A 42437-nucleotide genomic window follows, 5' to 3' on the forward strand; every position below is an offset into this window, starting at 1 on the left:
ACCGGGCACCACCCCCACCTCACCCACCCGTCCGCCGTCGTCGAGGTCATGTCCGGCGGGTGGCTCAACGTGACGGCGCTGGAGGGGACGAAGCCGTAGCGATTCAGGGGCATCGAGGGATCGCGGACGGTTGCGCCCCCGCACGGCCAGCTCGAACACCGCGTGAACGCCTTCGGGGTGCCGCCGGAGCAACGCGGTCAGGTGGTCCAGGGGCATCGCGGCGGTCACCACCGTGTCCAGGCCGTCCGGGACCGGAGCCAGCGAGGTGGCCGGCACGTTGGCGTACTCGGTGTAGCCGCCCAACCGGGGCGGCCAGGCGGCGACGCGCGCTCCGGGAACCAGCCAACCCGGCGCCGTGTCTCCGGTGTGGCCGACGACCTCGCCGACGATCTCGTACACCGGGGTGAAGGGCCTCCGGCGCTGGAAGAGGTGCTCGCCGCGGCGGGCCATCACGTCGGTGCAGCCAACCCCGGCAGCCAGCACGCGGATCGTCGCCTGCCCCGCCGACGGAGCGAGGGAGACGTCCTTGACCAGGCGCAATACGTGAGCGTCGCCGGAACGGCCGGCGACGCTCCGGCGATGTGCGATCGTCTCGGCGACGGGACACCGTCCGGCGGACCCCATCGAAGGTGATCTCGTGTGCCAGATGCGGGCCGCGCCACGGCACCGCCTCCGACTGCCGGGAGACAAATCCGGGAGACAGCGATTCGATGAACCCTCGTTCCGCTGACTCGGCCTGGCTGGGTCGAGGCGGGCCGGCACCTGCTCGCGGGACTCGAACTGGCCGTCCGCGAGGTCAATGACGCCGGCGGGATCGTCGGTAGGCCACTCGAACTGGTGGTCCGCGACACCGCGGCTGATCCGCAGAGGGCCGCGGCGGCCGTCGACGATCTGGCCCGCCTGGGCGTGGCCGCCTTGGCGGGGGAGTATCACAGCGTCGTCGCTCGCGCCGCCGCCGCCAGGGCCGACGCCCTTGGCCTGCCGTTCCTGTGCTCGTCAGCGGTTCTCGACGCGCTCACCGAACAACCGACGGAATGGGTCGCGCGCCTCGCCCCGGCGCAGTCCCGCGGCTGGCGCATCTACGCGGACTTCCTCCTGAGGGCGGGCCACAGCCGGATCGCCGTAGCAGCCCAGCCGAGTGTCTACTGGGCGTCCGGGGTTCGCATTCTGCGGGACCACCTCGTTCCCCGCGGCGGCGCCGTCACCGAACTCGACATGCGCGCGCTCACCCCACGGCCGTGTGCGACGCACTCGTCGACCTTCGCGCGACGGCCCTTCTTCTTCTGGTGGGCCACCCGGAACCGGCAGTGTCGATCGTCAAGTCCGTCCGCCACGACCGGCGTCTCGCCGAGATCATGATCGGTGCACCGGCCGGGCAACCGGAGTTCTCCGAATGGGCGAGGTTGCTGGGCGGCGACGGCGCCGCGATCCCGTTCCTGCGCTACCTGCCCGAGCGCCTCGGGCCACTCGGTGCACGCGTCGAGACGGCCCTGCGCGGGCGGCTGGGCGAAGCGCCCTCCTTCGTCGCCTTCGAGGGTTACGACACGGTCGCCGTTCTCGCCGAGGTGCTGCGTTCGCACGGTGCGGACCGGGCGCGCATCGCCGAAGCCTGGCCGCGCGTTGCCGTCGAAGGCACCCGCGGGCAGATCCGGTTCTCCCGCATGCCCGGCATCAGCGTTCGGCAATGGGCGTGGACGCCCATCCAAGTCGTTGATCGAGACCCGGCGGAACCCGATCGTTTTCGCATCCTCCACGCCGGCTGAGGCCGCGCGGAGGTCCGGCGTACCGTGCGGCCACCAGGGCCTGCGCTACCTGTCCACGTACTCCTGGTCTCCGGATCTCCGGCATCCGGCACCCAAGGTGTCCGCCGGCGCTACTACACATATGTATAGTGAAGTATCTGTATGTGTAGGAGGGTGATGATGGCCAGGATTGAGGCGGACCTAGAAGATCTGACGGCTCGCGCCCGCATCAGGGACGCCGCGCTGCGGCAGATCGGTGAGCACGGGTTCGAGAGAGCGACGATTCGCGGCATCGCCGAGGCTGCCGGGGTCTCCTCGGGGCTGGTGCGCCACCACTTCGGCTCCAAACAGGCGCTGCGCGAGGCGTGCGACGACTATCTCCTCAAGGAGATACGCCGGCTCGGCGACGAAACACGCGTCGATCTCACGCCTGCCGACGTGAACCCCGTCGGCTCCGCGCTGACCGCGTTCGGGCCGTACCAGCGATATCTCGCGCGGGCCCTGGCCGAGGGGTGGGCCGCGCCCCTGTTCGACGAGATGGTCCGGGTGTACGAGGAATGGCTGGAGGAGGTCGACAAGGCCCGTCCGGATCCCCCGTACGCCAGTCGCAGGGCCCGAGCGACGGTCGCCACCGCCATGAGTCTCGTCGTGCCGGTGTTGTACCAGCACGTCTCCCGCGGGCTGGGCGTCGACCTGGCCACCCGGGAGGGCGCGCACCTGCTCGCGCTGACCCTCCTCGACATCCACTCCCACCCGGTGCTCACGCCGGAGACGGCCGCCTCGCTGCGCGAGGCCCTCGAAAAGATCCACGACGTGACACCCCCACCACGTTCCTAGGAGTGCGACATGACAGAGGGCGCCATCGAGTTCCCCTGGACGGCACGTACCACCCGACCCGGCCTCTTCGACCCGCCGGAGATCATCGCCACGCTCAGGAAGGAGCGCCCGCTCCGGCCCATGACCTTCGCCGACGGCCACCAGGGCTGGCTGGCCACCGGCTACGACGTGGTCAAGGCCATCCTCGCCGACAGCCGCTTCAGCATCCGGCGCGAGGTGGCCCACCCGCCGGTCACGATGCCCAACGCCGCCGCGCAGGCCATGTTCACCGCGCCCCCGCCGCCCGGGATGTTCGTCCGCATGGACCCGCCGGAGCACACCCGCTACCGCAAGCTGCTCATCTGCGAGCTGCTCGGCATCCCCGCCTCCACCCTCCCCGTGTTCCGGCAGGCCGCGGCCACCGTGCTCGACGGGGAGTCGACGCAGGAGCAGATCCAGCAGGCGTACACGACCATGCTCGGCGTCTTCCCGCCGTTGATCGCGGACAAGCGTGAGAACCCCACCGGTGACGTCTACAGCGGTCTGATCAACCGCGGTGGCCTGTCGGACGAGGAGCTCACCTCCATCGGGCTGCTGCTGTTCGCGGCCGGGTACGAGTCGACCTCCGGCATGCTGGCGCTGGGTACGTTCGCCCTGCTTGAGCATCCCGGCCAGCTCCAGGCGCTGCGCCGTGACCCGAGCCTGGCCGACAACACCGTCGAAGAGCTGCTGCGCTATTTGACCGGGCCCGGCGGGATGTTGCGCACGGCGATGGAGGACGTGGAGATCGGCGGCGAGCTGATCAGGGCGGGCCAGACCGTCGAACTGCTCGTCGGCGCCGCCAACCACGACCCGGCCCGCTTCGAGCGCCCCGGCGAGTTCGATGTCACCAGGCCGGCCCAGGGTCATCTCACCTTCGGGCACGGCATCCATCAGTGCCTGGGCCAGCAGCTGGCCCGGGTGGAGCTGCGCGCGGCGCTGCCCGCGCTCTTCGACCGGTTCCCCGGCCTGCGCCTCGCAGTGCCCGCACAGGAGATTCCCATGAAAGACGACTCGGCCTTCTTCGGCCCCAAACGCCTCCCGGTGGAGTGGTGAGCCGCCACATGACCGCCATCACGACCCGCGACCTGGTCAAGACCTACGGCCCGACCCGCGCCCTGGACAGACTTGACCTCACCGTGAACACCGGCGAGATCCACGGCTTCCTCGGCCCCAACGGGGCGGGCAAGTCCACCACCATCCGCGTCCTGCTCGGCCTGGTGCGCGCCGACTCCGGCCGGGCGGAGCTGCTCGGCGGCGACCCGTGGGCCGACGCCACCGAGCTGCACCGGCGGCTGGCGTACGTGCCGGGCGACGTGGAGCTGTGGCCGAACCTCACCGGCGGCGAGGTCATCGACCTGCTCGGCCGCCTGCGCGGCGGGCTCGACGAGACCCGCCGCGCCGAACTGGTCGAGCGCTTCCAGCTCGACCCCACCAAGAAGGGCCGCACCTACTCCAAGGGCAACCGGCAGAAGGTCGCGCTCGTGGCCGCCTTCGCCGCCGACGTGGAGCTCCTGGTCCTGGACGAGCCGACCTCGGGTCTCGATCCGCTGATGGAGGCCGTCTTCCAGGAGGTCGTCGCGGAGATGCGCGCGGCCGGCCGTACCGTCCTGCTGTCCAGTCACATCCTGGCCCAGGTGGAGCGGCTGGCCGACCGGGTCAGCATCATCAGGCAGGGCAGGATCGTGCAGGCGGGCACGCTGGCCGAGCTGCGCCACCTGACCCGCACCACCGTGGAGGCCGAGACCGCCACCCCGGTCACCGGCCTGGCCGCGCTCCCCGGCGTGCACGGCGCCGAAAGCGGGCGCGGGCGGGTGCGCTTCAGCGTGGACGCCGAGCACCTCGACGGCGCCATCAAGCACGTGGGCGCCTTCGGCATCCGGGCACTGACCAGCCACCCGCCCTCGCTGGAGGAGCTCATGCTGCGCCACTACGGGAACGGAGCAGCGGCATGACCACCACCGCCGTACGCCGCCGCACGGCCGCCGCGTCCGGCGGCGGCACCCTGACCGGCACCTGCGCGATGGTGCGGCTGGCCCTGCGCAGGGACCGGGTCAAGCTGCCGGCGTGGACGCTCGGGATAACCCTGTTCCTCCCGTACTTCGCCGCCGTGGCGGCCAGGACGAATTCGACGCCCGAGGCCTTGGCCACCAGCGCGGAGATGTTGGACGCCCCCATGCTGCGGCTGTTCTCCGGCCCCATGTTCGGCATGGAGAACCCCACGACGCTCGGCTACCTGGTCAACGCCTACTTCCCGGAGTTCCTGCTGGGCGCGGCGCTGATGAACATGCTGCTCGTCGCCCGGCACACCCGCATCGAGGAGCAGAGCGGCCGCGCCGAGCTGGTTCGCGCCGCGGTCGTCGGCCGGCATGCCGCGCTCACGGCTGCGCTCCTCGTCGCCGTCATCACCAACGTGGTCCTGGCCCTGCTGCTGACCGCGGCGGCGCTGGGCGTCGGGATGACCGTGAGCGGCGCGCTGTTGTTCGGCGCGGCCACGGCCGCGATGGGTCTCGTCTTCGCCGCGGTCACCGCCGTGAGCGCGCAGCTCACCGAGCAGGCCAGAGCCGCGGCCGGGATCGCGGGCGGGGTGCTGGCCGTCGTGTGGCTGCTCCGCGCCGTCGGCGCCGTCCAAGACGGCTGGCTGACCTGGACCTCCCCGATGGGGTGGGCGCAGCTCACCCGGGTGGCGGGCGACGGACGTTGGTGGCCGCTGGCCCTGCCGGTGCTGCTCAGCGCGGCTCTGACGGCGGTCGCGTACGCCCTGTCGGGGCGGCGGGACCTCGGCGCCGGGCTGGTGGCCTCGCGCCCCGGCCGGGCGCGGGCGGCCCGCGGGCTGCGCTCGCTGCTCGCGCTGGCGTTCCGGCTCCAGCGCGCGTCCTTCCTCTGGTGGGGCGGGTCCCTGCTGGCGGCCGGCCTGGTCTTCGGCGGGCTCGCCGGCTCGATGAGCGAGAGCATGGCCGAGGAGTTCCTCGGCGGCGGTCCTGACGTGATGGGCGGCTACCTGAGCCTCATGGCGGTCGGGATGGTCTTCCTCGTGGGGATCTTCACGGTCCTGACGGCGACCCGGCTGCGGACGGAGGAGAGGCGCGGCCGGGTGGCGCCGCTGCTGGCCACGCCGACCGGCCGATGGGCCTGGCTCGGGTCGTCCCTCCTGGCCACCGGGCTCGCCGCCGTCGCGCTGCTGGCGATCTCGGGTCTGTCGATGGGCGTCGGCGCCGCTACGGTGCTCGATGACGCCGCCCTGGGAGCGTTGGCCGCCGGCGCCGTGCTCGCCCGCATCCCGGAGATCCTGTTCCTGCTGGGGGTGGCCGCCACGCTGTTCGGGTTCGCGCCCAGGGGCGCCGCCCTGGCCTGGGCCGTGCTCGCCCTCGGCGCGGTCATCCGCTTCTGGGGTGCGGACCTGCCGGGCTGGGTGAGGAGCCTGTCGCCGTTCGACCACATTCCCCGGATGCCGGTCGAGGATTTCAGCCTCGCCCCACTGGTGGTGCTGACGGCGCTCGCGGCGGGCCTGCTCCTGATCGGCCTGTACGGCTTCCGCCGCCGCGACCTGGACGGCGCCTAGGTCCGGGGCGGGTGCCCCCGTCGGCCGCCGGTGTGCGGGCCACGCCTCAGGAAGGGGGTCTGACGGTCTCCATCCCGGTGGAGCTGCCCGCAGCTAGGGTCCGCACCGGCCAGTCGCCAATTCATACGTTTTCTTGACGCCCTGACCTCGTCCATCGACCGTTCCGCCTGGGTAGCGTGCGATGCGTCTTTACGGGGTCGTGGCGAAGGGTGACCGTATGGTGCTGGCGAAACGGCCGGCCGCCGGGGAAGGGACGCTGCGGTCCTGGCTGCTTCAGGGCCTGCACACCGACCGCGAACAGACCGAGCACGGCACCCGCGTCAAGCATCCGTGGTGGTGCAGTCCCCGCACGATCTCGTCCACAGGCGGTGCCGTTCGAGGCCGTGGGCGTACGGCATGAGACGGCATCCCGGGATCCTTGACCGGTTCCGCCACCCGGCTCAGGTCATCGTCACCGGATTCGGGATGGCGGTCCTGATCGGCACCGCCTTGCTCACGCTGCCGATCGCCACCGAGTCGGGGGAATCGTCGGGCTGGCTGGCCGCTCTGTTCACCGCGACGTCCGCAGTGTGCGTCACCGGCCTGGTGGTCGTGGACACCGCAACGCACTGGTCGGTGTTCGGCGAATCGGTGATCGCCGGGCTGATCCAGGTCGGCGGGCTGGGCATCATGACCCTGGCGACACTGTTCACCGTCCTGGTGGCCGGCCGGCTCGGGCTGCGCGCAAGGATCTTCGCACAAGCCGAGGCCAAGACGCTGAGCATGACCGACGTGCGGCACGTGGTCCGCAGGGTGGTCGTCTTCAGCCTGGTCTGCGAGGCCATCGCGGCGGTGATCCTCACCGGCCGGTTCCTGATCGGCTATGGCGAGCCGTTCGGCCGGGCCGTCTACCTGGGCGTCTTTCATGCGATCTCCGCCTTCAACAACGCCGGGTTCGCCTTGTGGTCCGACAGCCTGATGCGTTTCGTCACCGACCCGTGGATCTGCTTGACCATCGCGACCGCGGTGATCGTCGGCGGGCTCGGCTTCCCGGTGGTGTTCGAGCTGCTGGGCACCTGGCGCCGGCCCAGCCGCTGGTCGGTCCTGACCAGGGTCACCGTCGGCGTCACCGTGGTCCTCCTGGTCGGTGGCACGCTGCTCTTCCTGGCCATCGAGTGGCGCAACCCGAAGACGCTGGGCGCGCTCGATGGCCCCGGCAAGCTGCTGGCGGCCTTCTTCACCGCCGTCATGCCGCGCACCGCGGGCTTCAACAGCATCGACCTCGCCGATATGTACCCGACCAGTTGGCTGGCCACCGACCTGCTGATGTTCATCGGCGGCGGCAGCGCGGGAACGGCGGGCGGCATCAAGGTCACGACGTTCGGCATGCTCGCGTTCGTCATCTGGGCCGAGATGCGAGGTGAGCGCGATGTCAACATCGGTCATCGCCGCCTGCCGGAGGTGGCACAGCGTCAGGCCGTCTCGATCAGCCTCGTCAGCGTGGCGCTGGTCACGGTGTCGACGTATCTGTTGCTGGCGCTGACCCCGTACAGCCTGGACCAGGTGCTGTTCGAGGTCATCTCGGCCTTCGGCACGGTGGGCCTGTCCACCGGGATCACCGCGGATGCCACGCCGGCCGGGCACGTGCTGTTGGTGCTGCTGATGTTCATCGGCAGGACCGGCCCGGTCACCCTGGGCTCCGCCCTCGCCCTGAAAGATCGCGCCCGCCGCTACCAGCTGCCCGAGGAGAGGGTCATCGTGGGCTGACCAGGACCGCGATCCGGTCGCAGCGCCACCTGCCCGACGCGGTATGGAGGGCCGGGCAGAGGCGGGCTATCGGACCAGGTAGGAGCCCTCCGCTGGTCGTCGCAGCCGCTGAGAGGCTGCGCCGCCTCACCACGTCCGTGGTCTGCTGCCACGTCGGCCCGTACCCACCGCCTCGAGGATCCCGACCGTGGCGGCGACGCCGTCCTCGGCGCGAACGCGCTCGCCGAGGACAGCGGCGCGTTCGGCCATGCGCCGGTCGGTCACAGCGGCCGTGATGGCGCCGGCCAGCCCCTGCGGGGTGAGCCCACCCTGGGGCTGGGACGCGGGGGCGACACCCATGGCGCGCATGCGGGAGGCCCAGAACGGCTGGTCGGCGACGAACGGGCAGACCACCTGCGGGCGCCCGGCGGCGAGGGCGGCGCCGGTGGTGCCGCTGCCGCCATGGTGCACGATCGCGGCCATGCGCGGGAACAACCAGTCATGCGGGATCTGCTCCAGCAGCAGCACGTTCTCCGGCAGGTCGTCGAGCCGGATGCCGCCCCAGCCGGACACCAGCACCGCACGCACCCCGGCCAGCCCGATCGCCTCGGCGACGATCCGGCCGACGCGGTGCGGGTCGGTGCCCGCCATGCTGCCGAACCCGAGGTAAACGGGCGGCTCTCCCGCGTCCAAGAACGCGCTCAGCTCCGCCGGCGGCGTCCAGCCCGCGGCGGCGGGCAGATACCAGAAGCCGGTGGTGTGCACCCAGGACGGGTAGTCCAGCCCCGGCGGCAGCACCAGGCGGCTGAACCCCTGCACCACCGTGACCGGGCCGCCGCCGGGCGCCCGCAGAACGTCGTGCCGCCGTCGCCTCCTGGGCAGCTGCAGGAGGTCGCGCCGCATCCGGTCGGCGGTGCCGGCCATGGAGCGCAGCAGCAGCCTGGTGGGCAGGTACGTCGCCCGGTTCAGCGTCTTCGGCACTCTGATCGACATCGTCATCGGGTTGGGGAACGTGCCGGTCGGCACCCATACCGGCTGGAGGGCGGCCGGCACGGAGGGCACACCCAGGCGCTCGGCGATGTGGTGGGCGGGGATGCCGGGCGGGTGCACGATCACATCCGCTCCGCCCTCGGCCGCGGCGATCATGTCGGCGAAGACCTTCGCCATCAGCGGCTTGGTGCGTTTGATAACGGTGAGCGCGATCTTCTTGCCGCGCAGCCCCCGGTAGTTGGTCTCGATCGCCTCGCGGATGTCCGGGTCGTCGATGAGGGTGTTCGGGCCGTCGTCCAGCGGGATGTACGGCAGGCCGTACGGTTCTCCCAAAGAGGCGGACGCCGCCGGGGCGCCCAGCACCGCTTCATGCCCCGCCGCGCGCAGCGCGTAGGCGAGCGCGGCGTAGGGTTGCACGTCGCCGCGGGTGCCGTGGGTGAGAATGAGCACTTTCATGAGCGTTCCTTGTTCTGGAGGCGGGCGAGCACCCGCTGCTCGGCGGCAGGGTCGAACCAGGCGTCCGGGGCCGGGGTGTCGGGGCGCGGCCGGGGGTCGCCCTCGGCCCGCAGCCACGCCCACGTGGCGGCGAGCGTCTCCCGCAGCGGGCGGCAGGTCAGCCCCGCGGCGAGGGCGACGCCGACGTCGGCGTCGTGGATCCCCGTGGGCGCCGGATCGTGGGGATAGCGGAGGCCGAACTCCATTCCGAGCGGGAAGCCCTCCTCCTGGAGCAGCGCCGGCGGCGCCCACAGGAGCTGGGCGTCGAACCCGGTCACCTCCAGCGCGGTCTCCACGACGGCGCGGCCGGCATGATGGGTACCGCCGAGGACGAGCAGTTTCATGCAGAGCTCCTTCGAGTGTGAAGGGCCCGGGTCGTCCCCGGGAAAGAAGGTGTGTGCACAGCCTCGGCTTCAGGACGCTCCCGTGCGGACGGGCAACCACAGCGCCGAGGGGTGATCGGGGTCGTGGAAGAGCTCGTGGCCGGACGGGCGGAGCTCGCGTGCCTCCGCCGGCGGCTCCCCGGTGCCGGGGTTACGGCCGAAGCGGGGGTGGGCGCCGCTGGAGACCTGCAGCCTGATCCGGTGGCCCCGCCGGAACCGGTGGGCCAGCGGCCACAGCTCGATGCCGACCGTACGGATGTCACCGGGCTCGCTCAGGCGGATGATGCCGTCGCACAGGTTGATGGAGCGGCCGCGCGGCGACACGTCGCACAGGCGAGCGAAGTAGTCGACGTGCGGGTGGGACGAGCGGGCGTGCAGCCGGACCCGGACCGGCCCGGCGACGTCGACGTCGGTGTCCAGGGGGGTGGTGGTGAAGGTCAGCACATCCGGGCGGGACTCGATGGCGCGGTTGTCCTTGCGTCCGGCGGACCAGCCCACCAGGGTGCCGCCGACCGTGGGGGTGGGGTCGGCGGGGTCGTACCGGTAGCGGCTGGGTGACGATGCGGTGGGTGCCGCGGTGTCCAGGCGTCCGTCCGGGTGCAGGTGCCAGGCGGTCGCACGGTGTGCTGGGGGCCACTCGGGCAGGTTCGTCCACCGGTCGGCTCCGGTGACCAGCACCCGTACGCCGACCGGCCCTCCCTCGCCCGCGAACGCGGCGTCGAGTGCGGCGAGCGCGTCTCTCATGGCAACGGGACTGAGCACCCCGCCACCATGGGGCCACGGCCCGATGAGCAGGCGGACGCGCCGGCCGGTCGCGCGCAGTGCGGCGTGGTCGGCGAGCATGCCGGGCAGGAAGAAGTCGTTCCAGCCGGCCTGCATATAAACCGTGGGCGGCATGCGGTCGAGGTTCGCGTGGTGGTCCATGCGCTGCCAGTACGTCTCGCCGGGCGCGTGCGCGATCCACTCCTGGAACCAGCTGATCTGGTGCCCGGTGAGGGCTCGATCGGCGTCGCTGAGCGGGAGCGTGAGCGAGGCTCGGCGCAGTCTCCGGTCCGCGCCGATGCGGGCCAGCAGCTGGCGGGTGGTCGAGAAGCGCCCGCTGAACATCGTGTCCACCATCTGCACCCAGCCCAGGGCGTTCCCCGAGGCGAAGGCGCCCCCGGGGTACATGAAGCCGCGTGCGAATTCTGAGGGCGCGTCCTGGATGATGGCGATCTTCCATTCCGGGATCTCGCGGGCGGCCAGCTCCCACTGCGCGAACCCGAGATAGCTGGCTCCCCACGTGGCCAGCGCGCCACCGAACCACGCCTGCTCGCGCAGCCATGTCAGCGTGCCGTCGGCGTCTGCCGGGTCGATGACGAAACCGTCGAAGCGGCCACCGGAGCCCGCCGTGCCGCGCAGGCTCTGGTACAGCACCTGGTAGCCGCGCTCGGCCAGCAGGCGTGGGCCGAAATCCATGCGGTTGCCGCGGCCGTACGGGCTGCGCATCAGCACCAGCGGTGGCCGATCCACGCCCACCGGGTAGTAGCGGTCGGCCAGCAGCGGCACACCGTCGGCGGCTGGTATCGCGAGGTCGCGTTGCACCCGCACGGGATGCCGTACGGGCGGGCGTACGCCGTAAAGACGGCTGATCAAGGTCACCGGGGCTCAACTCCTCATCGACGTGGCTTGACTGCCTTGCTCGCCGACCAGGCTTCCCGGCACACCATCGACCCGCCGCCAGGCGAGCGATTCTCAGAACATACCGAATTTTCAGTAATTCCTGAAGCCCTCATTTCTTTGGCTATCCTGCCTCTCGGAGGTGACGTGTGGAAGACAGGCACGAGCAATGGCAGGCGGCGGAACGGCTGGCGCTGACGCTGACCGAGGGCGGAATGCAGCGGATGCACGCGCGGACCCTCGCAGCGTTCCTGTTCACCGACGCCGAGGCGATCACCATGGGCGAGATCGGCGAGCGGTTGGGCGTCAGCGCGGGCTCGGTCTCCGGCGCGGTCAAAGGGCTGCTGTCGGTCGGTCTGATCGAGCGGCTGCCCGCTCCGGGCAGCCGCCGCGAGCACTACCACATGCGTGACGACGCCTGGCCAAGACTGTTTTCCACCCAGAACACCGTCGTCCACGCCATGCTGCAGGCCGCCGAGACCGGCATCGCCACCACCGAGCCCGACGACCCGGCCCACCTGCGGCTGGCCCGGATGCGGGACTTCTACCAGTTCCTCCTGCGGGAACTGCCGGACCTGCTGCGACGCTGGGAACAGGAACACTCCCGACCTTGACCACCCCGCGCCGGCGGGTCGTCTTCAACGCCGGCGTCGACGGCCGCTGTGTCGCCGAGAAGCGCGGCCCTCACTCCACTCTCGTCGCACGAAGAGTACGCGCCCGAGCGGGCTGAGCCGCTTACAGCATCCGGGCTCCGCCGCCGCGATCTGGCTCTCTGACTCCAGCCGGCCTTCCGGGGACCGGCCGGGCGGCCGGCGAGGACGATCAGCACCACCTGTGACTGACTGTGACGAGGCGTCCGCCATCCACTGTCCAGCCGAGGGGTGGACGGGCGCCCGTGTCTGCGCTAATTTATCTGCTTATTAGCAGATAATGCGGGGAAGCAGATGAATAGGCGTCACCACATTCAGCAACTGTTCGCCGCGTTGCAGCGCGACATGCTGCCCTCGTTGTTGTACGTCCATGAGAACGACGACCTGCGGCTGATCGACAACGTCGTGCTGCAGGTGCTCGACCGTGGCGAGGAGCCTACGGTCAAGGAACTGGCCGTTCTGATCGGCCGTTCTGACTCGCGGACCAGCCGGATCGTCGATGCGCTGGTGCGGCGCGGGCTCGTGGAGCGGTATGAGGACGAGCGGGATCGCCGCGCCCGCAGGCTTCGGGTGAGTGAGCAGGGCACCGCGTTGTTGCGGCGGATCCTCCGGATCAGGGTCGATGCGCAGATGCGGCTCTGGGAGCACTTCACCGAACAGGAACAGCAGATTGTGCTCCAGGCGCTGGAGCTTTTCGCCAAGGCGGCGAGGAGGATACGGGATGAAGCTGATCCATCTGTCTCAGGTCGACGCTTCGATGACCGACCTGGTGGGCGGCAAGGCCGCCGGACTGGGGGAGATGATCAAAGCCGGTGAGCGGGTCCCCGACGGCTTCTGCGTGACCGTCGAAGCCTATGTCACAGGAGATGTCCCAGAGGCAGAGCTGGTCGATGCCTACGAGCGGCTCGGCGGCGGCAAGGTGGCGGTGCGCTCAAGTGCCACCGCCGAAGACCTCCCTGAGGCCAGCTTCGCCGGGCAGCAGGACACCTACCTCAACGTCGAGGGCAAAGAAGCGCTGATCGACGCCGTGCGCCGCTGCTGGGACTCCCTGCACACCGAGCGCGCCGTGGCCTACCGGGCGAACGCCGGCATCGAGGACGCGGCGATGGCCGTCGTGGTGCAGCGGATGGTCGACCCTGAGCGGGCCGGTGTGCTGTTCACGGCCAACCCGATCACCGGGCGCCGTACGCAGATGGTCGTCGACGCCGCGCAGGGACTCGGCACCGCGATCGTCGACGGCACCGTGGTGCCCGACCACCACGAGTTCGACGACGCCGCCGCCCAGGATGGCTGGCTGGAGGACCTACGTACGGCCGGACTGCGGTTGCAGGAGCACTTCGGGTCGCCACAGGACATCGAGTGGGCCATCGATCGAGCCGGCACGCTGTGGTTACTGCAGTCTCGCCCGATCACGACGTTGTTCCCGGCGCCGCCCGCGACCGGCGAGACCCGAATCTACCTGGAGTTCGGTCACATCCAGGGCATGCTGCGGCCGATGACCCCGATGGGCTGGTCGATGCTCAAGGCCGGCGCCGCCCTGTGGTTCCAGGCGGTCGGGGCGAAGGTCGATGAGCGGGATCCGTTGCCGCGGCTGGTCCCGATCGGCGGCAGGCTCTATTTCGACCTGACCGACTTCCTGCGCAACAAGGCGATCCGCAAGCGGCTGGGGACCTCAATGGAGGTGTACGGTCCGCGGGTGCAGGGCGCCCTGCAGCGGATGATGCACGATCCGCGCTTCGCCCCGCGGCCCGGCCTGCCGTTCAGGATGCGCACGGTCATCAGGGCGACAGTGCTCATCGCGCCCCGAGCCGTCGCAGGGCTCGTCTCCGCCCTGGCCCGGCCGGACGCCGCACGGGCCAGGGCCTACCGTGGCGTCGAGAAGGCCAGGCGGCTGACCGTCCCGCCCGGGGAGAACGCGACCGCCGCCGAGCGGTTGCGCTGGGCGATAGAGGACTCGCACAAGTCGGTCATGACCCTGGACATGCAGGGCATCATGTGGCCGCTGGTCGCCGGCATCATGGCGGGCACGGCTCCGGCCTCTCTGCTCCAGGGCGTGGCCACCGACGAGGAGCTGGACACCGTCCTCGGCGGCATGCCGTACAACGTGACCACGGAGATGGACCTGGCCCTGTGGGAGCTCGCGGTGAAGGCGCGCGAGCACCGCAACCTGTTCGGGAACACCTCCTCGGAAGAGCTCGCCGCCCGCTACCGGGAAGGCGACCTGCCCGACATCGGCATGGACGCATTCCTCCAGAAGTACGGCATGCGCGCCGCCGCCGAGATCGACGTCGGTACGCCACGGTGGGCGGAAGACCCGGCCCCGCTGTTCTCCACGATCGCCAACTACCTGCGCGTGGACGACCCCGACCAGGCACCGGACCGGCGGTTCGAGCAGGCCGCGGCGAGAGCGGAGCGGACGCTCACCACGCTGGCGCGGCGCGCCGAACGCAGGCGGCCGATCCGCGGCGGGATCGCGACATTCCTCATGCGCAGGTCGCGCAAGATCACCGGCCTGCGCGAGATCGGCAAGTTCACCTGGCTGATCTCGCTGCAGGCGGCGCGGGAACAACTGCTGCTCGTCGGCGCGGAGTTGTTCGAGCAACCGGACGACATCATGTTCCTCGACCTGGTCGAGGCACGCCAGGCCGTTCAAGGTGCGGATCTCCGACCCGTGATCGCGGCGCGGCGGGCCGAGTACGAGCGTGAGCTGCGACGGCACACCGTCCCTGGCGCGCTGCTGTCCGACGGCACCGACGTGGAGGCGCTCGCGCCGCAAGGCCCCGCGGACGACGGAGTGCTCACCGGCATGGCCGGGGCGGCGGGTCGGGCGACCGGCAGGGCGCGAGTGATCCGCGACCCGGCCGACGCGCACATCGAGCCGGGCGAGATCCTCGTCGCGCCCACCACCGATCCCGGCTGGACGCCGCTCTTCCTCACCACGGCGGGTCTGGTCACCGAGACCGGCTCCCCGGTCGCGCACGGCCCGACCGTCGCCAGGGAATACGGCATCCCGGCCGTCATCTGCGTGCGCAACGCCACTCACGAGATCAAAACCGGCCAGCTCATCACCATCGACGGCGCCGCGGGCACCGTGCGGATAGAGGAGGAATGACGCTTGCGACGGGTGTTGGAACCGGTCGAGGACGGATGGCGCCCGCCGCGCCCGCCGCTCACGAAGGGGAATCCTCTCGGGTTCGTCCGCGGAGCCGGCGTGCGATACCGAACCAGGCGGGCACGTCACGCTCGTCGTCGAAGCCGCGGGCCACCACGATGTCGGTGGAGGAGTGCAGGAAGATCGACAGGACGATCGTCACCGCGACCAGCTGGAAGACGCTTTGGGCGGAGCTGATGCCGGAGGCGAGGACGATCAGCCCGTAGACGACGGAGGCGAAGCCCTTGGGGCCGAACCAGGCCACCGCGGCCTGCTCCCGCACGCTGAGCCCGGAGCCGAGGAACGACACCCAGATCGCCACCGGGCGGGCCAGCACCAGCGCCAGGATCGCGAACAGCCAGCCCTGCCATCCGACCGAGCCGAGCAGGGCGGGAGTGATGAGCGCGCCGAACACCAGCAGCGCCGCCAGCTTCAACAGCTCGGCGAGGAGCTCGCCGAAATGTTCGAACGACTCGCGCTGCCGCTCGCCGAAGGTCGCGACCGTGATCCCGGCGGCGAAGGCCGCGAGGAAGAGGTTGCCGTGTGTGGCCTTGCCCACCGCCAGCACCAGCAGGCCGATGGCCAGGCCGTTGAGCGGTTCGTACTGGGTGGAGGCGGAGAACCAGCGGGTCTGCTCCAGCTTGATCGCCAGCCACGGGATGGCCACGCCGATCACGATGCCGAGGCCGAGTTCGAGGCTGAGCTCACCGAGATGCAGGTCTTCCGAGCCGGCCGCGACGGCCAGGAACACCATCACGAACGGCAACGCCAGGCCGTCATTGACACCCGACTCCACGTTCAGCAACTGCCGCAGCCGGGGTGGCACCTTGTCGTTGCCGACCAGCGCGGCGGCGAACACTGGGTCGGTCGGCGCCAGGATCGCGCCGACCAGCAGCGCCTCGACCCATCCGAGACCGAGCAGGTAGTGGGCGGCCAGCGACGTGATGATCAGCGTGAGCGGCAACCCCCACCCCAGTGCCCGACCGGGCAGACGCCACGCGCCACGCAGATCCTTCCAGCCGACCCGCATGCCGTCGGTGAACAGCACGGCGAAGAGCGCCAGCTCCGCGAGCGTGGCCACCAGATCGTCGCCGGGTCGCAACGACACCACGCCCAGCGCGCCATCGCCGAGCACGAACCCGGCCACCAGGAACAGGGCCGCCGTGGACAGGATGGTGCGGTTGGCCAGACTGGACAGCAGCACGGCCAGCATCAGCATGCCCGCGAACGCGAGCAACAGCACATCCATCAGACGGCTTCTCCCTTGTATCGACACCGACGAACGGCTGCGACCGAGCCCGCCGGCGCACGGCCAAGGCTGCGATCGGCCCAGGCAGGCAGCCGCCGGACGGCTTTGATCACCGGGGTGTCGGCGGTGATCGCGGGGAAGACGGCAAGCAGCTCACGAGCGCGCACGCCTTGCCCCTTTACACGATCGGCGAAAAGACTGCCGACCAGACTTCCCGGCGCACCTGCAGGAAACCTATCAACACCCGTCAAGAGCGGGCACATTGAAGTGGCGCAGACACTCAGCGGTCGTGGTCGGCTCTCCGCCACCAGGCCATGGTGGCCGCGCCACCGGTCAGCCCCACGGTGAGCACCAGCAGGTGGCCCAGCGGTCCCGGCGCGTCCTGGCCGGGGCCGGCGAGGCCGGCGTACAGGCCGGGAACGGAGTACGGGAAGGAGGCGCCGTAGCCGAGGGCGGCGACGACCTGGGAGCTGAACAGGGCGGCGAAGATGGCGCCCACGGCAGGCAGGTAGCCCCGACCGGCGCTGGCCACCAGTGCGAATGGCGTGGTGAGGGCGTACGTCAGCAATGCAGTGATCACCATGCGTGCGGCTCCGGCCGCCAGGACGGCGGTCGAGGCTCCAGGCAGTTCCAGCAGCATTCCGGCGAGCAGGCCGAGCACCGTCGTCCACAACGCCAGCAGCAGGGACCAGCCGGCCGCGACGACGAACTTGGCCGCCACGATGGCGCTGCGTGAGGTGGGCAGAGCCAGGAGATCCTTCACTGTGCGGTCGCTGAACTCGCGCCCGAACAGCCAGGTGGTGAGGGTGCCGAGGATGAGCAGGCCGCCCACGGCGGTGGCCTGGGCGAGCAGGGCCAGGTAGCCGGGCCAGTCGGCGGTGGCGCCGCTGAGTTGCGCCTTGTCGCCGAGCAGCCCGAGCGCGCGGGCTCGACCGGTGTCCTGGAGGATGAACATGAACAGCCCGCACACGGCCGCGGCGATGGCGAAAGCCGCCGCCGTGAGCCAGGGCAGCCGGCTGCGCCGTAGTTTGAGCACCTCGGCGAGCAGTGCCTCACGCATCGGCCTGCCCCACCAGACGCAGGAAGAAATCCTCCAGGTCCTCTTCCTCGACCAGCAGCCGGGTGGGCGGGCAGCCCGCCTCCACCAGCGCGGTGGCGATCTCCTCCGGATGCTCCAGCGCGCGCTCGTCGGTGAGCACCAGACCGGCATCGGCTCCCGGTTCCGGCGTGAGGCCGTGGCCGGCCAGCGCGTGAGCGGCGCGGGTGTCGTTTCGGGTGGCCACCACGAGCCTGCGGCGCACCTGGCCGCCCAGCCGGCGGGGGTCGATCTCGTGCAGCAGGCGGCCTTGGTGGATGATGGCGATGCGGGTGGCCAGCCGCGCCACCTCGGCCAGCAGATGACTGGACAGCAGCACGGTGGTGCCGTTCTCGCGAGCCAGTTCGCTGAGCAGGGTCCGGATCTCCACCACGCCGGCCGGATCGAGCCCGTTGATGGGTTCGTCGAGGATGAGCAGGTCGGGACCGTGGATGAGTGCTTTGGCCAGGGCAAGGCGCTGGGCGTTGCCCATGGACAGGGTCCGGGCCCTGCGCTCGGCGTAAGGAGTGAGGGCCAACCGGTCGATGACGTCGTCGACGCGTGCGGCAGGCTGTGGCAGGCGCCGCAGGCGGGCGACGAGGTGCAGGTTCTCCCGCACGGTCAGCTCGGGATAGGCGGCCGGTGTGTCGATGAGGTACCCGGTGCGGGCCCATGCCGCACGGTCACCGGCGCTGACCTCGGCACCCAGCACCCGCGCGGTCCCGGTCGTGGGGGTGATCAGCCCGAGCAGCATGCGGATCAAGGTGGTCTTGCCCGCGCCGTTCAGGCCGACCAGGGCATAGATGTCACCGGGGGCGGCCTGTAGGCAGAGCTCGTCGACCGCGACCACCTCCCGGTAGCGCTTGGTCAGACTGGTGGTCTCGATCGCCAGCATCCGTCCACTGTCCTCCATCGTGGCGGTCTTCGCTACGCTGCGGCCGACAGGGGGCCCACCTGGCACACGGCCGGCGTGCTGTACTCCTGGTTGGACTTTGCCGCCTGACGGCAAGAATCGACGTTCATACTGGTCCGGCACGTGCATTGCCCTCCCGCCACAAGTCTTGTCAGCATCGAAACTGAATGCTTCGTACGGGTGAGGGGATGATTCTGATGATCGCCCGGGACCTGGCGCACGATTTTCCGGCCATGCGGTCCGACGCGAGATTGATGGACGTGCTGGCGGTCATGGTCCGCGGCAATCTTCCCGGAGTCGTGATCCTGGACTTCTCCGGGCGTCCCCAGGCGACGCTCTCGCTGCCGAAGGTGCTCGATCTGCTGCTCCCGTGGCCGTTTCGTGAGAGCCCGAACCTGGCAAAGGTCCTTCCGGAAGAGACCGGCGACCGCATCCTGACCGAGGCGCTCCACCGCCCGATCGGTGACCTGCTTTCCGCGCTGCCCGCCTGGGAGCATTGCCGCGTACCGGGCCACGCGACAAACTTGGAGGTAGTCACCGCGATGACACGACAGCGTAGCCCGCTGGCCACGGTCTTCGACGCCGGTGCCGGACCCAACGTGATCTGTGCCAACCGTCTGCTCGCGCGACTCTTGCAGGCCCTCAGCGAGGGCTCCTTGGGGCAGGGGGCCGGGTGCCGCTCATGATGGCCCGTCAGGCCAGCCCAGCAGCCGCGCGCCGAGAGTCGCCGTCTCGAGCGCATGTCGCTGGATCGGGTTGTTCAGGTCATAGCCGGTGAGTTCGCGGATTCGCTGCAGGCGATAGGTCACCGTACGCACGCCGAGGTGCAGACGGCGTGCGGTCGTCGTTGCCACCCCCTGGGCGGCGAAGTAGGCGAACAGCGTCTCCAGCAGCGCACCGGGTCCTCCTCTGGCGGTCCGCAACGGGCCGAGCACCGCTTCGACCAATTGGCTGATCGCCGCGTTGTCCCTCAGCAGCACCTGCAGAACGAGCAGATCGGACGCATGCAGGATCCGCTCGGGGAGTTCCAGGCGGTGGGCGAACGACACCACGCTGCGGGCTTCCTCGAACGAGCGCACCACGCCGCCGAAACCGTGGTGGGTGCGGCCGACGCCGATCCGTAGCGAGGGGTCGCCGCTCATTATCTCCTGCACCGCCGAGCCGAAGGCTTCGCTTACGCCTTTCACGTAGCCGGAGGATATGCAGACCAGCAGGCCCTCCTTGGTGGCGATCAGGATGTCACGCAGGCCAAACCGGGACAGCAGGGACGCTTCCACGTGACGTGAGACCGGCCCGCCGTCGAAGAAGGGCTGTTCGGCCTCGGCGATGGCGACCACGTGGGCGCCGGCCAGGCGCAGCCCGAAACGCTCCGCTCGTTCGGCGAGGGTGCCCACGTCCCCGCGTCCGTGGAGCAGGTCGTCGATGAACTCCCGGCGGAGTGCCTCCTCGCGGCGGATCATCAGGCGCTGGGCCGCCTCGTAACCCTCTACCAGCGCCACGATCGACCGGTCCGCGGCCTTGAAGACCGCTTCCCCGGCGGACCGGAGCTCCTCCGCCCGCCTGCTTCGGACGATGCCTGGCAGGGAGGGCCAGGCCAGCCATGTCGCGCTCAGGTGCACATCGATGATGGCGCGCAGGGGGACACCGTCCCGCGCCGCGGTCTCACCACATTCCCGCATGCGTGCCAGCGCGGCCGCGCCGGGGCGTCGCCCGGTCTGACTGACGTCGGCCAGCAGCGGGAGATAGTCCCTCAGCCACTGGGCAGGGACACCTCCGGCGTCAGCGCTGGCACGAGCGGCGATCTCAGCAAAAGGCAAGTGATCCACGTGTCCGCCGGCGTCGTGCCGATGTTCCCTATCCCAGCGAGCAGTCATAGTTCCAGACTCCCCTCGGGATGGCGCCAATGGGCAAGGTAAGCAAGAATATAGACAGGTATGTCGATACCTGCTTACCGAGGGATGGCAAGGAGAGTCGTCCTGACGGCGACCGTTTCGTGGGGTCACGCCGGCTTGTTCCCTTGCCCGTGCCGCGCATGGTCCACGCGACCACGGTCGGCAGGGTGGTCGGTAGTGTGCTCGGCAGGGTGGTGACGGCCGGCGCGGTTGCCATGATCGGCACGGCGGTCCATGAGGGCGACGTGGCCTTGGTAGACATCGGGGATGTTGTCACGGTCCTGGTCTGCGGCCTCGGCCTCGTGCAGGCGCCGGTAGACACGGTTACGCAGGCGCAGGATCACAGACGCCAGCAGCGCCGCGGCGACAGAGCCGCCGAGCACGGCCATCTTGACGTGGTCGCCGCGCTCGCCGCCGGCGCCGAAAGCCAGCTCGCCGATGAGCAGCGACACCGTGAAGCCGATGCCGGCCAGGATCGACAGACCCAGCACGTCGACCCAGCTCAACCCCTCGTCGAGGTGGGCACGGGTGAATCGAGCCACCAGCCAGGTCGCGACCATGATCCCGATGGGTTTGCCGATGACCAGCCCGGCCACGATGCCCATGGCGACCGGGTCGCTCAGGGCGGTGACGGCGCCGTTCAGCCCACCCAGATGCACGCCCGCCGACAGGAACGCGAACAGGGGAACCGCCACCCCGGCCGAGAGCGGCCTGAACCGGTGCTCGAAGTGCTCGGCCAACCCCGGCCCGGCTTCCTGCCCGCTGGCGCGCCGGCTGCGCATGACCGGCACGGCGAAGGCCAGCAGCACGCCGGCGACGGTGGCATGCACGCCCGAGGCGTGCACCAGGGCCCAGACCGTGACCGCCAGCGGCAGCAGCAGCCACCAGGAACGCAGCCGGCGCTGCACCAGCACGATAAAGATCGCCAGCGGGACCAGCGCCACCAGCAACGGGATCGGCGCGAGGCCGCTGGTGTAGAAGACGGCGATGATGACGATCGCCAGCAGGTCATCGACCACGGCCAGGGTCAGCAGGAACGTGCGCAGCGCGGCGGGCAGGAACCGGCCGATCACGGCGAGCACCGCCAGCGCGAAGGCGATGTCGGTCGCGGTGGGGATCGCCCAGCCTGCGGCGGCGCCGTCGACGTTCCGGGTGAGCAACAGGTAGAGGGTGGCCGGGACGATCACACCTCCGAGGGCGGCGGCGACCGGCACCGCGGCCCGCCGCGGCTGGCGCAGATCCCCGGCGACGAACTCGCGTTTGAGTTCCAGGCCGGCCACGAAGAAGAAGATGGCCAGCAGCCCGTCGGCGGCCCAGGTGGCCATGTCGAGGTTCAGGTGCAGCCAGGCAGGGCCGAAGGTGAAGCTGCGGACCTCCTCATAGGCGCCTGACCACGGAGAGTTGGCCCACGCCATGGCCAGTGCCGCGCCCGCCAGCAGCAGGGCGCCGCCGATGGTCTCCTTGCGGAGAATGTCGGCGATGCGACGGGCTTCAGCCCAAGAGCGCCGCCCGAACAGGCGGGGTGCGCTACGCGCGGGGCCAGTCATGAATACTCCAAGTTTGTACGGCAGGCGGGACCTCGTCCTCCTGCGACCGGGTCGAACGCTCCGGCCGCTTCAGGGCCGTCGCCGCAAGCGGCCTAGCTCGGTGTCCGGCGTCGCGCCGGTTCAAGCGGCCTGCACCTGTTCACGCGGGTGCGAGCACGCCCACGCCGGCAATCGGACACGTGCACCTGGGAGACGTCACGTTGTTGCGCGGTCTCCGGCTGGGCCTGGTTGCCGTAAACCGCGACAACACCACCATGCGTTCCCGATCGGGAAGGGCCTCCGGCAGCGGCCAGGGCGACTCCCGCTCGACGATGAGGGCAAGCCCCTCATCGTCCTGGGCATCCGACGCCTCCGGCTGGGACCGTTGCCCTCATGGCCGGGCATGACGTCAAGCGGCAGACGGCTGCAGACCCTTGCCGCCCGTAGCCCTTCGGCCACGTGGGTCACGTCCCTGTCGAGGCGCTCGGCCGGTTCCTGCACGGCCGGACGGCGTCCGAGCTGCTGCGTGAGATCGTCCACCGGGTAGGGATGACGAGCGGAAAGACCGGCCAGATGCTCAAATATCCGCTTCTCGCCAGGCTCGGCCCAATCCGCCTCGCCACGCCGTGACGTCCGAACCGTCACACCAGTTTTCTCCAGCACAATCTCACCCCCCGGCTGTCGTCCCCTCCTGAAGACTGTCGGGAGAGCGCGGTATGCGGCTAGGGCTACCGGCCGCAGCCCTGACGGGCAGTACATTGCCGCAGTACGGCAACATCGTCGGTCTGCCGCTCCCGTCGCCGGAGGCTTGTCGGCTTCGCGCTGATGCGACTCCAGACGGCATGGCCGGTATGAGACCGCCAGGCCGGGCACCACCGCCTCGCCGGTGCCACGGCGCGTCCAGCCTGTGGAGGCGCCGCGCGGCTACGCCGAGGCGGTCGCGCGGTGGCCGGACACCTCCACCCGCTGGTTCACAGCGAGATCGCTTCAGGACCGAGCAGCGCCTTCACATCGGCGGCGAAGCTGGGCTCGGCGTTGACGGGGAAGTCCGGCACCGCCAGCACCGTGGTTTTGCCCGCTGGACGCTTCAGGTTGATGTGCAGCGGCACCTTGCCCTCGTGCAGCTTCAGCACGTGCCGGAGCTCCTCCAGCAACTGCGGGGTGACGCGCTCCTCCCTCAGCAGGAGCGTGATCGGCGCGCCGGTGTCGCTGTTGACCCCGGACACGTCGATCAGGGTGAGATCCGTCGCGAAAATGCTGATGGCGCCGTCCCGGTTGTTGATCTGCCCGCGCACCGCGACCACGATGTCCTCACGCAGCGAGTCGGCGTACAGCACGTAGCTCTTGGGGAAGAACAGGCACTCGATGGCGGCGTCCATGTCTTCGACCGTGGCGATCGCCCACAGGTTGCCGGCCTTGTTGACTCTCTTGTCCACCTTCGTGACGAGGCCGCACACGGCGATGTCGCCGCGGTCATCACGACCGGATTCGAGCAGGTCGGCGATTGTGGTGTCGCGGTTCCTGGCCAGAAGCCGCTCCGTGCCGGCCAGCGGGTGGTCCGACACGTACAGGCCGAGCATCTCCCGCTCGAAGTCCAGCTTCGTCTTCTTGTCCCACTCCATGTCGAGGACCGTGACGGTGAACACCTCGTCGGCGCCGGCCTCGGCCAGGCCACCGAACAGGGAGTCCTGGCCGTGCGCTTCCTGCTTCTTGATGCCGCTGACCTGGTCGACGGCCTGTTCGTGAACCATGAGCAGGCCCTTGCGCGGGTGGTCGAGCGAGTCGAACGCGCCTGCCTTGATCAACGATTCGATGACCCGCTTGTTGCAGGCGGTCAGCGGGATCTTGCCGAGGAAGTCGTTGAAGTCCTTGAAGAGGCCCTTCTCCTTGCGGGCCTTCACGATCGCGTCGACGACGTTCTCACCGACATTGCGGACCGCGCCCATGCCGAACCGCACCTGGGTGTCGCCGACCGCGACGAAGTCGAGCTGGCTGTCGTTGACGTCCGGGGGCAGGACCTGGATGCCCATCTTGCGGCACTCGGCGAGGTAGACGGCCGCCTTGTCCTTGTCGTCTCCCACAGAGGTCAGCAAGGCGGCCATGTATTCGGCGGGATAGTTGGCCTTCAGGTACGCGGTCCAGTAGGCGACCAGACCATAGCCGGCGGTGTGGGACTTGTTGAAGGCGTAGCCGGAGAACGGCAGCATGACGTCCCACAGGGCTTGGATGGCGTCGTCGCTGTAGCCGTTGGCGCGCATGCCCTTCTGGAAGTTGGCGAACTCGGCGTCCAGGATCTCTTTCTTCTTCTTGCCCATGGCGCGGCGCAGCAGGTCGGCGCCGCCCAGGGTGTAGCCGGCCAGTTCCCGTGCGACGGCCATGATCTGCTCTTGGTAGACGAGCAGGTGGAAGGTCGGGCCGAGGATCGGTTCGAGGGCGTCCTTCAGCTCCGGGTGGATGGGCTCGATGTCCTGCCGGGCGTTCTTGCGGTGCGCGTAGTTGGTGTGCGCGTTGGCTGCCATCGGGCCCGGCCGGTACAGGGCGAGCACGGCGGCGATGTCCTCGAACCGGGTCGGTTCCATCAGTTTCAGGAGCTGGCGCATCGGGCCGCCGTCGAGCTGGAACACGCCCAGGGTGTCCCCGCGCGCCATGAGCTGGTAGGTCTTCACGTCGTCGAGCGGGATGGTCAGGGTGTCGAGGGTGATGCCCCGGTTCTGCTCGATGATCTTGATGGCGTGGTCGATGATGCCTAGGTTCCGCAGACCCAGGAAGTCCATCTTGACCAAGCCCATGTCTTCACACGACGGGTAGTCGAACCCGGTGATGATCACACCGTCTTTGTCCCGCCGGTGCAAGGGGATCAGGTCCATCAGCGGCGCCGAGGACAGGATGACCGCGGCCGCGTGCACACCGGTGCCGCGGATCAGTCCCTCGATGCCGCGGCCGGTGTCGATCACCTTCTTCACGTCCGGGTCGCTCTCGTACAGGGCGCGAATCTCGCCGCCCTCGTTGTAGCGCGGGTGATCCTCGTTGAACATGTCGGCCAGGGGAACGCCCTTACCCATGACGTCCGGCGGCATCGCCTTAGTGATCTTGTCGCCGACTGCGAACGGATAGCCGAGAATGCGGGAGGCGTCCTTGACGGCGGCCTTGGCCTTGATCGTGCCGAACGTGTTGACCTGCGCGGTCATCGCGCTGCCGTACTTGTCGGTGACGTAGTTGACCATACGGTCCCGGTGGCGGTCGTCGAAGTCGAGGTCGACGTCCGGCGGATTGATCCGCTCCGGGTTCAGGAACCGCTCGAACAGCAGGCCGTGCTCCAGCGGGTCAAGCTCCGTGATGCGTGTGGCGTAGGCGACGATCGATCCGGTGGCGCTTCCACGACCGGGACCGACCGGGATGCCGTTCTCCCGCGCATAGCGGCAGATGTCGGCCACCACGAGGAAGTAAGAGGAGAAGCCCATCGGCCCGATGACCTTCATCTCGGTCTCGTACCGCTCCATCACCTCAGCGGGGACCGGGGTGCCGTACCTCATCTCCAGGCCGCGCTCCACCTCCTGGCGCAGCCACGACTCCTGCGTCTCACCCTCGGGCACGTCGGGGTAGTCCGGCATCCGGTCCACGTGGGCGAACACGTCGCTGTAGTCGCCGACCATCTCGGCGACGAGCAGTGTGTTGTCGCACGCCTCCGGCAGTTCGGGGAACAGCGCGTACATCTCGTCGGCCGGCTTGAGGTAGTAGCCGGAGCCGTTGAACCGGAACCGGTTCGGGTCGTCTTTGTTCTTGCCGACGCCGACGCACAGGAGGCTGTCGTGGGCGTCGGCCTGGTCCTCGGTGACGTAGTGGGAGTCGTTGGTGACCAGCAGCGGGATGTTGAGCTGCTTGGCCAGCCGCAGCAGATCGGCTCGCACCTCCCGCTCGATGTCGATGCCGTGGTCCATCAACTCCAGAAAGTAGTTCTCCTTGCCGAAGATCTCCTGGTATTCGCCGGCGACCTTGACGGCCTCTTCGTACTGGCCGAGCCGCAGACGCGTCTGGACCGCACCGGACGGGCAGCCGGTGGTGGCGATGATCCCGGACGCGTGTTGCGAGACCAGGTCCTGGTCCATGCGGGGCTTGCCGTAGTAGCCCTCGACCGACGCCAGCGACGACAGCCGGAACAGGTTCCGCAGACCGTCCGCGTCCTTCGCCCACATGGTCATGTGGGTGAACCGGCCGCCGCCGGAGACGTCCTTGCCGCCCTCGCCGTCCGCGACACCGGTCTCAGCGCGGGAACCCCAGAAGACGGGTTTCTTGAAGAACCGGGACTCGGGCGCCACGTAGGCTTCGATCCCGATGATCGGCTTGACCGGGCTGTCCTTCGCCACCTTCTGGAACTCGTACGCACCGAACATGTTGCCGTGATCCGACATGGCGATGGCCGGCATATCAAGCCGCGCTGCCTCCTTGAACAGCGGTTTGATCTTGGCCGCTCCGTCCAACATGCTGTACTCGGTGTGCACGTGCAGATGCACGAACGACTTGCTCACCCGTCCCCCTCAACTCCCTGACGGCTCGAACCTTCGCCTGAGCCTATTCCGTCTCACCGGGCAGTTGGGAGCATGAAGGAAGACCGGCTTCCTTCCGACGGCTGAGCGCTCGCCTTTGGCGCACCAGCGCCGGGTTCTTGACGTCGGCCCAGCCGGCGGGGAGGGTGAAGCGGATCTTCTCGCCGACGCCGGCGAGAAGAGTCTCACGGCTCATGCGAGCGCTGTCGCTGAGGTAATCGGGCAGAAGCTCGCCCGGGACGTACAGCTCCTTCGCCTGGAGCTTCGCGAACCGCCGTCGCCGTGCGAGCGGTGCGGTCGCGGCGAGGAGCATCGCGAGCTGCGCAGCCAACGAGAACCCTGCGACCATCGCGCCGTGCGGTGCGCCATCCGTCCCGCGACGCCGCCTCCGTGCAGGAACAGCAGGGGAGGAGCGTGTGTGTCACCTGCCTCATTGGCGTACGTGGCCTGAATCACCCAGCCGTCGACGGCGGTCTGCTCATCCTGCGGATGGTTCGGGAGAAACCTTGCGCGGGATTACCGGCGCGTGCGTGGCCAGCCGGCCACCCTCGGCATCAAGACGCTGGGTGAGTAGGGTTTCGATCTCAGCGGCCTCGGTGGCGTCGAGCCTGGCGAAGATCTCGTGGGCCTCCTGCAGGGAGGTGCGACCTTGAGCGTGGTCACCTTGGGCCGCATGAGATTGTCCGAGTGCGGCCAGCGCTCGTGCGATGTTGTAGTCGTCGCCGATCTCCCGGCTGAGTGCGAGGCACTCTTCGGCGGCCTCGATGGCCTGCGCATGCCGGTCGGCCTGCCGGTAGGTCTCAGCCAGGTGGTAAAGGACATTGCCCTCGGCGGTCCGTCGTGCCAGGGCGCGGAATGTGTGCCGCGCGTCGGTGAGTTCCCGGGCGGCCTCGTGAAAGCGTCCGGTGTCGCGCAGGGCGACACCGCGGGCGTATCGCACCGCGGCGAGCGGGTCGGGATCGCCGCTGGCACGGGCGGCGTGCAGGGCCTGGTCGAGTACGGTGACCGCCTGGTCCATCTGTCCGGCGTGGATATGGACACGGGCCAGGTTGGCGAGGGTGGTCGCTTCTCTTGCGGGCAACCGCAACTCCTGGGCGAGCGCGGCGGCCTCTTGCAGGGCGTGGACGGCGTCCGGCAGCCGACGTCGGCCGGTGTAGGCGAGTCCCCGCGTGTGCCAGATCTGCCAGAGGAGGACCCGGTCGCCGACGACCCTGGCAAGATCGGTCGCGCGCTCCAACAGTGCCGCGGCGTCTGAGAGCAGGTGCCGGTAGTAGGACAGGTGCCCGAGCTCGTACAGGCCGACAGCTTCGCTGCGTGTGTCTCCGGTCCGGGCTGCGGTGTCGATGATGGCGTGAAAGCTCGGCGCGATCCTGGCCCATCCGACGCCGCTGTAGAGCAGCCAGCGCATGCCTGTGACCAGATCGGCGGCGAGTCCGAGGGATTCGGGCCGGTGCGCGCCCCATTCGGCCGCGGCCACCAGGTGGGGAACGTTGTCGAAGAGCCAGGCGGCAGCGGCCTTGGGGTGGGGAAAGGTCCGTCCCGGATGCCGGCGGGGGAGGAGCGATCTCGGCCAGGTCCACTGAGGGTCGTCGGTGGTGACGGCGTTGTGGGTGGTGGCGGTGTAGAACCCCAGCAGGCGGTGCAGAGCCTGGTCGCGCTCGTTGTCCGGGTCTCGTTGTGCGGCCTGTTCTTGGGCGAACAGGCGAATGAGGTCGTGATAGCGATAGATCCCCGGCGCGGGGTTGTCCAGGAGGGCGAAGTCGACGAGGTCGTCCAAGTGATCTTCCGCCTGCGATGCGGGGATGTCGAGGAGGGCTGCGGCGGCGTCGGTGTCGAGGTCGGGACCTCCAGGAAGGGCGCAGAGCCGGAAAACGCGGGCATGGGCCTCGTCGAGTTGACGGTAGCCGGCGTGCAGGCTGGTGCGGAGCGCCCGGTCGCCTTGCTCCAACTCCGACAGGCGCTGGTGCTCCACGGCGAGCCGGTCGGCGAGTTTGGCCAGGCTCCAGACCCTGCGGGAGTTCAGGCGGGCGGCGGCGATGCTGATGGCCAGGGGCAGGTAGGCGCAGAGCCGGCTGATCTCGGCCACCGCCTCGGGTTCGGCATCGCTCCGGTGCGCGCCGATGAGCCGGGCGAGCAGGTCTCCTGCCTCCTGCTCTGACAGAGGTCCGAGTGGGAGGTGTTGTGCGGCCTCCAGGGATGACATGTTCCGGCGGCAGGTGATGAGGACTGCGCAGGAGCGGCCCGCGGGCAGCAGCGGCCTGACCTGGGCTGCGTCGAGCGCGTTGTCCAGGATGATGAGGAGGCGCCTGTTGTGGGTGCGAGTCCGGAAGAGCGCCGCCGCCTCTTCGACATCGACAGGGACCGCGTCCGGGGCAACGCCGAGCGAGCGCAGCAGTTGTCCCAGAACATCGATCGGATCGACAGGCGTGGCATCGGGAGTGGAACCCTGCAAATTCGCGTAGAGCTGGCCGTCAGGGTAACGGTCGACGATCTGGTGGGCGAGGTGGATGGCCAGGGCCGATTTGCCGACGCCGCCGCTGCCGCTGATCGCGAAGATCACGACCGACAGGTGGTCTTCGAGCAGCGTGCCGCGCAGCCGTACCAGCTCCTGTTCTCGGCCCGTGAAGGCGGCAAGGTCGGTCGGGAGCTCGGACGGGATCACCAATGGGCGTCCCGCCGGCAGTTCGAGCGCCGGATCTGAGCGCCGGATGGCCTGATGGAGTTCCTGCAGTTCGGTGCCGGGGTCGATGCCGAGACCGGCGAGCCGGGCAGCGATCTGCCGGTAGGCATCAAGGGCGTCGGCTTGGCGTCCTGCCCGGTACAGAGCGGCCATCAGCCGGCCGCAGAATCGTTCATGCAGAGGATGTTCGGCGATCAGCTGGGTCAGGCGGGCCACGACCTCGTCATGGCGGCCGGCCGCCATGACGGCGTCGATGTGCTGCTCGGTGACGGCCAGGCGTCGCCCTTCCAACCGTGCGGCCTCGACCCGCAGGTGCGGGTGCTCGGCGAGCGGCCCGAACGCCGGTCCCCGCCACAGCGCGAGCGCCTGACCGTAGTCACCCTGGGCTACCAGGGCCTCGAACCGGCCGATGTCGATTTCATCGGCGTCGGCTCGCAACCGGTAGCCTCCTGCTACGGCGTCGATCCGGCCGCCCACGAGCTGACGGATCTCGCAGATGTGCGAGCGAAGGTTCTCCGGAGCCGATGACGGGGGGCGCTCCCCCCGAACCGCGTCGATCAGCCGGTCCGTTGACACCACACGCCGCCGGCGTGCCAGCAGGATCGCCAGGATGATCCGCTGGTTCTCTGACCTGATCGGCAGCATCTCCTCGCCGTTGGCGACCGTGACCTCCCCCAGGATTCCGAACCTCAGGCCCGTCCCCTCGCCCACCAGCGAGACGCCAGAGGGCGATGACTCCAGCTGCTTGGGGACCGGTGTTCGCCGCGTGGACGCATGAAGAATTTCGAGTCCGGCCTCCTGGTTGAGGATGGCCAGTTCGAGCCGGCGAAGCTCGTCGCCGGGCTCCAGACCGAGCGTGTCGAGCAGCATGCGCCGGTAGCTGCGGAAGACCTGTAGCGCCTCGGCCTGCCGTCCCGAGCGGTAGAGCGCCAGCATGAGATGCCCGTGCAGCCGCTCGCGCAGCGGATTGTCCTGCACGAGACCGCGCAACTCGGCGACCAGTTGCTGGTGGAACCCCGTCGCGAGTTCGAACTCGATGCACTGCTCGTGGGCGAGCAGGCGCCGTTCGTTCAGGCCGTAGGCGGTCGTCTGGACGAGGTCGCTGCTGACGTTGGACAGTGCGGGCCCACGCCAGAGGGTCAACGCCCTGCGCAGGGTCTTGGCCGCCTGCTCGGGCTCCTCTTGCTGCGCCCTGCCGGTCAGCTCGTCGAAGTCGGCGAGATCGAGCTGCGCCGGCTTCACCTTGATCAGGTATCCGGGCGGCCTGGTGATGAAGAGGGTGAAGGGCCGGCCGTCGTCGCCGAGCGTACGGCGCAGCGAAGAGACCCGGATCTGGATCTGGTTTCGGGCGGTCTCTGGAGGCGTCTCACCCCACGCGGCCTCGATCAGTCTGCTGATGGGCACGATCCGATTGGCGTCGAGCAGGAGAGTCGCCAGGACGACGCGTTGGAGGCTGCCCCCGAGGTGGATCTCGCTCCCCTCACGTTCCGCACTCAGCGGTCCGAGAATCTTGAAGTACATGATCTCCTCCGCCGCCGACCCCCCGCCAGCGCCGGGACACAGATGAAGCCCGATCTCCCGATCTGTCGCGGGCGGCAGGTGACGTCACCGACGTGCATAGCGCGCGCTCCCCAGCGGTCCGCACAGGCTACACAGCCTGCGCGGACCGTGCATAACGTCTCGGCCTTCGAAGCCGCGGACCCCGAGGGCGAGCTGCTTCGGCGAGCGCTCTGAAATCTGTGGTTGCTCGTCGATCGCCGCGATCGGCGGTCGCCTGAAGAAGCTCTCCGTGGTCGTGCCCTTTGCCTGGGTGTTCACCACGACCTTCGCCGCCGGGCTGCTGTCGACGTTGTGGCGCGGCACCATGGGGACGGATGTCAGGGCCTTGGTCGGCTTCGCGGGCGTCCTGATGCAGAACATCGTCTTCACCGCGGCGGAGGCGCTCAGGTTTGGGATGACCTCGGCCGCCGTCCATGACCGTGGCTCGGTGGTGGGCCGGTGGAGGCTGACCGATGTGCTGATCTGTTTCAACCAGGTCTTCCTGGCCATGGCGATACTGGGCTTCACCGTCGCCGGCGCGAGCCTCGGGCTCATCCCCGCCTGGCACACCTGGCTGGGATATCTGACCGCCGGGCTGATGATCGTCTTCTCCTCGGCGACTCCGTACACCGTCGGCGGCGCCAACCGCTTCGCGCTGGCCGGCTTGATCGCCGCGTTCGGGTGGGGGCCTGGATCGTCTCCTACAGCATCGCCTTGCTGGGCATCTGATCTCATGGGGCGCCGGCCGGACGGCTCAGCAGTTTGCGGGCCAACGCCTCACCCCACCAGCGCTCGATCCGGTCGGGTGACCAGGAGCGTTCGGTGCGGAGGATGGTGTAGACGTCGATGGTGCACAGGGCGGCGTAGATGTCGACGGCGGTGGGGGCGTCCAGTCCGGGGCGGAGCGTGCCGTCCGGCCAGGAGGAGAACACCTGGATGCGGTACTCGCCGACCTGCCGCCGGCCCAGCCTATAGAAGTCCGCGAGTTCCGGCTCGGTACGGCCCGCGTCACGTATCAGAGCGATGAGATCGCCCGCGCGCTCGAAAAGACGCCGGTCGTAGCCGGCCATCGCGGCCAGGTGCCGCCGCGGGTCGGTGGTGGCCTCCAGTTCGTCGATCATCTGGGGCAGGCCCGCGGCCAGGTCCGCGGCGTCGGCCAGCGCCCAGACCAGCCCCGCCTTGTTCTGGTACGCCGCGTACACGGTCGGAACGGCGACCCCCGCCTCCCGGGCGACGTCGCGCACAGTGGTCGCCGCCCAGCCCTGCGACAAGAACAGCCGGCGCGCGGCCCCGGCGATCTCCGCTCGCGTCTGCTTCGCCTGCGTCACCCGGCGCAGTGAGTTGTAGCGGCGCCGCCCCGTCTGGTTCTCCATGATTGCATCTAGCCTTTCCGTGGCTTATATTAAATATATGCATCGTAAATCCAACTGGTGGTCACCGTGACGATCACCGGTCTGGCGGGTGCGGCAGGCATGGGATTCGTCCTGCTCGCGATCGTCATCAACGTCATCTACATCCGCGCCGGACTCCCGCTGCCCACCTCCGGCCACTCCTTGGACGAGACCACCGACGCGCTGGCCGGTGTCGGCAAGCGCATCAACGCGCCCTCAGTGTTCGCACCGGCCACCTGGCTGTTCACCACCCTGTTCGCCGCCGGGCTGCTCGCCGTGCTCTGGCGCGGCGACCAGGTCGGTAGCAATATGTGGGCCTTGGCCGGCTTCGCCGGCGTCCTCATGCAGAACGCCACCTTCATGGTGGTCGAGTCGCTGCGGTTCGGGATGGTCGCGGCCGCCCGGCATCACCGCGGCTCGGTGGCCGGGCTGTGGGCGTTCGGCAACGTGCTGTTCGGGTTCAACCAGGTCTTCCTGGCCATCGCGGTGCTCGGCTTCACCGCCGCCGGAGCGAGTCTCGCGTTCATCCCCGCCTGGCACGCGTGGCTGGGCTGGATCAGCGCGGCCCTGCTGTTCATCTCCTCCACGGCCGCCCCGTACAACGCCGACGGCAGCAACCGCATCGCCGTGACGGGCCTGCTCGGCTGGCTCGGCTGGGCCTCCTGGATCGTCGTCTACAGCATCGCCCTGCTGGGCATCTGAGGAAGGAGCAAGCACGTGATCCTTGTGGCCGGGGCCACCGGCCGGATAGGCGGCCGGGTCGTTCACGAACTGACCGCGGCGGGCGCGGCAGTGCGCGCGCTCACCAGGCGTCCCGACGATGTTCAGCTGCCCGGCGGCGCCGTGGCCATGCTCGGCGATCTCCGGGTGGCGGCGTCCGTCGAGCCGGCGTTCGAGGGTGTGGACGTGGCCTATCTGTTCCCCGTGCCCGGGTGGCCCGTCGCCGACCTGCTGGCGCTCGCGCGGAAGGCCGGCGTACGCCGGATCGTCCTGCTGTCCTCGGCGTCGCTCCCCGGTGGGCCCAGCCTGATCGAGCGGCAACATCGAGCCAATGAGGACGCCGTACGCGCCTCCGGCATGCTCTGGACGTTCGTCCGGCCGACTGCGTTCATGGCCAACGACCTGTCGTGGGCGCCCGCGATCCGTGCCGAGGACACGGTGTACCACGCCTTCCCCGACGCCTCGCTGGCACCGGTCGACGAACACGACATCGCCGCCAAATGGGCGCGGGCGGGTCTCAACCAGCTCTTGGAGCGTAATTCCCTGCCCCAGGTGGTCAGGCATGTCCGAAGATCTCCAATGGTGGTCGAACCGGGCCGTGAAAAGCTGAGGCACGCGGGTGCGGCGGTCCGCTTTCGCGGCGGCCACGAGGGGGTGTGGGACCGGCGTGCGGACGCTCACCGCCGGGGGCGGCCGCCACGTCGACACAGTCCCGGAGCAGCGCCTGGTGAAGTTCCGCGGTCTGCCGATCGGGTTCGAGCCCGTAGTCGGCGGCCAGCCGGAAATGCAGGCGCAGGAAGACGTCGAGCGCGTCCAGCCGCCGCCCCGTACGGTGGAGCGCCGTCATGAGGTGGCGGTGCAGCGACTCGCGATGGGGATGCGCCGCGGTCAGCCCGACCAGGTCGGGCACCACCTCGGCATGCTGGCCGAGGCTGAGCCGGGTCGCGATGAGCGACTCCTGCGCGGCCACGTGCGCCTCGTCGAGCCGGATCGCGTACGCCTCGATGGCAGGGCTGCGGGGCACGCAGTCGAAGGCCGGCCCGCGCCACAGGTTGAGCGCCCGGGTCAGCTCGCCGACCGCCGACTCGGTCGCGCCGGCGTGGAGCGCGACGCGCGCGGTGTTGACCGACCTCTCGAACTCCAGGACTCGAGCCGGTCTGCGGGCAAGATCATCTTGTAGCCCGAACCGATGGTCACCAGCCGGCCGGCGAACGGCCCGAGCTCCCGGCGCAGCCGCCAGATGTAGCCCTGGACGGTCTTCCTGGCTGTGCTCGGAGCCAGGCCCGGCCACAGCTCGTCGATGAGCATGCCGACGTTCACGGTCCGGTTCAGATTGGCGAGCCAGATCGCCAGCACAGTCCGATGTTTGGCGGCGGCTATCTCGGTGCAGCCTGCCTCCCGCCAGATGGCCAGCGTTCCGAGCACGCCGAACCGCAGTGCTCCTAGCGTGTTGGAGCGTCGCGACAAGGGGTCAGCGAACATCGCATGATTCACACAGACATGGTTGAGCGACCCTGGAAACCGTTCCCAGGGTCTCCGGCGGACATCAACCGGACATTTGGCCGCAGTGCCGCCACCCCGGGTGACGTGGCCGGACGGCCAGACGCCGGCGCGCCAGGGAGTGGTTCACCCCGCCCGACGCCGACCGCATCGGAGCCGAGGCGGTCGACGCGCGCGTTCGGATTCGGCGATGCGGGCGGGCAGGGTTTGTCGCCGATCTCCTGGAGTCGGCGCCGCGCAGGTCGCTGGGCAAGAGGCCCTCGTCGGCGGATCGTTTCGCCTGAACCAGAGGTGCTGAAGCGAACGGAGCGACGAGACTACACACGGTTGACTATCGCGACTTAACCGGAATACTGGTCACCCGATTGGGCCGTCGTTCTAGTGAGCCGAGGATTCCATGTCGTTGTTTGGCCTCGCCGTGCCTCAGGCAGCGCCGCACCGGGCATGCAGCAGGGCCAACGACGCGGAAGGGAGCGCGCCACATCGGCGCGGTCTCAGCCGGCAACCGGACGAGACCGGCACTCGCAGCTAGCGCGGGCTTTCGCGGCGGTCAACAGAATCCGACGACTCCCCCCGACCCCAGGACTTTCATGCCGCCAGACTCCTTCAGCGTCCCGATGGTGATCGGCGTCGCCGTCCTCGTGCTCGCCCTCGCGGGCATCCTGGTCCTCTATCTGCGCGTGCGCGGCCGGCTCGCCCAGGCCCACGGGCGACTCGCTCAGACCCGTCAGGCGCAGGATCGCCTGGCACGCGAGTCCAGTGCGTGGAGCCAGCGCCTGCTTCAGGCGGAGCGCAAGGCCCAGGAGAACGCGGACTTGCTGCGCGAGACCCGCGCCCAGCACGACCTCGTGCGCGCCGAGACCGACCACCTGATCTCCAAACGGATTCCCGCCCTGCTGTCCCACCTGCGCGCCCCGCACGTGATCGTACCCGGCATGCAGAACCAGGCGCTCGCCGGCACGGACCTCGACAGGCAGCACCGCGCCATCCTCGACGCGCTCACCCGCGGCATCCGCGAGGAAACCGAGCGCATCGACGAGGCCGCCCAGGCGGTTATCAGGGGCGCCATGTCCCGCGTGCAGACCCAGGCGTTGCGCGCCCAGGACCTGCTCGCCGGCGTGCAACAGCGCTACAGCGGCGACGAGCACACAGCGCTGCTGCGCGAGGTGCTGGGCCTCGACATGTTCAACGAATTGGTCATCCGCCGGATGCAGGTCACCGGCATCGCCTGTGGCGCCACCCCTGGTCTGTCGCGTGACGACACCTACCTGGTGGACCTGGTGGTCGGCGCCGTCTCGCGGGTGGAGAACTTCGAGCTGCGCATCGACGGCCCGGCCAATCACCTGCGCCGCCGTATCGGGGTCGCCGCCCGCGCCGCGGAGTCGATCCTGTTCATCACCGCCGAGCTGCTGGCCAACGCGGTCCACCACTCCCACGGCACGCTCAAGGTCTCCATCGCCGTGCACGAGACCAACAACGGCGCCGCCATCGTCATCGACGACGCCGGTGTCGGACTCAACGAGGACCAGTACGCCCGCGCGGGCCGCCTGCTGAGCGGCAACCATCCCGTCCGCCTGGTCGACCTGGGCAACCCGCCCCGCACCGGCTGGGCGGCGATCGGCCGCCAGGTCGCGCACTACGGGATGCAGGTCACGGTGAAGAAGAGCGCCTTCGGCGGCGTACAGGCCGTGCTGAACATCCCCACCGCCTTGCTGGTGGAGATGCCGGAGGACAGCCGGCCGTCGGTGCTGGCACCGGAGCCGGTGCGCGCGGTCGCCCCCGCCGCCACGGCCATCCGCCGGGGTTCCGTGGCCGCCGCCACAGCCGTTCAGCAGGGACCTGTGGCCGTTCCCACCGTCCGGCAAGAGCCGGTGGCGGCTCCCCGGCCCGAGCCGGTCACCTCTTCGGCACGGCCCGAGCCCGCGACGGCGCCCCAGCAGCGGCCGGCAGAGGATCTGGCGCCGCTGCCGCAGCGCCGCCGCCAGCAGCCGCGTGCCACGTCCAGCACCACGACGACCACGGGCGGCGGTCCTGACGGTACGGGCGGCAGGTTGCTCACCACCCCGGAAGAGGCACAGAAGCGGTGGGGGGACTTCCAGGTCGGAGCCGAAGCGGGCCGCCGCGAAGCGCTCCCGACCGAGCAGCACGACATAACCGAAGGGAAATGACCGTTCCATGGACGCTCACAGCGCTTCCGGCCGTGTTCAGGCCAAGGGTCGCCCGTTGCCCCTCGACGTGTCCTGGGTCCTGTCACCCCTGCTCGCACTGCCTGGCGTCGCCAGCGGCGTGGTCCTGAGCCGTGATGGGCTCATCCTCGGCGGCTCGGCCGACGTGACCACCGAGAGCGGCGAGCGGGCCGCCGCCATGACGAGCTCGGTGCTGGGGGCCGCGCGCGCCTTGTGCGCAGGCCTGAGCAACGGCGCCGACGACGAGGTCGTGGACATCGTCATCTCCGCCGGCAGCGGCTACTACTACATCGCCCCGGCCGGCGACCGCGCTGCCATCGTGGTCGCCGCCACCGGCGTCGTCAACATCGGCACGCTGGCCTACGAGGTGCAGCTCCAGGTGCAGAAGCTGATCAAAGCCCTCGACGAGGCCAGCGCGGCCAGGGTGCCGGGCGTCCGGACATGACCTCCGGACGGCAACGGCGGCGGGTCGTCCCGGACTATATGGCCGCCGCGAGGTTGACCGTGCCCGAGCACATCAATGTCGAGCGCACGACCCTGGTGTACATCGCGCCTGACGCCGCCACCAACGGGCTGGACCCTCCGGGGTCGCATCTGCTGACGCTGCTGGGGGACGGGCCGTTGTCGGTGTACGAGTGCGCCGCGCATTTAGGCCTGCCGTACTGCGTGGTGCGGTTGCTGGTCGCCGGGCTGGTCGGAGGCGGAACACTGCTGACCCGCGATCCGCCCCCCGCCGACCTGCCCGACATTGAGATCTTGGAGTTGGTGCTCAGTGGCCTCCGCGCTCTCTGACAGCCGTATCAGTACCGAACACATACCGGTCAAGCTGGTCATCGCTGGGCCGTTCGGCGTGGGCAAGACGACCCTTGTGGACGCTCTCTCGGAGATCAAGCCCCTCAACACCGAGGAGGTGCTCACCCAGGCGGGCACGCTGGTGGACGATCTCACCGGCGTGAACGAGAAGACGACCACGACCACCGCGATCGACTTCGGCCGCCTCACCATGCCGGGGGTGGTGCTGTACCTGTTCGGGGCGCCGGGACAGACCCGGTTCCAGGTCCTGTGGAACGAGTTGGTCCGCGGCGCGCTGGGTGTCCTGGTGCTGGCCGACACCCGCCGGATCGACGACAGCTTCGCCGTCCTCGACCTGGTGGAGAACGCCGGCATCCGCTACGCGGTGGCCGTCAACCACTTCCCCGACTCGCCGGACTACCCGCTGGACGCCCTGCGCCAGGCGCTCGACCTCCACGCGCACACGCCGCTGGTGGTGTGCGACGCACGCGACCCCGCCTCCGCCCGCGCCTCCCTGATCGCGCTGGTGGAGCACATCAGAGAGCTGGTGCTGTCATGACCCTGCGCTACATGCCCGACGCGGGCCGCCTGTACGGACCGGAGTACGCCAGGGACCCGCAGGCCATCTACGCGGAGCTGCGCCGGCGGCACGGCGCGGTCGCGCCCGTGGAGATCGCCCCCGGCATCGAGGCCCACCTGGTGATCGGCTACCAGGCCGCCCTGGACGTGCTCACCAACGTCGGCGGCGTCTGGAGCAAGAACGGCAAGGCCTGGCAGGCGCGGCTCCCCGACACCCCTGAGGCCGCGGGGCCGGTCGCCATGCTCGGCTACCGGCCGAACGCGCTGATGACCGACGGGGCCGAGCACGCCCGGTTCCGGCAGGTGATCTCCGACTGCTTCGACCTCGTCCAGCCGCACAAGCTGCGCCAGACGGTGATCGAGGTGTCGGACTCGCTGATCAGCCAGTTCGCCGCGACGGGCGAGGCGGACCTGGTCGCCGAATTCTCCGCGCTCATTCCGGCCCGGATCTTCAACGCGCTCTTCGGACGGCCTGACTCCGAGAGCGCCGGCCTGATCAAGGCCCTGTCGGACATGATGGAGGCGGACGGCGAGACGGGCGCGCGGGGCAGCGACGCGTTCAGCCGCTACATCGGCGAGCTGATCCAGTCCAAGCACGCCCAGCGGGGCGAGGACCTGACGTCCTGGTTCATCGACCATCCGGCCGCACTCCAGCCCGACGAACTGGCCGAGACCCTCGTGCTCGTGATGGCCGCCGCGTACGAGCCCATGGCGAACCTGATCTCCAACACGATCTCCCGGATGGTCAGCGACGACCGTTACTACAGCTCGCTCTCCAACGGCGCGCTCGGCACGTACGACGCCCTGATGGAAGCCCTGCGCGCCGAGCCCGCCATGTCGAACTACGGCCCCTACTTCGTGCGTCAGCCCGTGCACTTCCACGGCACCTGGATCCAGCCGGCCGAGCTGGTCCTCGTCTCCTATGCCGCGGCCAACACCGAGCCCGCCAACGTGCCCGAGGAGCTGCGCTCCGACGGCGGCGCATACCTGGGCTTCGGCGCCGGGCCGCACCGCTGCCCGGCCAGCGACCCGGCCATGATCATCGCGATGACCGCGATCGAACGCCTGACCTCCCATCTGTGCGACCTGGAACTGACCGTGCCTCGCGAGGAGCTCTCGTGGCGGCCCGGGCCGTTCCACCGCGCGCTGGCACACCTGCCGGTGCGTTTCACCCCCATTCGCCCTGATCAGCCAGGAGAATCCCCTTGGGCAGTTCAGCCCCCGTCGTCCTCGACCCCTTCGGCGCCGACCTCCCCGGCGAGGTCCGGCGACTACGCGACCTCGGCCCCCTGGTCCTCGTAGAGCTCGCGGGAGGCATCCCGGCCTGGGCGGTCACCCGGCACGACCTGCTCAAGCAGCTCATCCTCGATCCACTGGTGAGCAAGGACAAGCGGCACTGGCGGCAGCTGGATCAGGCGCTCACCACGCCAGGCTGGTCGTGGATCATGACCTGGATCGGCGTGTCCAACATGCTCAGCGCCTACGGCGACGAACACCGCCGGCTCCGCAAGCTGATCGCCCCCAGCTTCACCGCGCGCCGTACCAAGGCCATGCAGCCGATCGTCGAGGGGATCGTCGCGGAGTTGCTGGACGAGATGGCCGCGCAGCCGCCGGGCCGGCCCGTCGACCTGCGCAGCGCCTACGCCCACCCGCTGCCGATGCGAGTGATCTGCGAACTGTTCGGCGTTCCCGCGCACATGCGGGTGGAGATGGCCCAGGTCATGGAGGCCATCATGGACACCACCGCCACCCCGGAGCAGGCGGCGGCCACGGCGGCCCAGATCGCCACCGTGCTGCCCGCCCTGGTCGCCTACAAACGCGAGCACCAGGGCGACGACCTGACCACGGAGCTGATCAACGTCCGTGACATCGGTGACTCGCTCAGCGACACCGAGCTGTGCGACACCCTGCTGCTGCTGATCGCGGCCGGGCACGAGACCACCGTCAACCTGATCGGCAACGCCGTGCACGCCCTGCTCACCCATCCGGACCACCTCCGGCGTGCCCTGGCGGGAGAGATTTCCTGGGACGCGGTGATCGAGGAGACGCTGCGCTGGGCACCGTCGATCGCCAACCTGCCGCTGCGGTTCGCCATCGAGCCGATCGAGATCGGCGGCGTCCGGATCGAGGCGGGCGACGCGATCATCACCAGCTACATGGCGGCCGGACACGACCCCGACCACCATGGTCAGGACGCCGACCGGTTCGACCCGACCAAGGTGAGCGCCGAGCATCTGGCCTTCGGCATCGGGGTGCACCGCTGCATCGGAGCTCCGCTCGCCCGCCAGGAGGCGCTCGCCGCCCTGCCCGCCCTGTTCGCCCGGTTCCCGGACCTCCGGCTGGCTGTGGACGAGAGCGAGGTGGGACACGTCCCGTCCTTCATCGCACACGGATGGAGCACCCTGCCGCTCCTGCTGCACCGCTGACCGCCTACGGTGACGCGCGTCTCCTCCGCCAGGATCGCCTCTTTGGCGGAGGAGACGCCTGCCGGCCGACCGCGACCAGGGAGCGGCCCACCAGGCGGACCTGGAGGTCGCGGTGGCGCGCGCATCCCATCAGCAGCCCACCGGCCCTTCTCCCGCGACGGTCATGTGGATGCTGCGTGAGCACGACGAGCATGCGGCGAATGCCGACGGATGGCGCTCAAGGTGCGCCCCCGGCGAGCGCGACGGCGTCCACCTCGAACAGCATGCCGGGCAGAGCGAGCGCAGCCACTCCGGTGAGCGTCTGAGTGGGCGGCAGGTCTCCCCAGATCTCCTGGACGGCCCTGGCGAGGATCTCCAACTTGGCTGCGTCGTGGCCGACGATGTGGGTGCGGATCTGCAGAACGTGGCGGAAGTCCAGACCGGCCGCGGCCAGCGCACTGTCCAGGTTCGCGAACGACTGCTCGGCCTGCTCGGCCTCGGAGGTGACGTGGCCGTCGCCGTCGGAGGCGTACTGGCCCGCGATGAAGATCCCGCAGGCCACGTACGAGTCGCCGACGGTGGCGCTCTGGTCGGCGGTGAGCCCGCCGCTCGCGAGGGTGCCTTCAGGCTCGCCGGTTCTGCAGCCAGTGGCGCGTCTGGCCCGGCACCGCGGGAAACCGGGACTCGACGGTGGCCTTGACCTCGGCCAGGGTCCGACCGGCCAGCTCTTTCCGCCAGGCCAGCTCGGCCTTCCGCATCACCTGGGAGATCACGCACGTGTTCCGGTAGTCGATCCCCGACTCGCCGTCAGGGGCGTCGCGCAGGATCTCGGCGCAGCGAAACGCCTCTTCGGAGCCTTCGATGGCCACCACCACGTCCAGCACGGTGATGTCCTGCGGCTTGCGAGCGAGCTGGAACCCGCCTCGCGGGCCGGAGGTCGACGACACGATCCCGGACCGCACCAGCGCCTGCAACTGCTTGTTGAGGTAGGCGGGAGGCAGTTGGAAGTGGCCGGCCAGGGCGGCGGCCGGCACGGGGTGGCCGTCCTCGACCCAGGCCAGATTCAGGCACGTGTGCAGCGCCCACTCCACACCCTCGCTCATCTTCATACCTGGATAATAACTATCCAGGATAATCGCGCAACGCGGCGGCACCCTGTCGCCCTCGGAACACGGTTTCGTGCTCCGAGCGGCTCTGGCTGACGGCGTTGTCGCGACTGGTCCACCGCGGCCGGGGTGCCTCGCCGGCCCGGCCTGACCTGGCGGCGGTTCCTGGCGGCTCAGTCATCCGCGATCGTCGTGCGGGACTTCCTGGTGGTCGAGACGGTCCTGCTCAAACGGCTGCAGGTGCCGGCCTTCATCGCGCACGGCACCCGGCCGGTCCAGGTCCGTGGCGAAGCCGTCCAGCGACTCGCGCTCATCGAGGCTGCGCAGTTCCTGGAAGACCGTGATGTGCAGGCCGCCGGGCGCGTCGAGCCGGGCGTTCAGCGACTCCCATGGCGTCACCGTGGGCGGCGCGACCTCGGACGCGCCAGCGGCCGTCAAGCGTTCGGTCGTGTCCCGGGTGTTGTCGACTTCGAACGCCACCCGAAACTTCGGAGCCACCTGACGCCCCACCTCGACCTCATCGATCATCTTCTTCTGGGCCGGGTTCGCGATTTCCAGCGTGGCCCGGCCGGCGTCCAGGATCGCCACGCGGGCGCCGTCCCCGTTCGAGAACGCGGCCTGTTCGGGAAGGCCCAGCACATCGCGGTAGAAGGCCACGGCGGCCTCGTAGTCCTCCGCCTCCACCACGAGCCTGAGCTGGCGGACGGCGGACGGACGGCGTTCGGGCTCTGCGTGCGCACTCATGGCAACTCCTCAGAAACATCACCAGGGGAGGCGTGAGATCGCCCCTCGCCGGTTCAACCGGCTCCTTCCTGTGCTTCATCCCAGGGCGTGGCGACAACGGCGGCCGCCGGTCAGCAAGCTGCCGGGCAGGCATGAGTGAGCGACGGCCAGTCGATGGCGTCGATGAGTTCCCGGCAAATCAGCGATGCCTCGACGAGGCTGCTGTCTGACGGCCCCGAGCGGCGCGAGCATCGTGATCACGTGGACGGGGGAGACGCCCTGGTGGCTCTGTTCCAGGCCAGCAGGACCGGCACTCCCGCGACCAGCCCGGCGGCGCCGGCGATCGCCAGGCCGTGCTCCGGTCCGGCCGCTTCGACGAGGAGGCCGCCGGCCAGGATGCCCAGC

The 42437-nt window shown here is 69.7% G+C and carries 38 protein-coding genes and 1 pseudogene; 20 read left to right on the forward strand and 19 right to left on the reverse strand.

Going from position 1 to position 42437, the window contains the following annotated elements; all coding sequences use genetic code 11:
• Positions 1 to 540 (reverse strand): alcohol dehydrogenase catalytic domain-containing protein (locus E1294_RS26600; protein ID WP_165977490.1); only part of this gene is annotated, 540 nt, incomplete at its 3' end.
• Between the two features lie 240 nt (positions 541 to 780).
• Here E1294_RS26600 and E1294_RS56060 point away from each other — a divergent pair.
• From E1294_RS56060 to E1294_RS26630, 7 genes are all read left to right on the forward strand, one after another.
• A complete protein-coding gene (locus E1294_RS56060; RefSeq protein WP_246083303.1) occupies positions 781 to 1359 on the forward strand; it encodes an ABC transporter substrate-binding protein in 579 nt (192 codons plus the stop codon).
• A complete protein-coding gene (locus E1294_RS56065) occupies positions 1308 to 1763 on the forward strand; it encodes an ABC transporter substrate-binding protein (RefSeq protein ID WP_246083300.1) in 456 nt (151 codons plus the stop codon). Before E1294_RS56060 ends, E1294_RS56065 begins: the two co-directional genes overlap by 52 nt.
• Before the next feature lie 159 nt (positions 1764 to 1922).
• On the forward strand, positions 1923 to 2579 hold the full coding sequence (locus E1294_RS26610; protein WP_132512748.1) for a TetR/AcrR family transcriptional regulator: 657 nt from the start codon (positions 1923 to 1925) through the stop codon (positions 2577 to 2579).
• Between the two features lie 9 nt (positions 2580 to 2588).
• Complete coding sequence (locus E1294_RS26615; RefSeq protein ID WP_132512697.1) at positions 2589 to 3653, forward strand: cytochrome P450; 1065 nt, start codon at positions 2589 to 2591, stop codon at positions 3651 to 3653.
• 8 nt (positions 3654 to 3661) lie between these two features.
• Positions 3662 to 4552, forward strand: a complete 891-nt coding sequence (locus E1294_RS26620) for an ABC transporter ATP-binding protein (protein ID WP_132512698.1) — start codon at positions 3662 to 3664, stop codon at positions 4550 to 4552.
• Positions 4549 to 6159, forward strand: coding sequence for an ABC transporter permease (locus E1294_RS26625; protein WP_132512699.1), 1611 nt, complete (start codon positions 4549 to 4551; stop codon positions 6157 to 6159). The genes E1294_RS26620 and E1294_RS26625 overlap by 4 nt, the downstream gene beginning before the upstream one ends.
• Positions 6160 to 6555: 396 nt before the next feature.
• Positions 6556 to 7905, forward strand: coding sequence for a TrkH family potassium uptake protein (locus E1294_RS26630; RefSeq protein WP_132512700.1), 1350 nt, complete (start codon positions 6556 to 6558; stop codon positions 7903 to 7905).
• A 126-nt stretch (positions 7906 to 8031) separates the two neighbouring features.
• Here the strand turns inward: E1294_RS26630 and E1294_RS26635 are convergent, their stop codons facing one another.
• From E1294_RS26635 to E1294_RS26645, 3 genes are all read right to left on the reverse strand, one after another.
• Complete coding sequence (locus tag E1294_RS26635) at positions 8032 to 9330, reverse strand: nucleotide disphospho-sugar-binding domain-containing protein (protein ID WP_132512701.1); 1299 nt, start codon at positions 9328 to 9330, stop codon at positions 8032 to 8034.
• Positions 9327 to 9713, reverse strand: coding sequence for a hypothetical protein (locus E1294_RS26640; protein ID WP_132512702.1), 387 nt, complete (start codon positions 9711 to 9713; stop codon positions 9327 to 9329). Before E1294_RS26640 ends, E1294_RS26635 begins: the two co-directional genes overlap by 4 nt.
• Before the next feature lie 69 nt (positions 9714 to 9782).
• On the reverse strand, positions 9783 to 11393 hold the full coding sequence (locus tag E1294_RS26645; RefSeq protein ID WP_132512704.1) for a CocE/NonD family hydrolase: 1611 nt from the start codon (positions 11391 to 11393) through the stop codon (positions 9783 to 9785).
• A gap of 167 nt (positions 11394 to 11560) precedes the next feature.
• Here E1294_RS26645 and E1294_RS26650 point away from each other — a divergent pair, with 167 nt between their 5' ends.
• From E1294_RS26650 to E1294_RS26660, 3 genes are all read left to right on the forward strand, one after another.
• Positions 11561 to 12025 (forward strand): GbsR/MarR family transcriptional regulator, encoded by a 465-nt coding sequence (locus E1294_RS26650; RefSeq protein ID WP_220447955.1) that lies wholly within the window; start codon positions 11561 to 11563, stop codon positions 12023 to 12025.
• 330 nt (positions 12026 to 12355) lie between these two features.
• The gene (locus E1294_RS26655; RefSeq protein ID WP_132512706.1) at positions 12356 to 12877 is read left to right on the forward strand and encodes a MarR family winged helix-turn-helix transcriptional regulator; all 522 of its coding nucleotides are present in this window, start codon (positions 12356 to 12358) and stop codon (positions 12875 to 12877) included.
• Positions 12783 to 15173 carry a PEP/pyruvate-binding domain-containing protein gene (locus tag E1294_RS26660; protein ID WP_132512708.1) on the forward strand — a complete coding sequence of 797 codons (2391 nt, stop codon included), beginning with the start codon at positions 12783 to 12785 and terminating at the stop codon, positions 15171 to 15173. Before E1294_RS26655 ends, E1294_RS26660 begins: the two co-directional genes overlap by 95 nt.
• A gap of 58 nt (positions 15174 to 15231) precedes the next feature.
• Here the strand turns inward: E1294_RS26660 and E1294_RS26665 are convergent, their stop codons facing one another.
• From E1294_RS26665 to E1294_RS57360, 3 genes are all read right to left on the reverse strand, one after another.
• Positions 15232 to 16461 carry a cation:proton antiporter gene (locus E1294_RS26665; protein ID WP_132512710.1) on the reverse strand — a complete coding sequence of 410 codons (1230 nt, stop codon included), beginning with the start codon at positions 16459 to 16461 and terminating at the stop codon, positions 15232 to 15234.
• A gap of 280 nt (positions 16462 to 16741) precedes the next feature.
• Complete coding sequence (locus E1294_RS26670; RefSeq protein ID WP_132512712.1) at positions 16742 to 17521, reverse strand: ABC transporter permease; 780 nt, start codon at positions 17519 to 17521, stop codon at positions 16742 to 16744.
• Positions 17514 to 18431, reverse strand: coding sequence for an ABC transporter ATP-binding protein (locus E1294_RS57360; RefSeq protein WP_132512714.1), 918 nt, complete (start codon positions 18429 to 18431; stop codon positions 17514 to 17516). Before E1294_RS57360 ends, E1294_RS26670 begins: the two co-directional genes overlap by 8 nt.
• 206 nt (positions 18432 to 18637) lie before the next feature.
• Between E1294_RS57360 and E1294_RS26680 the strand changes: the two genes are divergently transcribed.
• Positions 18638 to 19135: a CBS domain-containing protein gene (locus E1294_RS26680; RefSeq protein WP_132512716.1), complete on the forward strand. Its 498-nt coding sequence runs from the start codon at positions 18638 to 18640 to the stop codon at positions 19133 to 19135.
• Here the strand turns inward: E1294_RS26680 and E1294_RS26685 are convergent.
• Positions 19130 to 20323 (reverse strand): PucR family transcriptional regulator, encoded by a 1194-nt coding sequence (locus E1294_RS26685; protein WP_132512752.1) that lies wholly within the window; start codon positions 20321 to 20323, stop codon positions 19130 to 19132. The genes E1294_RS26680 and E1294_RS26685 overlap by 6 nt on opposite strands.
• A 125-nt stretch (positions 20324 to 20448) precedes the next feature.
• On the reverse strand, positions 20449 to 21888 hold the full coding sequence (nhaA, locus tag E1294_RS26690; protein ID WP_132512718.1) for a Na+/H+ antiporter NhaA: 1440 nt from the start codon (positions 21886 to 21888) through the stop codon (positions 20449 to 20451).
• A 438-nt stretch (positions 21889 to 22326) separates the two neighbouring features.
• On the opposite strand from nhaA, the gene E1294_RS52950 reads away from it, so the two are divergent.
• The gene (locus tag E1294_RS52950; protein WP_165977491.1) at positions 22327 to 22497 is read left to right on the forward strand and encodes a hypothetical protein; all 171 of its coding nucleotides are present in this window, start codon (positions 22327 to 22329) and stop codon (positions 22495 to 22497) included.
• Positions 22498 to 22838: 341 nt separating this feature from the next.
• Here E1294_RS52950 and dnaE read toward each other — a convergent pair whose 3' ends face one another.
• From dnaE to E1294_RS26715, 5 genes are all read right to left on the reverse strand, one after another.
• Positions 22839 to 26393: a DNA polymerase III subunit alpha gene (dnaE, locus tag E1294_RS26695; RefSeq protein WP_132512720.1), complete on the reverse strand. Its 3555-nt coding sequence runs from the start codon at positions 26391 to 26393 to the stop codon at positions 22839 to 22841.
• 43 nt (positions 26394 to 26436) lie between these two features.
• Positions 26437 to 26760: a hypothetical protein gene (locus tag E1294_RS26700; protein WP_246083301.1), complete on the reverse strand. Its 324-nt coding sequence runs from the start codon at positions 26758 to 26760 to the stop codon at positions 26437 to 26439.
• Positions 26761 to 26889: 129 nt separating this feature from the next.
• Complete coding sequence (locus E1294_RS26705) at positions 26890 to 30612, reverse strand: AfsR/SARP family transcriptional regulator (protein WP_132512722.1); 3723 nt, start codon at positions 30610 to 30612, stop codon at positions 26890 to 26892.
• An 84-nt stretch (positions 30613 to 30696) separates the two neighbouring features.
• On the reverse strand, positions 30697 to 31275 hold the full coding sequence (locus tag E1294_RS26710; RefSeq protein ID WP_132512724.1) for a hypothetical protein: 579 nt from the start codon (positions 31273 to 31275) through the stop codon (positions 30697 to 30699).
• Positions 31276 to 31361: 86 nt separating this feature from the next.
• Positions 31362 to 32003, reverse strand: a complete 642-nt coding sequence (locus tag E1294_RS26715) for a TetR/AcrR family transcriptional regulator (RefSeq protein WP_132512726.1) — start codon at positions 32001 to 32003, stop codon at positions 31362 to 31364.
• Between the two features lie 66 nt (positions 32004 to 32069).
• On the opposite strand from E1294_RS26715, the gene E1294_RS26720 reads away from it, so the two are divergent.
• Together E1294_RS26720 and E1294_RS58205 are read left to right on the forward strand one after the other, a co-directional pair.
• On the forward strand, positions 32070 to 32723 hold the full coding sequence (locus E1294_RS26720; protein WP_132512728.1) for a hypothetical protein: 654 nt from the start codon (positions 32070 to 32072) through the stop codon (positions 32721 to 32723).
• Positions 32724 to 32738: 15 nt separating this feature from the next.
• Positions 32739 to 33590 carry an SDR family oxidoreductase gene (locus E1294_RS58205; RefSeq protein WP_132512730.1) on the forward strand — a complete coding sequence of 284 codons (852 nt, stop codon included), beginning with the start codon at positions 32739 to 32741 and terminating at the stop codon, positions 33588 to 33590.
• Here E1294_RS58205 and E1294_RS58210 read toward each other — a convergent pair.
• Together E1294_RS58210 and E1294_RS26735 are read right to left on the reverse strand one after the other, a co-directional pair.
• Positions 33517 to 33885, reverse strand: a pseudogene (locus E1294_RS58210) (AfsR/SARP family transcriptional regulator); the annotation flags it as partial. The gene E1294_RS58205 and the pseudogene E1294_RS58210 overlap by 74 nt on opposite strands.
• Positions 33807 to 34223 carry an AfsR/SARP family transcriptional regulator gene (locus E1294_RS26735; RefSeq protein ID WP_132512732.1) on the reverse strand — a complete coding sequence of 139 codons (417 nt, stop codon included), beginning with the start codon at positions 34221 to 34223 and terminating at the stop codon, positions 33807 to 33809. The pseudogene E1294_RS58210 and the gene E1294_RS26735, both read right to left, overlap by 79 nt.
• A gap of 608 nt (positions 34224 to 34831) precedes the next feature.
• Here E1294_RS26735 and E1294_RS26740 point away from each other — a divergent pair.
• From E1294_RS26740 to E1294_RS26765, 6 genes are read left to right on the forward strand one after another with little or no spacing between them, the layout of a single operon-like run.
• The gene (locus E1294_RS26740; protein ID WP_132512734.1) at positions 34832 to 36409 is read left to right on the forward strand and encodes a histidine kinase; all 1578 of its coding nucleotides are present in this window, start codon (positions 34832 to 34834) and stop codon (positions 36407 to 36409) included.
• A 7-nt stretch (positions 36410 to 36416) separates the two neighbouring features.
• The gene (locus E1294_RS26745) at positions 36417 to 36872 is read left to right on the forward strand and encodes a roadblock/LC7 domain-containing protein (protein ID WP_132512736.1); all 456 of its coding nucleotides are present in this window, start codon (positions 36417 to 36419) and stop codon (positions 36870 to 36872) included.
• Positions 36869 to 37219, forward strand: a complete 351-nt coding sequence (locus tag E1294_RS26750) for a DUF742 domain-containing protein (RefSeq protein ID WP_132512738.1) — start codon at positions 36869 to 36871, stop codon at positions 37217 to 37219. The genes E1294_RS26745 and E1294_RS26750 overlap by 4 nt, the downstream gene beginning before the upstream one ends.
• Complete coding sequence (locus E1294_RS26755; protein ID WP_132512740.1) at positions 37200 to 37778, forward strand: GTP-binding protein; 579 nt, start codon at positions 37200 to 37202, stop codon at positions 37776 to 37778. The genes E1294_RS26750 and E1294_RS26755 overlap by 20 nt, the downstream gene beginning before the upstream one ends.
• The gene (locus E1294_RS26760; protein ID WP_181958556.1) at positions 37775 to 39100 is read left to right on the forward strand and encodes a cytochrome P450 family protein; all 1326 of its coding nucleotides are present in this window, start codon (positions 37775 to 37777) and stop codon (positions 39098 to 39100) included. The genes E1294_RS26755 and E1294_RS26760 overlap by 4 nt, the downstream gene beginning before the upstream one ends.
• Complete coding sequence (locus tag E1294_RS26765; RefSeq protein WP_132512742.1) at positions 39004 to 40224, forward strand: cytochrome P450 family protein; 1221 nt, start codon at positions 39004 to 39006, stop codon at positions 40222 to 40224. Before E1294_RS26760 ends, E1294_RS26765 begins: the two co-directional genes overlap by 97 nt.
• A gap of 217 nt (positions 40225 to 40441) precedes the next feature.
• Here the strand turns inward: E1294_RS26765 and E1294_RS26770 are convergent, their stop codons facing one another.
• The 3 genes from E1294_RS26770 to E1294_RS26780 all read right to left on the reverse strand — a co-directional run bounded on the left by E1294_RS26770 (position 40442) and on the right by E1294_RS26780 (position 41996).
• Complete coding sequence (locus tag E1294_RS26770) at positions 40442 to 40765, reverse strand: RidA family protein (protein WP_132512744.1); 324 nt, start codon at positions 40763 to 40765, stop codon at positions 40442 to 40444.
• A 61-nt stretch (positions 40766 to 40826) separates the two neighbouring features.
• Entirely contained in the window at positions 40827 to 41312 is a 486-nt protein-coding gene (locus tag E1294_RS26775) for an RrF2 family transcriptional regulator (protein ID WP_220447956.1), read from the reverse strand.
• A 174-nt stretch (positions 41313 to 41486) separates the two neighbouring features.
• Entirely contained in the window at positions 41487 to 41996 is a 510-nt protein-coding gene (locus E1294_RS26780) for a VOC family protein (RefSeq protein ID WP_246083302.1), read from the reverse strand.
• Positions 41997 to 42437 lie beyond the last annotated feature (441 nt).

The organism is Nonomuraea diastatica (genome assembly GCF_004349015.1).
In the GTDB taxonomy this organism is placed as follows: Bacteria; Actinomycetota; Actinomycetes; order Streptosporangiales; family Streptosporangiaceae; genus Nonomuraea; species Nonomuraea diastatica.

Excerpts from the sequence above, each read along its gene's own strand:
- E1294_RS26680 (WP_132512716.1), top strand. The coding sequence starts at position 18,638 with ATGATTCTGATGATCGCCCGGGACCTGGCGCACGATTTTCCGGCCATG.
- E1294_RS26700 (WP_246083301.1), bottom strand. The coding sequence starts at position 26,760 with ATGGTCGCAGGGTTCTCGTTGGCTGCGCAGCTCGCGATGCTCCTCGCC.
- E1294_RS26630 (WP_132512700.1), top strand. The coding sequence starts at position 6,556 with ATGAGACGGCATCCCGGGATCCTTGACCGGTTCCGCCACCCGGCTCAG.
- E1294_RS26615 (WP_132512697.1), top strand. The coding sequence starts at position 2,589 with ATGACAGAGGGCGCCATCGAGTTCCCCTGGACGGCACGTACCACCCGA.
- E1294_RS26750 (WP_132512738.1), top strand. The coding sequence starts at position 36,869 with ATGACCTCCGGACGGCAACGGCGGCGGGTCGTCCCGGACTATATGGCC.
- E1294_RS26610 (WP_132512748.1), top strand. The coding sequence starts at position 1,923 with ATGGCCAGGATTGAGGCGGACCTAGAAGATCTGACGGCTCGCGCCCGC.
- E1294_RS26775 (WP_220447956.1), bottom strand. The coding sequence starts at position 41,312 with ATGAAGATGAGCGAGGGTGTGGAGTGGGCGCTGCACACGTGCCTGAAT.
- E1294_RS26640 (WP_132512702.1), bottom strand. The coding sequence starts at position 9,713 with ATGAAACTGCTCGTCCTCGGCGGTACCCATCATGCCGGCCGCGCCGTC.
- E1294_RS26705 (WP_132512722.1), bottom strand. The coding sequence starts at position 30,612 with ATGTACTTCAAGATTCTCGGACCGCTGAGTGCGGAACGTGAGGGGAGC.
- E1294_RS26635 (WP_132512701.1), bottom strand. The coding sequence starts at position 9,330 with ATGAAAGTGCTCATTCTCACCCACGGCACCCGCGGCGACGTGCAACCC.
- nhaA (WP_132512718.1), bottom strand. The coding sequence starts at position 21,888 with ATGACTGGCCCCGCGCGTAGCGCACCCCGCCTGTTCGGGCGGCGCTCT.
- E1294_RS26715 (WP_132512726.1), bottom strand. The coding sequence starts at position 32,003 with ATGGAGAACCAGACGGGGCGGCGCCGCTACAACTCACTGCGCCGGGTG.
- E1294_RS26740 (WP_132512734.1), top strand. The coding sequence starts at position 34,832 with ATGCCGCCAGACTCCTTCAGCGTCCCGATGGTGATCGGCGTCGCCGTC.
- E1294_RS26655 (WP_132512706.1), top strand. The coding sequence starts at position 12,356 with ATGAATAGGCGTCACCACATTCAGCAACTGTTCGCCGCGTTGCAGCGC.
- E1294_RS26620 (WP_132512698.1), top strand. The coding sequence starts at position 3,662 with ATGACCGCCATCACGACCCGCGACCTGGTCAAGACCTACGGCCCGACC.
- E1294_RS26685 (WP_132512752.1), bottom strand. The coding sequence starts at position 20,323 with ATGACTGCTCGCTGGGATAGGGAACATCGGCACGACGCCGGCGGACAC.
- E1294_RS26665 (WP_132512710.1), bottom strand. The coding sequence starts at position 16,461 with ATGGATGTGCTGTTGCTCGCGTTCGCGGGCATGCTGATGCTGGCCGTG.
- E1294_RS26670 (WP_132512712.1), bottom strand. The coding sequence starts at position 17,521 with ATGCGTGAGGCACTGCTCGCCGAGGTGCTCAAACTACGGCGCAGCCGG.
- E1294_RS57360 (WP_132512714.1), bottom strand. The coding sequence starts at position 18,431 with ATGCTGGCGATCGAGACCACCAGTCTGACCAAGCGCTACCGGGAGGTG.
- E1294_RS26760 (WP_181958556.1), top strand. The coding sequence starts at position 37,775 with ATGACCCTGCGCTACATGCCCGACGCGGGCCGCCTGTACGGACCGGAG.
- E1294_RS26625 (WP_132512699.1), top strand. The coding sequence starts at position 4,549 with ATGACCACCACCGCCGTACGCCGCCGCACGGCCGCCGCGTCCGGCGGC.
- E1294_RS26745 (WP_132512736.1), top strand. The coding sequence starts at position 36,417 with ATGGACGCTCACAGCGCTTCCGGCCGTGTTCAGGCCAAGGGTCGCCCG.
- E1294_RS26660 (WP_132512708.1), top strand. The coding sequence starts at position 12,783 with ATGAAGCTGATCCATCTGTCTCAGGTCGACGCTTCGATGACCGACCTG.
- E1294_RS26735 (WP_132512732.1), bottom strand. The coding sequence starts at position 34,223 with ATGTTCGCTGACCCCTTGTCGCGACGCTCCAACACGCTAGGAGCACTG.